At 59.2% G+C, this 53,267-nt stretch carries 61 protein-coding genes, 2 tRNA genes and 4 pseudogenes (2 of these 67 running past the window's edge); 37 read left to right on the top strand and 30 right to left on the bottom strand.

Going from position 1 to position 53,267, the window contains the following annotated elements; all coding sequences use genetic code 11:
- Both AC3RCM_RS10350 and AC3RCM_RS10345 read left to right on the top strand, forming a co-directional pair.
- Window positions 1-797, top strand: the 3' portion of a protein-coding gene (locus tag AC3RCM_RS10350) for a metal ABC transporter permease (RefSeq protein ID WP_064491487.1). Its footprint begins 103 nt before the window's first position; the window shows 797 of its 900 coding nt (coding positions 104-900); its start codon lies off the left edge, out of view; the stop codon is at window positions 795-797.
- A complete protein-coding gene (locus tag AC3RCM_RS10345; protein ID WP_104886210.1) occupies window positions 794-1,657 on the top strand; it encodes a metal ABC transporter substrate-binding protein in 864 nt (287 codons plus the stop codon). Before AC3RCM_RS10350 ends, AC3RCM_RS10345 begins: the two co-directional genes overlap by 4 nt.
- A gap of 523 nt (window positions 1,658-2,180) precedes the next feature.
- Here the strand turns inward: AC3RCM_RS10345 and AC3RCM_RS10340 are convergent.
- The 6 genes from AC3RCM_RS10340 to AC3RCM_RS10315 all read right to left on the bottom strand — a co-directional run bounded on the left by AC3RCM_RS10340 (window position 2,181) and on the right by AC3RCM_RS10315 (window position 6,251).
- Window positions 2,181-3,233: a DUF1615 domain-containing protein gene (locus AC3RCM_RS10340; protein WP_492629567.1), complete on the bottom strand. Its 1,053-nt coding sequence runs from the start codon at window positions 3,231-3,233 to the stop codon at window positions 2,181-2,183.
- Window positions 3,234-3,259: 26 nt separating this feature from the next.
- Complete coding sequence (locus AC3RCM_RS10335; protein WP_064490969.1) at window positions 3,260-3,811, bottom strand: hydrolase; 552 nt, start codon at window positions 3,809-3,811, stop codon at window positions 3,260-3,262.
- A gap of 56 nt (window positions 3,812-3,867) precedes the next feature.
- Window positions 3,868-4,587, bottom strand: a complete 720-nt coding sequence (locus AC3RCM_RS10330) for a thioesterase II family protein (protein ID WP_104886213.1) — start codon at window positions 4,585-4,587, stop codon at window positions 3,868-3,870.
- Window positions 4,584-4,805 carry an MbtH family protein gene (locus AC3RCM_RS10325; RefSeq protein ID WP_016711157.1) on the bottom strand — a complete coding sequence of 74 codons (222 nt, stop codon included), beginning with the start codon at window positions 4,803-4,805 and terminating at the stop codon, window positions 4,584-4,586. Before AC3RCM_RS10325 ends, AC3RCM_RS10330 begins: the two co-directional genes overlap by 4 nt.
- A 133-nt stretch (window positions 4,806-4,938) precedes the next feature.
- Window positions 4,939-5,340, bottom strand: coding sequence for a hypothetical protein (locus AC3RCM_RS10320; protein WP_010954639.1), 402 nt, complete (start codon window positions 5,338-5,340; stop codon window positions 4,939-4,941).
- 26 nt (window positions 5,341-5,366) lie between these two features.
- On the bottom strand, window positions 5,367-6,251 hold the full coding sequence (locus AC3RCM_RS10315) for a LysR family transcriptional regulator (protein WP_029615478.1): 885 nt from the start codon (window positions 6,249-6,251) through the stop codon (window positions 5,367-5,369).
- A gap of 146 nt (window positions 6,252-6,397) precedes the next feature.
- Between AC3RCM_RS10315 and AC3RCM_RS10310 the strand changes: the two genes are divergently transcribed.
- Window positions 6,398-7,417 carry an alpha/beta hydrolase gene (locus AC3RCM_RS10310; RefSeq protein ID WP_198747316.1) on the top strand — a complete coding sequence of 340 codons (1,020 nt, stop codon included), beginning with the start codon at window positions 6,398-6,400 and terminating at the stop codon, window positions 7,415-7,417.
- Window positions 7,418-7,621: 204 nt separating this feature from the next.
- On the opposite strand, the gene AC3RCM_RS10305 is transcribed toward AC3RCM_RS10310, so the two are convergent.
- Entirely contained in the window at window positions 7,622-7,915 is a 294-nt protein-coding gene (locus AC3RCM_RS10305) for a DUF1330 domain-containing protein (RefSeq protein ID WP_003256229.1), read from the bottom strand.
- A 78-nt stretch (window positions 7,916-7,993) separates the two neighbouring features.
- Between AC3RCM_RS10305 and ribBA the strand changes: the two genes are divergently transcribed.
- From ribBA to AC3RCM_RS10275, 6 genes are all read left to right on the top strand, one after another.
- On the top strand, window positions 7,994-9,115 hold the full coding sequence (gene ribBA / locus AC3RCM_RS10300) for a bifunctional 3,4-dihydroxy-2-butanone-4-phosphate synthase/GTP cyclohydrolase II (RefSeq protein ID WP_020193491.1): 1,122 nt from the start codon (window positions 7,994-7,996) through the stop codon (window positions 9,113-9,115).
- Between the two features lie 287 nt (window positions 9,116-9,402).
- On the top strand, window positions 9,403-10,428 hold the full coding sequence (locus tag AC3RCM_RS10295; protein ID WP_020190567.1) for a polyamine ABC transporter substrate-binding protein: 1,026 nt from the start codon (window positions 9,403-9,405) through the stop codon (window positions 10,426-10,428).
- Window positions 10,425-11,342, top strand: coding sequence for an ABC transporter permease (locus tag AC3RCM_RS10290; RefSeq protein ID WP_010954644.1), 918 nt, complete (start codon window positions 10,425-10,427; stop codon window positions 11,340-11,342). The genes AC3RCM_RS10295 and AC3RCM_RS10290 overlap by 4 nt, the downstream gene beginning before the upstream one ends.
- Before the next feature lie 6 nt (window positions 11,343-11,348).
- Complete coding sequence (locus AC3RCM_RS10285) at window positions 11,349-12,155, top strand: ABC transporter permease (protein WP_003256236.1); 807 nt, start codon at window positions 11,349-11,351, stop codon at window positions 12,153-12,155.
- Window positions 12,156-12,172: 17 nt separating this feature from the next.
- Window positions 12,173-13,321, top strand: a complete 1,149-nt coding sequence (locus AC3RCM_RS10280) for an ABC transporter ATP-binding protein (protein WP_064490966.1) — start codon at window positions 12,173-12,175, stop codon at window positions 13,319-13,321.
- 155 nt (window positions 13,322-13,476) lie between these two features.
- The gene (locus AC3RCM_RS10275) at window positions 13,477-14,784 is read left to right on the top strand and encodes a substrate-binding domain-containing protein (protein WP_064490965.1); all 1,308 of its coding nucleotides are present in this window, start codon (window positions 13,477-13,479) and stop codon (window positions 14,782-14,784) included.
- Between the two features lie 132 nt (window positions 14,785-14,916).
- Here the strand turns inward: AC3RCM_RS10275 and gorA are convergent, their stop codons facing one another.
- From gorA to AC3RCM_RS10250, 5 genes are all read right to left on the bottom strand, one after another.
- Window positions 14,917-16,272 (bottom strand): glutathione-disulfide reductase, encoded by a 1,356-nt coding sequence (gorA, locus tag AC3RCM_RS10270; RefSeq protein ID WP_064490964.1) that lies wholly within the window; start codon window positions 16,270-16,272, stop codon window positions 14,917-14,919.
- Window positions 16,273-16,369: 97 nt separating this feature from the next.
- Window positions 16,370-17,209 carry a UTP--glucose-1-phosphate uridylyltransferase GalU gene (galU, locus tag AC3RCM_RS10265; protein WP_010954649.1) on the bottom strand — a complete coding sequence of 280 codons (840 nt, stop codon included), beginning with the start codon at window positions 17,207-17,209 and terminating at the stop codon, window positions 16,370-16,372.
- A 236-nt stretch (window positions 17,210-17,445) separates the two neighbouring features.
- Window positions 17,446-18,360, bottom strand: a complete 915-nt coding sequence (locus AC3RCM_RS10260; protein ID WP_492629566.1) for a c-type cytochrome — start codon at window positions 18,358-18,360, stop codon at window positions 17,446-17,448.
- Window positions 18,357-19,007: a c-type cytochrome gene (locus tag AC3RCM_RS10255; protein ID WP_004576587.1), complete on the bottom strand. Its 651-nt coding sequence runs from the start codon at window positions 19,005-19,007 to the stop codon at window positions 18,357-18,359. Before AC3RCM_RS10255 ends, AC3RCM_RS10260 begins: the two co-directional genes overlap by 4 nt.
- Before the next feature lie 77 nt (window positions 19,008-19,084).
- A complete protein-coding gene (locus AC3RCM_RS10250; RefSeq protein ID WP_019438771.1) occupies window positions 19,085-19,444 on the bottom strand; it encodes a hypothetical protein in 360 nt (119 codons plus the stop codon).
- Window positions 19,445-19,603: 159 nt separating this feature from the next.
- Here AC3RCM_RS10250 and AC3RCM_RS10245 point away from each other — a divergent pair, with 159 nt between their 5' ends.
- From AC3RCM_RS10245 to csrA, 8 genes are all read left to right on the top strand, one after another.
- Window positions 19,604-19,906: a DUF1883 domain-containing protein gene (locus AC3RCM_RS10245; protein ID WP_003250918.1), complete on the top strand. Its 303-nt coding sequence runs from the start codon at window positions 19,604-19,606 to the stop codon at window positions 19,904-19,906.
- Between the two features lie 7 nt (window positions 19,907-19,913).
- Window positions 19,914-20,084 (top strand): hypothetical protein, encoded by a 171-nt coding sequence (locus AC3RCM_RS10240; protein WP_012051910.1) that lies wholly within the window; start codon window positions 19,914-19,916, stop codon window positions 20,082-20,084.
- 51 nt (window positions 20,085-20,135) lie between these two features.
- Window positions 20,136-21,221, top strand: coding sequence for an NAD(P)H-dependent flavin oxidoreductase (locus AC3RCM_RS10235; RefSeq protein WP_492629565.1), 1,086 nt, complete (start codon window positions 20,136-20,138; stop codon window positions 21,219-21,221).
- An 82-nt stretch (window positions 21,222-21,303) separates the two neighbouring features.
- Complete coding sequence (gene modA / locus AC3RCM_RS10230) at window positions 21,304-22,062, top strand: molybdate ABC transporter substrate-binding protein (RefSeq protein WP_064492598.1); 759 nt, start codon at window positions 21,304-21,306, stop codon at window positions 22,060-22,062.
- Window positions 22,062-22,742 (top strand): molybdate ABC transporter permease subunit, encoded by a 681-nt coding sequence (gene modB / locus AC3RCM_RS10225; protein WP_010954656.1) that lies wholly within the window; start codon window positions 22,062-22,064, stop codon window positions 22,740-22,742. The genes modA and modB overlap by 1 nt, the downstream gene beginning before the upstream one ends.
- A gap of 1 nt (window position 22,743) precedes the next feature.
- On the top strand, window positions 22,744-23,835 hold the full coding sequence (gene modC / locus AC3RCM_RS10220; RefSeq protein ID WP_064492599.1) for a molybdenum ABC transporter ATP-binding protein: 1,092 nt from the start codon (window positions 22,744-22,746) through the stop codon (window positions 23,833-23,835).
- Between the two features lie 57 nt (window positions 23,836-23,892).
- Window positions 23,893-24,915, top strand: a complete 1,023-nt coding sequence (locus tag AC3RCM_RS10215; RefSeq protein WP_492629564.1) for a DNA topoisomerase IB — start codon at window positions 23,893-23,895, stop codon at window positions 24,913-24,915.
- Window positions 24,916-25,168: 253 nt separating this feature from the next.
- Window positions 25,169-25,366: a carbon storage regulator CsrA gene (csrA, locus tag AC3RCM_RS10210; protein ID WP_012051904.1), complete on the top strand. Its 198-nt coding sequence runs from the start codon at window positions 25,169-25,171 to the stop codon at window positions 25,364-25,366.
- 39 nt (window positions 25,367-25,405) lie between these two features.
- Here csrA and AC3RCM_RS10205 read toward each other — a convergent pair whose 3' ends face one another.
- The 4 genes from AC3RCM_RS10205 to AC3RCM_RS10190 form a co-directional block, all read right to left on the bottom strand.
- Window positions 25,406-25,759 carry a response regulator gene (locus AC3RCM_RS10205; RefSeq protein WP_010954660.1) on the bottom strand — a complete coding sequence of 118 codons (354 nt, stop codon included), beginning with the start codon at window positions 25,757-25,759 and terminating at the stop codon, window positions 25,406-25,408.
- An 11-nt stretch (window positions 25,760-25,770) separates the two neighbouring features.
- Window positions 25,771-27,216, bottom strand: coding sequence for an ATPase domain-containing protein (locus tag AC3RCM_RS10200; RefSeq protein WP_492629563.1), 1,446 nt, complete (start codon window positions 27,214-27,216; stop codon window positions 25,771-25,773).
- Between the two features lie 5 nt (window positions 27,217-27,221).
- Window positions 27,222-28,382, bottom strand: coding sequence for a two-component system sensor histidine kinase NtrB (locus AC3RCM_RS10195; protein ID WP_492629562.1), 1,161 nt, complete (start codon window positions 28,380-28,382; stop codon window positions 27,222-27,224).
- A gap of 84 nt (window positions 28,383-28,466) precedes the next feature.
- Entirely contained in the window at window positions 28,467-28,742 is a 276-nt protein-coding gene (locus AC3RCM_RS10190; RefSeq protein WP_064492603.1) for a hypothetical protein, read from the bottom strand.
- Between the two features lie 199 nt (window positions 28,743-28,941).
- Between AC3RCM_RS10190 and AC3RCM_RS10185 the strand changes: the two genes are divergently transcribed.
- Both AC3RCM_RS10185 and AC3RCM_RS10180 read left to right on the top strand, forming a co-directional pair.
- Window positions 28,942-29,026, top strand: a tRNA-Leu gene (locus AC3RCM_RS10185).
- A gap of 104 nt (window positions 29,027-29,130) precedes the next feature.
- Window positions 29,131-29,544 (top strand): DoxX family protein, encoded by a 414-nt coding sequence (locus AC3RCM_RS10180; RefSeq protein ID WP_010954664.1) that lies wholly within the window; start codon window positions 29,131-29,133, stop codon window positions 29,542-29,544.
- 1 nt (window position 29,545) lies between these two features.
- On the opposite strand, the gene AC3RCM_RS10175 is transcribed toward AC3RCM_RS10180, so the two are convergent.
- A complete protein-coding gene (locus AC3RCM_RS10175; RefSeq protein ID WP_020191346.1) occupies window positions 29,546-29,740 on the bottom strand; it encodes a hypothetical protein in 195 nt (64 codons plus the stop codon).
- A 435-nt stretch (window positions 29,741-30,175) separates the two neighbouring features.
- On the opposite strand from AC3RCM_RS10175, the gene adhP reads away from it, so the two are divergent.
- The 3 genes from adhP (at window position 30,176) to AC3RCM_RS10160 (ending at window position 31,997) form a co-directional block, all read left to right on the top strand.
- Entirely contained in the window at window positions 30,176-31,186 is a 1,011-nt protein-coding gene (adhP, locus tag AC3RCM_RS10170; protein ID WP_064492604.1) for an alcohol dehydrogenase AdhP, read from the top strand.
- A gap of 91 nt (window positions 31,187-31,277) precedes the next feature.
- Complete coding sequence (locus AC3RCM_RS10165) at window positions 31,278-31,478, top strand: DUF6434 domain-containing protein (RefSeq protein WP_409320229.1); 201 nt, start codon at window positions 31,278-31,280, stop codon at window positions 31,476-31,478.
- A gap of 282 nt (window positions 31,479-31,760) precedes the next feature.
- Window positions 31,761-31,997 carry a hypothetical protein gene (locus AC3RCM_RS10160; protein WP_003250935.1) on the top strand — a complete coding sequence of 79 codons (237 nt, stop codon included), beginning with the start codon at window positions 31,761-31,763 and terminating at the stop codon, window positions 31,995-31,997.
- 31 nt (window positions 31,998-32,028) lie between these two features.
- Here the strand turns inward: AC3RCM_RS10160 and AC3RCM_RS10155 are convergent, their stop codons facing one another.
- Entirely contained in the window at window positions 32,029-32,400 is a 372-nt protein-coding gene (locus AC3RCM_RS10155) for a MerR family transcriptional regulator (protein ID WP_064492605.1), read from the bottom strand.
- A 72-nt stretch (window positions 32,401-32,472) separates the two neighbouring features.
- Here AC3RCM_RS10155 and AC3RCM_RS10150 point away from each other — a divergent pair, with 72 nt between their 5' ends.
- Entirely contained in the window at window positions 32,473-33,570 is a 1,098-nt protein-coding gene (locus AC3RCM_RS10150; protein ID WP_492629561.1) for an SDR family oxidoreductase, read from the top strand.
- Between the two features lie 125 nt (window positions 33,571-33,695).
- On the opposite strand, the gene AC3RCM_RS10145 is transcribed toward AC3RCM_RS10150, so the two are convergent.
- The 4 genes from AC3RCM_RS10145 to AC3RCM_RS10130 all read right to left on the bottom strand — a co-directional run bounded on the left by AC3RCM_RS10145 (window position 33,696) and on the right by AC3RCM_RS10130 (window position 37,447).
- Entirely contained in the window at window positions 33,696-33,995 is a 300-nt protein-coding gene (locus tag AC3RCM_RS10145; protein WP_010954670.1) for a hypothetical protein, read from the bottom strand.
- Window positions 33,996-34,174: 179 nt separating this feature from the next.
- Window positions 34,175-35,296 carry a DmpA family aminopeptidase gene (locus tag AC3RCM_RS10140; protein WP_492629682.1) on the bottom strand — a complete coding sequence of 374 codons (1,122 nt, stop codon included), beginning with the start codon at window positions 35,294-35,296 and terminating at the stop codon, window positions 34,175-34,177.
- 85 nt (window positions 35,297-35,381) lie between these two features.
- A complete protein-coding gene (locus tag AC3RCM_RS10135; RefSeq protein ID WP_064492608.1) occupies window positions 35,382-36,491 on the bottom strand; it encodes a polyamine ABC transporter substrate-binding protein in 1,110 nt (369 codons plus the stop codon).
- A 140-nt stretch (window positions 36,492-36,631) separates the two neighbouring features.
- Window positions 36,632-37,447, bottom strand: coding sequence for a carbon-nitrogen hydrolase family protein (locus AC3RCM_RS10130; protein WP_064492609.1), 816 nt, complete (start codon window positions 37,445-37,447; stop codon window positions 36,632-36,634).
- Window positions 37,448-37,567: 120 nt separating this feature from the next.
- Here AC3RCM_RS10130 and AC3RCM_RS10125 point away from each other — a divergent pair, with 120 nt between their 5' ends.
- Together AC3RCM_RS10125 and AC3RCM_RS10120 are read left to right on the top strand one after the other, a co-directional pair.
- Window positions 37,568-38,365: a helix-turn-helix transcriptional regulator gene (locus AC3RCM_RS10125; RefSeq protein WP_064492610.1), complete on the top strand. Its 798-nt coding sequence runs from the start codon at window positions 37,568-37,570 to the stop codon at window positions 38,363-38,365.
- A 306-nt stretch (window positions 38,366-38,671) separates the two neighbouring features.
- A pseudogene (locus AC3RCM_RS10120) lies at window positions 38,672-38,815 on the top strand (integrase); the annotation flags it as partial.
- Between the two features lie 433 nt (window positions 38,816-39,248).
- Here AC3RCM_RS10120 and AC3RCM_RS10115 read toward each other — a convergent pair.
- The 3 genes from AC3RCM_RS10115 to AC3RCM_RS10105 all read right to left on the bottom strand — a co-directional run bounded on the left by AC3RCM_RS10115 (window position 39,249) and on the right by AC3RCM_RS10105 (window position 41,520).
- Window positions 39,249-39,473 carry a hypothetical protein gene (locus tag AC3RCM_RS10115; protein ID WP_492629560.1) on the bottom strand — a complete coding sequence of 75 codons (225 nt, stop codon included), beginning with the start codon at window positions 39,471-39,473 and terminating at the stop codon, window positions 39,249-39,251.
- 165 nt (window positions 39,474-39,638) lie between these two features.
- Entirely contained in the window at window positions 39,639-40,313 is a 675-nt protein-coding gene (locus tag AC3RCM_RS10110; RefSeq protein WP_492629559.1) for a hypothetical protein, read from the bottom strand.
- A gap of 1 nt (window position 40,314) precedes the next feature.
- The gene (locus AC3RCM_RS10105; RefSeq protein WP_492629558.1) at window positions 40,315-41,520 is read right to left on the bottom strand and encodes an AAA family ATPase; all 1,206 of its coding nucleotides are present in this window, start codon (window positions 41,518-41,520) and stop codon (window positions 40,315-40,317) included.
- A 557-nt stretch (window positions 41,521-42,077) separates the two neighbouring features.
- On the opposite strand from AC3RCM_RS10105, the gene AC3RCM_RS10100 reads away from it, so the two are divergent.
- The 3 genes from AC3RCM_RS10100 to AC3RCM_RS10090 all read left to right on the top strand — a co-directional run bounded on the left by AC3RCM_RS10100 (window position 42,078) and on the right by AC3RCM_RS10090 (window position 45,368).
- Window positions 42,078-42,284: a hypothetical protein gene (locus tag AC3RCM_RS10100; RefSeq protein WP_492629557.1), complete on the top strand. Its 207-nt coding sequence runs from the start codon at window positions 42,078-42,080 to the stop codon at window positions 42,282-42,284.
- Window positions 42,285-42,644: 360 nt separating this feature from the next.
- A complete protein-coding gene (locus tag AC3RCM_RS10095; protein ID WP_492629556.1) occupies window positions 42,645-44,165 on the top strand; it encodes an SIR2 family protein in 1,521 nt (506 codons plus the stop codon).
- A 126-nt stretch (window positions 44,166-44,291) separates the two neighbouring features.
- Window positions 44,292-45,368, top strand: coding sequence for a hypothetical protein (locus AC3RCM_RS10090; protein ID WP_492629555.1), 1,077 nt, complete (start codon window positions 44,292-44,294; stop codon window positions 45,366-45,368).
- Window positions 45,369-45,419: 51 nt separating this feature from the next.
- On the opposite strand, the gene umuC is transcribed toward AC3RCM_RS10090, so the two are convergent.
- On the bottom strand, window positions 45,420-46,697 hold the full coding sequence (gene umuC / locus AC3RCM_RS10085; protein WP_492629554.1) for a translesion error-prone DNA polymerase V subunit UmuC: 1,278 nt from the start codon (window positions 46,695-46,697) through the stop codon (window positions 45,420-45,422).
- On the bottom strand, window positions 46,687-47,115 hold the full coding sequence (locus tag AC3RCM_RS10080; protein WP_374375813.1) for a LexA family protein: 429 nt from the start codon (window positions 47,113-47,115) through the stop codon (window positions 46,687-46,689). Before AC3RCM_RS10080 ends, umuC begins: the two co-directional genes overlap by 11 nt.
- A gap of 101 nt (window positions 47,116-47,216) precedes the next feature.
- Here AC3RCM_RS10080 and AC3RCM_RS10075 point away from each other — a divergent pair.
- Window positions 47,217-47,806: pseudogene (locus tag AC3RCM_RS10075) on the top strand (SOS response-associated peptidase family protein); the annotation flags it as partial.
- Window positions 47,807-48,326: 520 nt separating this feature from the next.
- Here AC3RCM_RS10075 and AC3RCM_RS10070 read toward each other — a convergent pair.
- Window positions 48,327-48,701 (bottom strand): annotated as a pseudogene (locus AC3RCM_RS10070) (DNA adenine methylase); the annotation flags it as partial.
- 73 nt (window positions 48,702-48,774) lie between these two features.
- Here AC3RCM_RS10070 and AC3RCM_RS10065 point away from each other — a divergent pair.
- The 8 genes and pseudogenes from AC3RCM_RS10065 to AC3RCM_RS10030 all read left to right on the top strand — a co-directional run bounded on the left by AC3RCM_RS10065 (window position 48,775) and on the right by AC3RCM_RS10030 (window position 52,818).
- Complete coding sequence (locus AC3RCM_RS10065) at window positions 48,775-48,927, top strand: TraR/DksA C4-type zinc finger protein (RefSeq protein ID WP_492629553.1); 153 nt, start codon at window positions 48,775-48,777, stop codon at window positions 48,925-48,927.
- Window positions 48,924-49,253: pseudogene (locus AC3RCM_RS10060) on the top strand (bifunctional DNA primase/polymerase); the annotation flags it as partial. The gene AC3RCM_RS10065 and the pseudogene AC3RCM_RS10060, both read left to right, overlap by 4 nt.
- 57 nt (window positions 49,254-49,310) lie before the next feature.
- The gene (locus AC3RCM_RS10055) at window positions 49,311-49,853 is read left to right on the top strand and encodes a lysis system spanin subunit (RefSeq protein WP_492629681.1); all 543 of its coding nucleotides are present in this window, start codon (window positions 49,311-49,313) and stop codon (window positions 49,851-49,853) included.
- Window positions 49,854-50,004: 151 nt separating this feature from the next.
- Entirely contained in the window at window positions 50,005-50,790 is a 786-nt protein-coding gene (locus AC3RCM_RS10050; protein ID WP_492629680.1) for a DNA adenine methylase, read from the top strand.
- Complete coding sequence (locus tag AC3RCM_RS10045; RefSeq protein ID WP_339534018.1) at window positions 50,787-51,080, top strand: hypothetical protein; 294 nt, start codon at window positions 50,787-50,789, stop codon at window positions 51,078-51,080. The genes AC3RCM_RS10050 and AC3RCM_RS10045 overlap by 4 nt, the downstream gene beginning before the upstream one ends.
- Entirely contained in the window at window positions 51,073-51,276 is a 204-nt protein-coding gene (locus tag AC3RCM_RS10040; RefSeq protein ID WP_492629552.1) for a hypothetical protein, read from the top strand. The genes AC3RCM_RS10045 and AC3RCM_RS10040 overlap by 8 nt, the downstream gene beginning before the upstream one ends.
- Before the next feature lie 237 nt (window positions 51,277-51,513).
- Window positions 51,514-51,750, top strand: a complete 237-nt coding sequence (locus tag AC3RCM_RS10035; RefSeq protein ID WP_099454697.1) for a DUF4224 domain-containing protein — start codon at window positions 51,514-51,516, stop codon at window positions 51,748-51,750.
- A 3-nt stretch (window positions 51,751-51,753) separates the two neighbouring features.
- Window positions 51,754-52,818 (top strand): tyrosine-type recombinase/integrase, encoded by a 1,065-nt coding sequence (locus AC3RCM_RS10030; protein WP_339534014.1) that lies wholly within the window; start codon window positions 51,754-51,756, stop codon window positions 52,816-52,818.
- A 102-nt stretch (window positions 52,819-52,920) separates the two neighbouring features.
- On the opposite strand, the gene AC3RCM_RS10025 is transcribed toward AC3RCM_RS10030, so the two are convergent.
- Together AC3RCM_RS10025 and sohB are read right to left on the bottom strand one after the other, a co-directional pair.
- Window positions 52,921-52,994 (bottom strand) — tRNA-Cys (locus tag AC3RCM_RS10025).
- A gap of 154 nt (window positions 52,995-53,148) precedes the next feature.
- Window positions 53,149-53,267, bottom strand: the 3' end of a protein-coding gene (gene sohB / locus AC3RCM_RS10020) for a protease SohB (RefSeq protein WP_064492611.1). Its footprint extends 901 nt past the window's final position; 119 of the gene's 1,020 nt are visible here — the last part of the coding sequence; the start codon falls outside the window, past its right edge; its stop codon occupies window positions 53,149-53,151.

Genomic DNA, 53,267 nt, shown 5'->3' with positions numbered 1-53,267 from the left:
GCCTGATGATCGGCCCGGTGTTGGGTGGCCTGGGCACCTTGGTGGTGGTCAAGCGCTTTGCGTTCTTCTCCGAAGCGGTGGGCCATGCGGCGCTGACCGGCGTGGCCATCGGTATCCTGCTGGGTGAGCCCTATACCGGCCCTTACGGCAGCCTGTTCGGCTACTGCCTGCTGTTCGGCATCCTGCTCAACTTCCTGCGCAACCGTACCGGGCTGTCGCCGGACACACTGATTGGCGTGTTCCTGTCGGTGTCGCTGGCGCTGGGCGCCAGCCTGCTGCTGATGCTGGCGGGCAAGATCAACGTGCACATCCTCGAAAACGTGCTGTTCGGCTCGGTGCTGACCGTTAGCGCCCAGGACCTGGTCGTGCTGGGCATCGTCGCAGTGCTGGTGCTGGCCTTGGCGCTGCCGCTGTACAACCGCATCATGCTGGCCAGTTTCAATCCGCAGCTGGCGGCTGTGCGCGGGGTGGCGGTTAAGACCCTGGACTATCTGTTCGTTGTGCTGGTGACATTGGTGACCGTGGCTGCGGTGAAGGTGATCGGGGCCATCCTGGTCGGTGCACTGCTGGTCATCCCGGCCGCCGCCGCTCGCCTGGTCAGCCAGTCGCTCAAGGGCTTTTTCTTCCTGTCGGTGCTGATTGCCACCATCAGTACCCTGTTCGGCATCCTGCTACCGATCGTTTTCGATCTGCCGGTGCCGTCAGGGGCCGCGATCATCCTGGTCGCCGGCATCTGCTTTGCCCTGGCCGCCCTGGCCCGCGCGCTCGTTCCCCGCCTGCAAGGAAATCCGGCATGAACTTCAAACACCTGACTCTGGCGCTGGCACTGGCCGGCCTACCGTCCCTGTCTTTCGCCACGCAAGTGCTGACGACCCTGCCGGTCACCCACAGCCTGGCCAGCGCCTTGCTCGAAGGCACTGCGGTGCAGCTCCAGCGGGCGGCACCGGCCAACCTGCCTGCCAGCCGCCAGCCGTCGTATTTCAGTGGGCGTGGCGGCGCAGGCCTGCACAAGGCCGCCCAGCAGGCAGATGCGGTGATCGCCGTGCGTTCGATCTGGCGTGACGACCCGCTGTACCCGATGGCTCGGCGCAGCAATATCCGCATTGTCGAGATCGATGCCGCACGACCGGTGGATGGTGCCCTGCCGGGCATTGCGGTGAGCGGTGACGATGCCTATGACGCTTACCCCTGGCTCAACCCGACCAACCTCGGGCGCATGGCTGACGTGGTGGCCAATGACCTGGAGCGCCTGGCGCCGGACGACAAGGCAAAGATCCAGGGCAACCTGGCAGGGCTCAAGCGCCAATTGCTGGAGCTTTCGGCCAGCAGCCAGACGCGGCTGGCCAAAGTCGACAACCTGACGGTGGTGAGCCTGTCGGAGCGGCTGGGCTATCTGGTCAACGGGTTGAACCTCGATGCGGTCGAGCAGCCACTGCCGGCCGATTGGGATGCGGCCGCACTAAAGGCGCTGGGGGATAACCTGAAGGCGCAGGACGTGGCGCTGGTGCTGGACCATCGTCAGCCGGACGCGGCAGTGGCCGAGGTGATCAAGGCGGCCGGGGCCAGGCTGGTGGTGGTGGAGAGTGACCCTGAGGATGCAATTGCGGGGCTCGAGGCCAGCGTTGACCAGGTGGTTGGGGCACTGGGCGAGCGCTGATCGGACAGGCCCGAGCGGCTGCAGTGGACACGCACCGGTGGTTCGTAGGAGCGGGTTCACCCGCGAATGGGCCGGACCTGCTGGCCAATTTCCACCCGCCGTTCACCGTTGCCGCCGCCACCGTATTCGCGGGTAAACCCGCTCCTACACACGCATCGGGGGCTCGTAGGAGCGGGTTCACCCGCGAAAGGGCCGGACCTGCTGGCCAATTTCCACCCGCCGTTCACCGTTGCCGCCGCCACCATATTCGCGGGTAAACCTGCTCCTACACACGCATCAGGGGCTCGTAGGAGCGGGTTCACCCGCGAAAGGGCCGGGCCTGCTGGCCAATCTCCACCCGCCGTTCACCGTTGCCGCCGCCACCGTATTCGCCGGTAAACCCGCTCCTACACACGCATCGGGGGCTCGTAGGAGCGGGTTCACCCGCGAAAGGGCCGGGCCTGCTGGCCAATCTCCACCCGCCGATCACCGTTGCCGCTGCCACCGTATTCGCGGGTAAACCCGTTTAACGGTTGCTGCCAGGCTAACGCTTCATGCACCGCTGATAACGCTCATCCACCCGCCCGGCAAACCAGGCCGTGGTCAGCTTGCGGGTAATCTTCGGGCTCTTCAGCTCGATGCCCGGTAGCACTGCGCGGGGCACCGGTTTGCCGGCTTTGGCATCTGCCAGGGCAAACACCCCGCTGTACAGCTTGCTGTCCTCGAACGCCAGGCTGTCAGCCTCCTCCAGCTGGCTTCGGATCTGCGGGTTACGCAGCCCCAGCTTCACCCCCAGCTTGCGCGCGGCCAGTTCGGTGGTCCCCGGCATGATCGCCCCCGGCGCCACCAGGTCGCCGTCCAGTGCCAACTTCACCCCCGTGACCTTGCTCAACGCCGCCTGGAATGCCGCATTGCGGCTGGCGTACCAGCCCGCGTTGAAATCGGCGAAACGGTAAAGCTGGCGCTCGTAGTTGGCCGGGTAGCCCAACAGGTGGGCAATACCAAAGTACATGCCGCCGCGCCGGCTGAACACTTCCTGGCGAATTGTGCCTTCATGGCTGTAGGGGTAATCCCTTGCATGCTTTTCGGCGAAGTCGATGCTGACCTGCATCGGCCCGCCGGTCTGCACCGGATTCAGCCCGTCCAGCAAGGTCTTGCCCAGCGGCACGCGTTCAACGACTTCGTCGTACAGTTCACTCAACTGCTTTTCGCTGCGCACCATCTGCAACCGCTGCTGGTAGCTCTTGCCGTTGCCCGACGGCGTCTTCAGCGCACCGTCGACCAGCAGTTTGGGAATATGCAGGCGCGCAGCGCGGCGGTCGATCTCCTGGCGGGCGATGCGCCCAAGGTTGGGCACCTGTGGGTCCGCAGTGAAGGTCGACTCCTGTTCGGTCACCGCCAGCACTGCGCACAGGTTGCTTTTACTGGGCGCTATGCGCTGGGCTTCGAAGGCTGCCTGGATATCCTTGGCCCAACCCTCGCGGTCCTTGACCTGGGCGGGTAACAGCCGCAACAGCTGCGCACGGACTTTCGCCGGGTCCGCTTCGGGCGCTTCTTCGCGGCGCCCGGCACAGCCTTGCAACAGCACCAGGGCCATCACCGAAATGGCCAGTAACCGGCCGTTCAGGGCTGTTCACCGACCAGATAGGTTTTGCTGATGTGGCGGAACTGCGGGTGCCCGGCACTGCCCATCAACTCGAACAACACCATCTCGCGGGTCACCAACTGCGCGCCGGCGGCACGCATGCGCGCCAGGCCTGCGGCCTTGCTGGCCGGGCTGCGGCTGTCGCAGGCATCCTCGACCACGAACACTTGCTTGCCCAGCGCCAACAGGCCGAGCACGGTCTGCAGCACGCAAACATGGGTTTCCATGCCGCAGACGATCACTTGCTCACGCGCCATCAAACTGGCTGGCAGGCACTCGGCAGCCACGCAGGAAAAGTGACTTTTTTCCACCACTTCGGCTGCCGGCGCTGCGGCCAGCAGTTCGGCCAGGGTATGACCCAGGCCTTTGGGGTACTGCTCGGAAATTACCGTCGGCAGCGCCAGCTCGGCAGTCGCCGCCAGCAACCAACGGGCCCGTGCCCGAGTGCCTTCGGGGTCGCTCATGGCACCGATCAGCTTTTCCTGGATGTCGACGACCAGTAGCGTGGCCTTGAGTGGATCGATCAGCATTGTCTGCCTCTTGCCTGGGAAAACCCTAGCCTCCCCCAGGCAAGCGGTGTCGTCAATCAGGCAGACAGCCGAAGCGGCTGCAGCGACGCGGTCAGCGCAGCGAGCACACGGTCTTCCTGCTCATGGATGAAGAAATGGCCACCCGGGAACATCTGCAGCGAGAACGCGCCGTGAGTTTCACAGCGCCATGCCTGCAGTTGCTCATCGCTGGCCCGGTCATCCACGCCACCCAGCACATGCAGTGGGCACTGCAACGCCGGCCGCTGCCGGTATGTGTAAGTGCCGCACAACAGAAAATCCGCGCGCAAGGTCGGAAGGGTCAGGCTCATCAGCTCAGCGTTGGCCAGCACTTCCTCAGGCGTGCCTTGTAGCGCGCGCAACTCGCTGATCAGCTCGGCGTCGCTCTTGGGCTCGCGCCAGTTGTTGCCGTCGTAGTCCTCACGCCGGGTAGGTGCCGCGGTGCCGCAGGCGAACAAGGCCAGCGGCGCCGGGCAGCCCAATGCCTGCAGCTCATGGGCCAGCTCGAAGGCCAGCAGTGCACCCAGGCTGTGGCCGAGCAGCGCATAAGGAGCGCTTGCCGCCAGTCGCTGCTCGCTGGCCAGTTGCCGAGCCAGCACTTGCATGTCGGTGTGCAGCGACTCGGCCATGCGCGCGCCCCGCCCAGGCAACTCTACCGGGCGCACCTGCAACCATGCCGGCAGCTTGCGCCGCCAGCGGCTGTAGACCATGGCGCTGGCCCCGGAGTACGGCAGGCACAGCAGGTTCAGCACGGTCACTGGGCGGCAGCTTCGGCCATTTTCTGGCGCAGGCTCAGCGGGCGCATGTCGGTCCAGACTTCATCGATGTAGGCCAGGCATTCCTTCTTCAGGCCGCTTTTGCCCACGGCACGCCAGCCATTGGGGATGGCTTTGTAGTCGGGCCAGATCGAGTATTGCTCTTCGTGGTTGACCACTACCTGGAACTGGATATCGTCGCGGTCGAAAACGGAAGTCATTGCCTGTCTCCTTAAATGATGATGCCGCTGCGCGCCTGGCGCAGGGTGGCTTTCAAGTAGACGTAGCAAGCGCTGTAAAAATTAACGGAATTGACGCGCCCCATGTGGCCACGGCCGATGCCGGTATTAACCCTCAGGTATCACGCAACAGGTCGTGCGTATCGAGCAACCGGAACGCAACCTGCGGATTACGCTCCAGCCCGCGCCGGATCGCCGCCGGGATAGACTGCCGGGTCTTGCGGCACAGCCCGGGCTGATCGTCCAGTTCGATGACGATGCCGCGCATGGTCCGTACCTCGTTGTAACCGGGGGCGATGTGCACGCGGATGCCGAGGTTTTCGTACAGGCGCTGCTGCAGACGTTGAAGGTCTTCCAGGTCCTTCAGGTTTTCCAGGCGTTCGAGCAGGCGTTTTTCTTCCTGCCGGGTCAGCAAGAGGATGCGCTGGGCGGCCTGCGGATGGTCGGCCAGTTGCTCGCGGCCGCAGACGCAGGCGCCAGGGGGGCAAGGTTGGCGTAAAGGAACGGGTGTACTCATAGGGCAAGCATAGCCTGTACCGACGGTCAGAGCTGCGCCAGCCGCGCGCGCAGGAAGCTGACAAAACCCTGCACCGGCCGCGCCACCTGCCGGTGCTGCGGATACACCGCCGACAGCTGCAGCGCGGGCGGGCGCCACTCATCCAGAACCGTCACCAGTTGCCCCTCCGCCAACGCCTGCCCAACGATAAAGGTCGGCAGGTAAGTGACCCCCATCCCGGCAATCGCAGCCCCCCGCAGCAACTCGCCATTGTTCGCCCGCATGCGCCCGGTCACCTGAATTGCCTGGGTTTTGCCACCTTTGTGGAATTGCCACTGCACCTGCCGCGAATGCCCATAAGGCAGGCAATCATGCGCGGCGAGCTCATCCGGTATTCCCGGCACTCCCCGTGCTTGCAAATACGCCGGGCTCGCACAGTAGACCCGCTCGACACTGGCGATACGCCGGGCGATCAGGCTGGAGTCCTCCAGTGCACCAATCCGCAGCGCCAGGTCATAGCCTTCACCAATCAGGTCCACAGCGCGGTCGCTCAGGTCTACCTCCACATCAACCTGGGGGTGCAGCTGCAGAAACTCGGTCAGCAGGCAGCCCAGGTGCGCCATGGCAAACGACAGCGGCGCGCTCAGGCGCAAGGTGCCGCGCAAGACCTGGGCCTGGCCGCTGATGTCGTGTTCGACCTGCTGCACTTCACCCAACAGGCGCAGGGCCGACTGGTAGTAGTGCTGCCCCAGTGGCGTGGCGTCGAGGCGCCGGGTGGAGCGGTTGAGCAGGCGCACGCCCAGGCGCTCCTCAAGCTGCATCAGGCGCCGACTGACCGATTGCTTGGACATGCCCAGACGGTCGGCGGCAGCGGTGAAACTACCGGCCTCCATCACCTGGGCAAAGATCCGCATGTCTTCGTAAGGGTTCATTGTCTCGCTCTAGCTGACAGTCAAACACTTTATAGCGGCTTTTTCCCACAAGTGCATCTGCCTAATCTACGCACAAGTCGCAGCGATGGCCCCAAAGGCCAGGCAAGACGCCCACTACCAACACTTGCACAGAAAAGGATTCGCCCATGAACATTGTCCACAAAGCCCTCACCACCTCCCTCTTGGCCCTGTCCGTTTCCAGTGCCTTCGCCGCAGGCAGCCCTGGTGTCGAACAACACACCCAGGCCTTCCTCGAAGCCCTGGAGAAAGGGGGTGGCAAGCCGCTGGAACAGCTCACACCAAACGACGCCCGCGCGGTACTGACCGGCGCCCAGGATTCGGTGAAGGTCGACCTCTCGGGGATCGAAGTGAAGGAACGCACGATTCAGGCCAATGGCCAATCGATCAAGCTGCAAGTGGTGCGCCCGACTAATGTCAAAGGTGATCTGCCGGTGTTCATGTTCTTCCACGGCGGCGGTTGGGTGCTGGGCGACTTCCCGACCCACCAGCGACTGATCCGCGACCTGGTAGTCGGCTCGGGTGCGGTGGCGGTCTATGTGGACTACACCCCGTCACCGGAAGCGCACTACCCGACGGCGATCAACCAGGCGTACGCCGCGACGCGCTGGGTGGCCGAGCATGGCAAGGAGATCGGCGTGGATGGCAAGCGCCTGGCGGTAGCCGGCAACAGCGTTGGCGGCAACATGGCGGCGGTAGTTGCACTCAAGGCCAAAGAGGCCGGTACCCCTGCCCTGCGCTTCCAGTTGCTGCTGTGGCCGGTGACCGACGCCAGCTTCGAGACAGCGTCGTACAAGCAGTTTGCCGAAGGACACTTCCTGACCACCGGGATGATGAAGTGGTTCTGGAACAACTACACCGTTGATGCAAAGGCGCGGGCGCAGATCTACGCCTCGCCGCTGCGGGCGTCCACCGAACAGCTGAAGGGCTTGCCACCGGCCCTGGTGCAAACGGCTGAGTTCGATGTGCTTCGGGATGAAGGTGAGGCGTATGCCCGCAAGTTGAATGCGGCGGGCGTGACAGTAACCTCGGTGCGCTACAACGGAATGATTCATGACTATGGGCTGCTCAACCCGTTGAGCCAAGTGCCGGCAGTAAAGGCGGCGCTGCGGCAGGCGGGCAACGAACTTAAAGTGCATCTGCAGTGAGGCGATGAGCAAAAGACCCGCCTGGGCGGGTCTTTTGCTTCTATTTGCGGAAACGGCCCGCAGGCTTCAATGAATCTGCCAGCGGTGCGGCAGGTCCGGCCCTTTCGCGGGTAAACCCGCTCCTACACAGGCACCACAACCGTCAAATTCTGTGGTGGCCTGTGTAGGAGCGGGTTTACCCGCGAAAGGGCCGGCAAATCCAGCTCAGGGCTCAAACCCTTCCACAATGATCACCTCAGCCTTCGCCACCCCTTGGCGATGGCTGCATGCCTCTTGGTACAGCGCGGAGCGGTAACAGGCGACGGCCTGCGCGTACGAATCGAACTCGATCACCACACTACGCTGAGGCGTAGCCCTTCCTTCCATCGCCTCGCTACGCCCGCCACGGGCCAGGAAGCGACCGCCGAATGCCTTGAAGGCTGCCGGGGCGCGCTGGGTGTACTGCTGGTATTGCTCGGGGTCGGTCACGTCCACATGGGCTATCCAGTAGGCCTTCATGTGCAGCTCTCCTGTTATGGGGATATTTGTGTATGATGGTATACCATAAAATTCACCCCACCACAGTGAGCGTGCACCATGGCTTTCAACACCATCGAGGAACTTCTCGAGGACTACCGGCAAGGCAAGATGGTCCTGCTGGTGGATGACGAGGACCGGGAAAACGAAGGCGATCTGCTGATCGCCGCCGAGCGCTGCGACGCCCAGGCCATCAACTTCATGGCTCGCGAGGCGCGCGGGCTGATCTGCCTGACCTTGACCGACGATCACTGCCAGCGCCTGGGCCTGGAGCAGATGGTTCCGGCCAACGGTAGCGTGTTCAGCACCGCGTTCACCGTGTCGATCGAGGCAGCCACCGGGGTCACCACCGGCATTTCTGCCGCTGACCGGGCACGCACCGTGGCAGCGGCCATGGCCCCCAACGCCCGCCCCGAAGACCTGGTGCAACCTGGCCACATCTTCCCCCTGCGCGCCCGCGAAGGCGGCGTGCTGACCCGTGCCGGCCACACCGAAGCAGGCTGCGACCTGGCACGCCTGGCCGGCTTCAGCCCGGCCTCGGTCATCGTTGAAGTGCTGAACGACGACGGCACCATGGCTCGACGCCCCGACCTGGAAGTGTTTGCCGCCCGGCATGGCATCAAGATTGGCACCATCGCCGACCTGATCCACTACCGCCTGAGCACCGAGCAGACCATCAAGCGCATCGGCGAGCGCGAGCTGCCGACGGTGCATGGCACCTTCCGCCTGGTCACCTATGAAGACCGCATCGAAGGTGGTGTGCACATGGCCATGGTCATGGGCGACATTCGCCGCGAACAGCCGACCCTGGTGCGGGTGCATGTGATCGACCCGCTGCGCGACCTCGTAGGTGCCGAATACGCCGGCCCCGCCAACTGGACGCTGTGGGCGGCGCTGCAGAAGGTGGCCGATGAAGGTACTGGCGTGGTGGTGATCCTGGCCAACCACGAATCCTCCCAGGCCCTGCTTGAGCGCGTGCCACAACTGACCCACCCTGTGCGGCCCTATCAACGTGGCCAGTCCAAGGTGTATTCCGAAGTGGGCACCGGGGCGCAGATCCTCCAGGACCTTGGCGTGGGCAAGCTGCGTCACCTGGGGCCACCGCTGAAATACGCGGGGCTGGCGGGCTATGAGCTGGAGGTGGTGCAGAGCATCCCCTTCGAACCCGGGATTGCAAGCTAAAAGCAACATCAGCAACTGATTTATCGAGGCTCTGTAGGAGCGGGTTCACCCGCTCCTACAGGGCCCTTGGTGCTTTTGACAGGGCGGAGTGATGGCCGGTCGCCCCATACCTCTTGCCAAAATCTTGGAATACCATAATATGATATCCCGTAGACCTTGAGTCTACAGGCCGGCACCTACAATTAAAAACGGCCACCAGAACACTTTGTTTTAGCTGCTCCCCGAACACTGTTGGCGGGCGCACCAAAAGCCCCGCCTCGAATAACAAAAGCAACGAGGGCGTAACCATGCTGTTAAGCAAACGTGTAACCGCAGTGCTGTCTGCCAGCCTGCTGACCCTGGCATGTCAGGCCGCCCAGGCCGCCGACAGCCTCAACTTCGTCAGCTGGGGCGGTACGACCCAGGACGCCCAGAAAGAAGCGTGGGCAGTACCGTTCACCAAAGCCACGAACATCAAGGTTGTGCAGGACGGTCCCACCGACTACGGCAAGCTCAAGGCCATGGTCGAGAGCGGTAACGTGCAGTGGGACGTGGTCGACGTCGAAGCCGACTTTGCCCTGCGTGCCGCCAGCGAAGGCCTGCTCGAACCCCTCGACTTCAACCAGATCAAGCGCGACAAGATCGACCCACGCTTCGTCTCCGACCATGGCGTCGGTTCATTCTTCTTCTCCTTCGTGCTCGGCTACAACGAAGGCAAGCTCGGGGCCAACAAGCCGGTGGACTGGACCGCGCTGTTCGACACCAAGGCCTACCCCGGCAAGCGAGCCCTGTACAAATGGCCCAGCCCCGGCGTGCTGGAACTGGCCCTGCTGGCCGACGGCGTAGCCCCCGACAAGCTGTACCCGCTGGACCTGGACCGCGCCTTCAAGAAGCTCGACACCATCAAGCAAGACATCGTCTGGTGGGGCGGTGGCGCCCAGTCGCAGCAGTTGCTGGCCTCGGGTGAAGCCTCGCTCGGCCAGTTCTGGAATGGCCGTGTCTACGCCCTGCAGCAAGACGGTGCACCGGTGGGCGTGAGCTGGAAGCAGAACCTGGTCATGGCCGACTTCCTGGTCATCCCCAAAGGCGCCAAGAACAAGGAAGCGGCCATGAAATTCCTGGCCAACGCCAGCAGCGCCGAGGGCCAGGCCGAATTCGCCAACAAGACCGCCTACGCGCCGGTCAACGTCGACAGCGTGGCCAAACTGGACAAAGACCTCGCGCCAAACCTGCCAACTGCCTACGCCCAGGACCAGGTCACCCTCGACTTCGCCTACTGGGCCAAGAACGGTCAAGCCATCGCGGCCCGCTGGAATGAGTGGTTGGTCAAATGAAAGTCGCCATCAACGCCCTGCACAATGCGCAAGGTACCCCCACGGGTGCCGGCGCCCCGGGCACCACCCCGCGCCGCGCAAGCCTGAGCCAGCGCTGGAAAGGCAGCCGCAACCTGCTACCCGCCTTGCTGTTCCTTGGCGTGTTCTTCTTCGCCCCGCTGGTCGGCCTGCTGCTGCGCGGGGTGCTGGAACCCACCCCTGGGCTGGGTAACTACGAGCAGCTGTTTGCCAACTCGGCCTACGCACGTGTGCTGTTCAACACCTTTTCCGTGGCCGGCGTGGTGACCCTGATCAGCGTGCTGCTGGGCTTCCCGCTGGCCTGGGCGATCACCCTAGTGCCCAAGGGCTGGGGCCGTTGGCTGTTGAACATCGTGCTGCTGTCGATGTGGACCAGCCTGCTGGCGCGCACCTACTCGTGGCTGGTGCTGCTGCAGAGCTCGGGCGTGATCAATAAGGCGTTGATGGCCATGGGCATCATCGATGCCCCGCTGGAAATGGTGCACAACCTCACTGGCGTGGTAATCGGCATGAGCTACATCATGATCCCGTTCATCGTGCTGCCACTGCAGGCGACCATGCACGCCATCGACCCGATGGTGCTGCAGGCAGGTTCGATCTGTGGCGCCAGCCCGTGGACCAACTTCTGGAAGGTGTTCCTGCCGCTGTGCCGCTCGGGGCTGTTCTCCGGGGCGCTGATGGTGTTCGTGATGTCGCTCGGTTACTACGTCACCCCGGCGCTGCTGGGGGGCGCGCAGAACATGATGCTGCCTGAATTCATCATCCAGCAGGTGCAGTCGTTCCTCAACTGGGGCCTGGCCAGCGCCGCTGCCGCACTGCTGGTGGCGATCACCCTGGTGCTCTTCTACCTGTACCTGAAGCTGCAGCCGGAATCCCCGGTTGGCAACGCGAGGTAAACCGCCATGCTCCTGTCTCCCAATGCCATGGGCCGCCCGCTGCGCACGGGCCTGTACCTGACCACCGGGGTCATCGCGGCCTTCCTGCTGCTGCCGGTGGTGTTCATCGTGTTGCTGTCATTCGGCTCGTCACAGTGGCTGGTGTTCCCGCCACCGGGCTGGACCTTCAAGTGGTACGGCCAGTTCTTCTCCAACCCGGAGTGGATGGACGCCGCACTGGCCAGCCTGAAGGTGGCCGTGCTGACCACCATCGCCGCTGTGCTGCTGGGCCTGCCCAGCGCATTCGCCCTGGTGCGTGGCCGCTTCCCGGGCCGCGAGCTGCTGTACGGGCTGTTTACCATGCCGATGATCGTGCCGCTGGTGATCATTGCCGTGGCGGTATACGCACTGTTCCTCAAGCTAGGTTACACCGGCACGCTGTTCGCCTTCGTGGTCAGCCACGTGATCGTCGCCCTGCCGTTCACCATCATCTCGATCATCAACTCGCTGAAACTGTTCGACCAGTCGATCGAAGATGCCGCGGTGATCTGCGGTGCCTCGCGCCTGCAGGCGATTTTCAAGGTCACGTTCCCGGCCATCCGCCCCGGCATGATCGCCGGTGGCCTGTTCGCTTTCCTGGTGTCCTGGGATGAAGTGGTGCTGAGCGTGATGATGGCCAGCCCCGACCTGCAGACCCTGCCAGTGAAGATGTGGACCACCTTGCGCCAGGACCTGAGCCCGGTCATCGCCGTGGCTTCGACCTTGCTGATCGGCCTGTCGTTGCTGGTCATGTTCATTGCCGCCGCCTTGCGCCGGCGCACCGAAAACGCCTGAGCGCGGAGAAAACAACAATGAGTGCAGTGATCAAAGACAACGCGCACGGCAAAACCCTGGTCAGCCTGCGCGGCCTGAACAAGCACTACGGCGACTTCACCGCCGTGGACAACCTCGACCTGGAGATCCAGGACGGCGAGTTCCTGACCTTCCTCGGTTCCAGCGGCTCGGGCAAGTCCACCACCCTGTCGATGCTGGCCGGCTTCGAAACACCGAGCAGCGGCGAGATCCTGGTCGACGGCCAGTCGCTGGTCAACGTGCCGCCGCACAAGCGTGACATTGGCATGGTGTTCCAGCGGTATTCGCTGTTCCCGCACCTGAATGTGCGTGACAACATCGCCTTCCCACTGGCCATTCGCAAACTCGGCGCTGCCGAAACCGCCAAGCGCGTCGACGCCATGCTCAAGCTGGTGCAACTGGAACAGTTCGCGCACCGCAAACCCTCGCAAATGTCGGGCGGCCAGCAGCAGCGCGTGGCGATCGCCCGGGCGCTGGTGTACGAGCCGCGCATCCTGCTGATGGACGAGCCGCTCGGCGCGCTGGACAAGAAGCTGCGTGAAGACCTGCAGGACGAACTGCGCCAGTTGCACCGCCGCCTGGGCATCACCATCGTCTACGTCACCCACGACCAGGAAGAAGCCATGCGCCTGTCCCAGCGCATCGCCATTTTCAGCCACGGCAAGATCGTCGGCCTGGGCACCGGTTACGACCTGTACCAGAACCCACCGAATGCCTTTGTCGCATCGTTCCTGGGCAACTCCAACTTCCTGCGGATCAAGGCCAGCAGCAACGGCGCGGGCAGCTTCGAGGGCCAGCCAGTGGCCATTCGCTTGACCCCGGGGCTGGCCGCCTCGCAGGATGCACTGATCATGGTGCGCCCGGAAAAGGCCGTGGCCCTGAGCGCCGAACAGGCCATGCGTGAACCGCTGCCGGCGGGTTGGAACGAGGTCACTGCCAAGGTTGGCGAAGTGCTGTTCCTGGGTGAAAGCCAGACCTGCCATGTGGTGACTGCAGGGGGTACCGAGCTGACCGTGAAGGCACTGTCGGCGGCGGGCATGCCGATGCAGCCGGGCGACAGCGTGAAGGTGCGTTGGGCAGTGGCAGACGCTTGCATTTATACCGAATGGGCCGAGAGCGACCTGAGCAAGTCGGCCGGGGCGCATTAACGCTCTTGTGCGTTGCAGCGCCTGCCAGATCGAGCACCGCCCGCGCGGCACACGATCTGGCAGGCGCTGCACTATTGGAGGCGTACGCCCCGTCACATTATCATCACGCCACTGTCGTAATCTGCCGGCCAACTCTATGCCACAGGTCACCCGGCATGCTCCGCCTGCTTGTCTTGCTGCTCACCCTGCTACCACTCGCGACCCTGGCTGAGCCCCTGCACCTGCGCGTGCAAGGCTCCAACACCATCGGCGCGGCCTTGCTGCCGGCGCTGGTACAGGGGCAATTGCGCGCACAGCAGGCCAACGCCATCGAACAACAGCCGGGCAAGGTGGCCAACGAATGGGTGATCACCGCCCGCGACGGGCACGGCCAGCCCTTGCGCATCGACATTGCCGCCCACGGCTCGAGCACCGGCTTTGTCGCGCTGGGCCGTGGCGACGCGGACCTGGCCGCCGCCTCGCGGCCGATCAACGACAGTGAAGTGCGCCAGTTGCAGGCGCTGGGCGACCTTCGCGCAGCCGGCGCCGAACAAGTGATCGGCCTCGACGGCGTCGCGGTCATCGTCCACCCCGACAACCCAATACCCCAACTGAACATCCGGCAACTGGCGCACATTTTCTCTGGGCAGATCCAGCGCTGGGAACAACTGGGCATACCTGGCGGGGCCATTCATCTGTATGCCCGTGACGACCGTTCCGGCACTTTCGAGACCTTCAAGGCGCTGGTGCTGGAACCTCAGCATGGCGAGCTTTCGGCCAAGGCCAGGCGTTTCGAGTCCAGTGACGAATTGGCGGCACGCGTGGGTACCGACCGCCAGGCCATCGGTTTCAGCAGCCTGGCCGCCGTACACGGGGCCAAGGTGCTGGCGGTGGCCGAAGGCGACGCGCCGGCCCTGCTGCCGGAGCGCGCACGGGTGGCCAGCGAGGACTACCCACTTTCACGGCGCCTGTACTTTTACCTGCCGGCCAACCCCAAGCCCCAGGCCAAGGCCCTGGTCGATTTTGCCCAGAGCCCGGCCGGCCAGGCGATCATCGCCCAGCAGGGTTTCGTTTCGCAGCAGATCAAGGCCCTGTCTGTCGCCCCCCAAAGCGACATGCCACCGCCCTATCGTACCCTGGCCCGGCAGGCGCAGCGGCTGAGTGTGAACTTCCGCTTTCAGGAAGGAAGCGCCAGCCTGGATAACAAGGCCCTGCGCGACGTACAGCGGGTGACAGAGTACCTGCGCCAGGCCGGGAAGCTGCAGGGCAAGGCAGTGCTGGTGGGGTTCGGCGACCCCAAGGAAACCCCTGGGCGCGCAGCCCTGCTCTCCCGCCTACGTGCGCAAGCGGTGCGCCGCGAACTGGCGCGCGGTGGCGTGGAGGTGCTGCAGGTGACCGGGATGGGCGATGAACTGCCAGTGGCCGGGAATGAACTGGAGCAAGGCCGGCTGCGCAACCGGCGGGTCGAGGTGTGGGTGTATTGACCCGGCCTTGCCCCCCCCTGAAGCAGCCTTGTGCTGCAACGAGGCCCGAATGACAGAAACATTCCGGTGTCAGCAAGGACCTCGTAGCAGCGCAAGGCTGCGTCTACAGGCTGTACAGCAGGCTCCGCGTCATCAGCGGGTGACGGTGCGCATGGTCACGAACTCTTCAGCCGCCGTCGGGTGCACGCCGATGGTTTCGTCGAACTGCTGCTTGGTGGCACCGGCTTTAAGCGCAATGCCCAGGCCCTGAATGATTTCGCCAGCGTCAGGCCCGACCATGTGGCAGCCCAGCACCTTGTCGGTCTCGGCATCGACCACCAACTTCATCAGGGTCTTTTCCTGAATGTCGGTCAGGGTCAGCTTCATGGCCCGGAAGCGGCTTTCGAATACCTGCACCTTGTGCCCGGCCTGCAGCGCCTGCTCTTCGGTCAAGCCTACGGTACCGATGGGTGGCTGGCTGAACACCGCAGTGGGGATGTTCTGGTAATCCACCGGGCGGTACTGCTCGGGTTTGAACAGGCGCCGCGCCACGGCCATGCCTTCAGCCAAGGCCACTGGGGTCAACTGCACACGGCCGATCACATCGCCAATGGCGAGAATCGAGGGCGCGGTGGTCTGGTACTGCTCATCGACCCGGATGTAACCGCGCTCATCCAGCTCGACGCCGGTGTTCTCCAGGCCCAGATTGTCCAGCATCGGGCGCCGGCCGGTGGCATAGAACACACAGTCGGCTACCAGCTCGCGGCCGTCCTTGAGCGTGGCTTTCAGGCGACCATCTTCAAGCTTGTCGATGCGCTGGATGTCGGCGTTGAACTGCAGGTCGAGGCCGCGTTTTTCCAGCTCTTCCTTCAGGTGGGTGCGCACCGAGCCGTCGAAGCCGCGCAGGAACAGGTCGCCACGGTACAGCAGTGTGGTGTCGGCCCCCAGGCCCTGGAAGATGCCGGCGAATTCGACGGCGATATAACCCCCACCCACCACCAGCACGCGGCGCGGCAGGCCCTTGAGGTAGAAGGCTTCGTTGGAGGTGATGGCCAGTTCCTTGCCAGGAATGTCCGGAACCTGCGGCCAGCCACCGGTAGCGATGAGGATATGCTCGGCGGTGTAGCGCTGACCGTCCACTTCCACTTCGTTGGCACCCGTCAGACGCGCGTGGCCCTGCAACAGGGTCACCCCGCTGTTGACCAGCAGGTTACGGTAGATGCCGTTAAGGCGCTCGATTTCCCGATTCTTGTTGGCAATCAGGGTACCCCAGTCGAAATGCCCCTCTTCCAACGTCCAGCCGAAACCCGCGGCTTGCTCCAGCTCATCGGCAACGTGCGCGCCGTATACCAGCAGTTTTTTCGGCACACAACCGACGTTGACGCAGGTCCCCCCCAGGTAGCGGCTTTCAGCCACTGCCACTTTTGCGCCAAAACCGGCAGCAAAACGCGCTGCGCGCACACCACCGGACCCGGCGCCAATCACGAACAGATCAAAATCGAAGGCCATGTATTCACTCTCCCAGGCAGGCGTCCAGCATACCGCCGTTGGCCGCCGCAAACAAAAAAGCCACCCCGAAGGATGGCTTTGAGGCCAGCAGGGCTTATCAGTAAGCCTTGCCAGTCTTGTAGTAGTTCTCGAAGCAGAAGTTGGTCGCGTCGATGTAGCCTTCGGCGCCACCGCAGTCGAAACGCTTGCCCTTGAACTTATAGGCAATCACGCAGCCATCCTTCGCCTGCTGCAGCAGGGCATCGGTGATCTGGATTTCACCGCCTTTGCCTGGCTTGGTGTTGGCGATGATGTCGAAGATATCCGGGGTCAGGATGTAACGGCCGATGATCGCCAGGTTCGAAGGCGCGTCTTCCGGGGCCGGTTTTTCGACCATATTGGTCACACGGAAGATGTCGTCGCGGATCATCTCACCGGCGATCACACCATACTTGTTGGTTTCCTGCGGGTCGACTTCCTGGATGGCGACGATCGAGCAGCGGTACTGTTTGTACAGCTTGACCATCTGAGTCAGTACGCCGTCACCTTCCGGGTTGACGCACAGGTCGTCCGCCAGCACCACCGCGAACGGCTCGTCGCCGATCAGTGGGCGGCCAGTGAGAATGGCGTGGCCGAGGCCCTTCATTTCGGTCTGGCGCGTGTACGAGAAGGAGCACTCGTTGAGCAGACGACGAATACCGACCAGGTATTTTTCCTTGTCGGTGCCCTTGATCTGGTTTTCCAGCTCGTAGCTGATGTCGAAGTGGTCTTCCAGGGCGCGCTTGCCGCGCCCGGTAACGATGGAGATCTCGTTCAGACCCGCATCCAATGCTTCTTCAACGCCATACTGGATCAGTGGCTTGTTGACCACCGGCAGCATTTCCTTGGGCATGGCTTTGGTAGCAGGCAAGAAGCGCGTGCCGTAGCCGGCTGCCGGGAACAAGCATTTTTTGATCATATACGTCCTTACAAAAGGCTAGGCCTGTGGAATTCGGCGCAGTCTAATCAGGCGGCAGTCACCTTACAATGCCCCCGATAACGACCGTTGCCATCATAGAGATATCCCAGTGTAGATAGTTCCGGGGGATCGTAAATATTGCTGTCATACATGACCGTTGGATGACAGGGAAATCAGCGTGCCGGTGGCGGCCTCTCCGACGGGCTCACGCGCCAAGAGGCCGCCACCGGCTTACCTCAGCTACCCGTCCCTTGTCCGATCAGCACCCCATCAACCTGCTGACCATACAGGTTAACCCCATCATTGGCATGAAACTTCACCCGCGTCTTCTCGATGGATCCCTCTACCAACCGCGGGTCCTGTGGCCGCTCATGGCGGTTGATCCACGCCGCCACATCCCAGGCCTGCTGATCGCTGAGGCTGCCCGGCTTGCCAAGCGGCATGTTGTACTTGATGAACGACGCCGCGGTATTGATGCGGTGCATGCCGGCCCCCCAGTTGTAGGAGTCCTTGCCCCAAAGCGGCGGCATTACGTACTCGCCTGCGACCTTTTGCCCTTCACCGTTATCGCCATGGCAAATCGCGCATTGTTCACGGTAAACCTGCTGGCCGCGCTTGAAGTCATAACCGCCCTTGGGTTGTGCCACCTCCGGATAACCACGTCCGGCAATCTCCACACCGGTCGGCGCCTTGGTCGACAGCCAGTATGAATACACCGCCAATGCCGTCATCTGCGGGCTGTCAGCGGCCGGCGGCTTGCCGTTCATGCTGAACTGAAAACACCCTTGGATACGCTCGGCGAAGGTGTTGACCTTGTCATTCTTCTTGCGATAGGCCGGGTACATCGGGTAGGCCCCCCACAGCGGCGCCGAGTGCGCCAACCGCCCCTGATCGAGGTGGCAGTTACTGCAGTTCATGCCGTTGCCCACCGCCTCGGGCATCAGTCGGCGGGTGTCGACGAACAAGGCGTGGCCTTCACGCACCATTTTGCCAAAGGCATTATCGGGCAACTCACGCTCAGCAGGCGGCACGAACTGCGGTGCTGCCTGCACACCGGGAACCTTCAACTGCGACTGGTCTTCCATGGCGATCGGCGTGGCCTGGGCGCTGCCCACGGTCAGCAGCAACAAGGCGGGAATCAGGGTTTTCATGGCGTGACCTCCTGGCTGGCGGGGCGGGCGAAGAACTCGGCAACGGCCTTGATCTCCTCATCGGTCATGGCCTTGGCCACGCCGACCATCAGCTGGTTGGGGTCATTGCTGCGGCTGCCGTCGCGCCAGGCATTGAGCTGTGCCACCAGGTAACTGGCGGGCTGGCCGGCCAAGGGCGGGAAGTGTTCGCCCACCCCGCCGCCACCCGGCCCGTGGCATTGCACGCAACCAGGAATCTGCCGGCTCCAGTCGCCGTACAGGGCCATGCGGGTAGTCGGGTCATCGGCAATCTGCTGGCGGTGCAGGTCGCCAGCGGGCGCTGCCGGCAGGCTGGCCAGGTAGGTACTGACGGCCTTGATTTCGTCGTCGCTCAGGGCCTTGGCCAAAGGTTCCATCACTGGCTGCTTGCGGCTGCCGTTGCGCCAGTCCTGCAACTGCTTGGCAAGATAACCGGCCGGTAGCCCAGCCAAACGTGGAAAGCCGGCAGCCGCAATGCCATTGCCGTCCGGGCCATGGCAACCCAGGCAGGCCATGGCGGCGGGGTTGGCCCCACCCTGGGTGAAGACCTTCTGACCCTCAGCGGCATGTGCCGTGGGCCAGATCAGGATCAGCAAGCTGCCGATCATCACGCGTCTCAACGGTGTCATCACGAATCTCCTTTTCTTTTGTTATATGTTTAGGCTTAAAACATATAAGCAGAGAAAGGAGGACCCGTTGCTTCAGATCAACTTCCGGAGATGCACTGCGTTGCGGCAGTGCGCACATCGCCAAGGCGCAGCGGGAAGTTATTCAGCCGCTCGTGCAGTTTGATGCTGCTGCCGCTGCCGCGCTTGTCGATATCCACCAACGCCGCCGGGCCGGCACCTGAGGTGATTTTCTGCGGTACGATCAGCCGCAGGCCATCGCCACGCTGCTCTTCGGTCAGCGGGTCACGCGTATCGGCAAGCTTCTCCTTTACGCAGTCGGCATAGGCGCGTGGGCTCTTGCCAGAGATCACATCCATCGTTTCACGCGATTGCTCCAGCTCCGCGACGCTCACGCAGCCACCGAGCGTCACCGACAACGCCGCCACCATCCACTTCATTTGCTGCACCTCTGCCTTCAAGAATTCGCTTCGACCACATCCAGGCGGTTTTGCTCCCTGCTTTGGCAGAATTATCTACACCCGGCGATCAACGCGGCAGTGTAACGGCACATCGTGGTATCTTTTGCTTTTGCAGATCCAAACCTTGCGGAGCATCACATGAAATTCGTACACCAGCGCGAGCACCTCAACGAGGACGATATTGTCGTCATCGAGTGCTCCCAGCGCTGCAATATCCGCCTGATGAACGACGCCAACTTCCGCAGCTTCAAGAACGGCGGCCGTCATACCTACCACGGCGGCCATTTCGAGAAGTTTCCGGCGAAGATCACCGTACCCAGCACCGGCTTCTGGAACATCACCATCGATACCGTCACCACTCGCCCGATCTCGGTCACCCGCAAGCCAACGCTGACCCACAAGATCAAGATCATCCGTCGCTCGTCGTCGAAACTCAGATAAGGCCACCATGACCCAGACCATCAAGTACGTCATCAAATACAAGCTCGACGGCCAGCGTCGCTGGGATTTCGCGCTGATGCCCGATGCCTCGCAAGAGCAAGCCCTCGAGGCCCTGCGCAAGATCCACGGCGAAGACGCCGAGAAAATCAGCGACATCCAGGTCAGCAAGGCCCTGTAAGACTCGCCGCAAGCCCCCGCCGCATCGCGCGCCCCACGCAAGGAGAATCGCATGAGCCATTGGCCCGACCGCCGTATCCTCGACCTGCTGGGCATCGAGCTGCCCATTCTGCAGGCACCCATGGCGGGGGCGACCGGCTCGGCCATGGCCATTGCCGTGGGCCTGGCAGGTGGCTTGGGCGCCCTGCCCTGCGCCATGCTCAGCGGCGAACAAGTGCGCGCCGAGATCGCTGCATTCCGCGCCGGCTGCCCAGGGCGCCCGCTGAACCTGAACTTCTTCTGCCATCAGCCGCCAGCGCCCGATGCCGAGCGCGATGCGCGCTGGAAGCAGGCACTTGAGCCTTATTACAGCGAAGTGGGCGCCGCTTTCCCGGCGCCCACGCCGGTGTCAAACCGTGCGCCTTTCGACGAGCAGAGCTGCCTGCTGGTCGAAGCGTTGCGCCCGGAGGTGGTGAGCTTCCACTTCGGCCTGCCGCAGGCCGAACTGTTGCAGCGGGTAAAGGCCAGCGGTGCCAAGGTACTGTCCAGCGCCACGACCGTGGAAGAAGCGGTCTGGCTGGAGCGACATGGCTGCGATGCGATCATCGCCATGGGTTACGAAGCCGGTGGCCATCGCGGCATGTTCCTCAGCGATGACATCACCAGCCAGATAGGCACCTTCGCGCTCGTACCGCAGGTGGCCGATGCCGTCGGCGTGCCGGTGATTGCCGCCGGTGGTATCGGCGACCACCGCGGGCTGTTGGCGGCACTGGCCCTGGGTGCCTCGGCAGTGCAGATCGGCACGGCTTACCTGTTCTGCCCCGAGGCCAAGGTGTCGCCAGCGCATCGCCAGGCGCTGGACAGCGCGCCTGCCAGCGACACTGCCCTGACCAACCTGTTCACCGGCCGCCCGGCGCGCGGCATCAACAATCGCCTCATGCGCGAGCTGGGGCCGATGAGCGAGCTTGCACCGCGCTTCCCGCTGGCGGGCGGGGCACTGATGCCTTTACGGGCAATCACCGATCCGCAGGGTAATAGTGATTTCAGCAATCTGTGGTCGGGGCAGGCGTTACGGCTGGGCCGGCACATGCCGGCGGGTGAACTGACCCGGGAGATTGCCGGTAAGGCATTGGCAGTGATCGGTCACCAGGCATTCTGACAGGCAGGCATGGCCTCTTCACGGCCAATGGTTTATCGCTATATAGTTAAGGCTATAACGATAATCTCAAGGAGCTGTCTTCATGCGTATCCGCTCGCCCCAGCTGGTCATCACTGCCCTGGCCAGCCTGCTCGGCTTCAACACTGCCTGGGCCGACGAAGTCCAGGTCGCGGTCGCAGCCAACTTCACAGCCCCTGTCCAGGCCATCGCCAAGGACTTCGAAAAAGACACCGGCCACAAACTGATCGCGGCCTACGGCGCCACCGGGCAGTTCTACGCGCAGATCAAGAACGGTGCACCGTTCGAAGTGTTCCTCGCCGCTGACGACACCACCCCCAAGAAGCTGGAAGCAGAAAAGGAAACCGTACCTGGCTCACGCTTTACCTACGCCATCGGCACTCTGGCCTTGTGGTCTGCGAAGGAAGGCTACGTAGATGCCAAGGGTGAAGTGCTGAAAAAGAACGAATACAAACACCTGTCCATCGCCAACCCGAAAGCGGCACCTTACGGCCTGGCCGCCACCCAGGTACTGGACGGGCTGAAGCTCACCGAGGCCACCAAAGGCAAGATCGTCGAAGGCCAGAACATCACCCAGGCCTTCCAGTTCGTCTCCACCGGCAACGCCGAGCTGGGCTTCGTCGCTCTTTCGCAGATCTACAAGGACGGCAAGGTAACCCATGGCTCGGCCTGGATCGTGCCGTCCAACCTGCACGACCCGATCCGCCAGGACGCCGTCATCCTCAACAAAGGCAAGGACAATGCGGCCGCCAAGGCACTGGTCGAATACCTCAAGGGCCCAAAAGCCGCAGCGGTGATCAAATCCTATGGTTATGAACGCTGATGCCACTCGATGCCAGTGACCTGGGCGCCATCTGGCTGACCGTAAAACTGGCCAGCCTGACCACCCTGATCCTGCTGATCATCGGCACACCGGTCGCCTGGTGGCTCGCGCGCACGCGCTCTTGGCTGCGCGGGCCGGTGGGTGCGGTGGTGGCACTGCCGCTGGTACTGCCACCGACGGTGATCGGCTTTTACCTGTTGATCGCCCTTGGCCCGCACGGCTGGCTTGGTCAGGCCACCCAGGCGCTAGGCCTGGGCAGTGTGGTGTTCAGCTTCACAGGCCTGGTGATTGGCTCGACGGTGTACTCCATGCCGTTCGTGGTGCAACCCCTGCAGAATGCCTTTGGCGCGATCGGCCAGCGCCCCCTGGAAGTCGCCGCTACCCTGCGCGCCAGCCCATGGGATACCTTCGTTCATGTGGTGCTGCCGCTGGCCCGCCCTGGCTTCGTCACTGCCAGCATCCTCGGCTTTGCCCACACGGTGGGCGAGTTTGGCGTCGTACTGATGATCGGCGGCAACATCCCCGACAAGACTCGCGTGGTTTCGGTGCAGATTTTCGATCACGTCGAAGCCATGGAGTATTCGCAAGCCCACTGGCTGGCCGGGGCCATGCTGGTGTTCTCTTTCCTGGTGCTGCTCCTGCTGTACGCTGGACGCCGCGGCAAAGCTGGCTGGAGCTGAGATGACCGCATCGATTGTGGCGCACCTGAAACTGGCACGCGACGACTTTACCCTGGACGTCAACCTGCACCTGCCCGGGCGCGGCATCAGCGCGCTGTTCGGCCACTCTGGCTCCGGCAAGACCAGTTGCCTGCGCTGCCTGGCCGGGCTGGAACGGGCCGCCAGCGCCTATATCGAAGTCAACGGCGAAGTCTGGGAAGACAGCACCCGTGGCTACTTCCAGGCACCGCACCTGCGCCCGGTGGGCTACGTGTTCCAGGAAGCCAGCCTGTTCCCGCACCTGTCGGTGCGCGGCAATCTGACGTTCGGCTGGCGCCGGGTAGCGCCCGCTGAACGCAAGGTCAGCCTCGACCAGGCGTGCCAACTGCTGGGTATCGGCCACTTGCTGGACCGCCGCCCGGCAACCCTGTCGGGTGGCGAGGCGCAGCGGGTGGGTATTGCCCGCGCCCTGCTCAGCAGCCCGCGGCTGTTGTTGATGGACGAGCCGCTGGCAGCCCTCGACGGCCCGCGCAAGCGCGAGATACTGCCCTTCCTGGAGCGCCTGCACGACGAACTGGACATCCCTCTGATATATGTCAGCCACGCCCAGGATGAAGTCGCGCGGCTGGCCGACCACCTGGTGTTGCTGGAACAAGGCCGGGCGATCGCCAGCGGCCCGATCGGCGAAACCCTGGCTCGCCTTGACCTGTCGCTGGCCCAGGGCGACGACGCCGGCGTCGTGTTCGAAGGTAGGGTGGTTGGGCACGACCCGCATTACGGCCTGCTGGACCTGCGCCTGCCCGGCAGCAGCGGGCCGCTGCTGCGCATCACCCACGCGGCGCAGGTGATGGGCAGTACCCTGCGCGTCAAGGTGCAGGCCCGGGATGTCAGCCTGGCACTGGCGGCGGACAGCGCATCGAGCATCCTCAACCGCCTGCCAGTGCGTGTGCGCGAGAGCTGCCCGGCAGCCAACCCTGCGCATGTGCTGGTCAGCCTGGATGCTGGCGGCAATGCCCTGCTTGCACGCATCACCCGCTTCTCGGCAGACCAGCTCGGTTTGCACACGGGGCAGATACTGTTCGCCCAGATCAAGTCGGTGGCCCTTTTGGGTTGAGCATCCTTAGCGCGCGTATTGTCCATTGATCAGTGACCTGATCGAGGCCCGCCGCCCATGCTTGACTGCCCCCTGCCGCGCACCCTGCACTACGTTGACGACAGTCAGCCGGGCCTGACCCGTCGGCGCTGGCGCGACCGTTTCATCTACCTGGATGCCGATGGCCAACGGGTACGCGACAGCGAAACCCTTGCGCGCATCGCCGCATTGGTGATCCCCCCGGCCTACACGAATGTGTGGATCTGCGCCGATCCGCAAGGCCACCTGCAAGCCACCGGCCGCGATGCCCGTGGCCGCAAGCAGTACCGCTACCACGCACAGTGGCGCGAACTGCGCGACCAGCACAAATACGGGCGCATGCTTGCGTTCGCCCAAGCCCTGCCAAAGCTGCGCACACAGCTGGAAGCCCACCTGGCGCGGCCAGGGCTGGACCGGGAAAAAGTCATGGCGCTGGTGGTGAGCCTGCTGGACCACACCCTGATCCGCATCGGCAACGAGCGCTACCTGCGCGATAACCGGTCGTACGGATTGACCACCCTGCGCAATCGCCATGTGCAGGTCAAAGGCAGCACTATTCGCTTCCAGTTCCGCGGCAAGCGCGGCGTCGAACACAACGTCACCCTCAACGACCGGCGCTTGGCCAACCTGCTCAAGCGCTGCATGGAACTGCCTGGGCAGGCACTGTTTCAGTACCTGGATGAAGATGGCCAGCGCCATAGTGTCGGCTCCAGCGAGGTCAATCAGTTTCTGCGGCAGTTGACCGGTGCCGACTTTACTGCCAAGGACTATCGCACCTGGGCCGGCAGCAGCCTGGCATTGAACCTGCTGAAGCCCTTGGCCTGGGAGCCGGAGAGTGAAGCCAAACGTCAGGTCGCCGCAATAGTCCGCCAGGTAGCCACGCGCCTGGGCAATACGCCGGCAGTGTGCCGGCGCTGCTACATCCACCCGGCAGTTCTGGAGCACTATGCCTTGGGGCGCCTGGCCAATTTGCCGAAAAACCGTGTGCGCAAAGGCCTGGACCCGGAGGAAGTGGCCTTGCTGTTGTTTCTTCAGGCACTCGAGGAACAGGAGGACCATTGAGCTTGTCTATTCAGCCCATGATGCGAAGAAATTTCCCATTAGCCGCCAACCCCCCTATTCTTGCCAGCGAGCACCTTGGCCGACAAACCGTTGACGGTTTGATTTGGCACCTGCAACTGAAGACACGCAACAGAATTTGTCTGTCGGGGAATTACTATCCGCCGAAAGCGTCTTTAATGAGAAGGAAGAGGGACAAGCTCCCGCCGCCGCGGCAACTAGCCCAGCGGACTTATACATCACCAAGGAGAACTACATGCTGATACTCACCCGTAAGGTTGGCGAAAGCATCGTCATCAACGATGACATCAAAGTCACCATTCTGGGCGTCAAAGGGATGCAGGTGAGGATCGGTATCGATGCACCGAAAGATGTTCAGGTCCATCGAGAAGAGATCTTCAAACGCATCCAGGCCGGCAGCCCGGCTCCGGAGAAACACGAAGACTCACACTGAGCGTCACCCGAGGGGCATGGATGCGCTCGACCGCCAGCCTCAGGTGCCTATTAACTGATGCACCGTGGCGATCATCTCATCCATGTCGAACGGTTTGTCGAATATTGCGGCAAACAGGGCCGGGCATCCTTGGCTGGCCTGTGCGCCGCTCATGAGGATGACCGGCAACTCGCTTAACGCCGGGTCCTCGCGGATGGCACGCGCCAACTCCTCACCGTTGAGTAGCGGCATCATGTAGTCGGTAATCACCAGCTGCACGCGTTTTTCCTTCAACGCCTCCAGTGCCTTGCAGCCATTGCTCGCCTTTTCCACCAGGAAACCTTCGTCCTCCAGGGCAAACCCGAGGATATCGGCGATCAGGTATTCGTCATCGACAATCAGGATGGTGTTCATCGGCTCGTCCGTCACCCGCTCTCCTGCGGCGTCGGCGTTCCCGAAAGCACACCGCAGGCACCTTCGAACGCCTTGCGCAAGGTAATGCCTTGCGGCCCGATCAGCAGCTCGTGCAAGGCCGGGTCATGGTGACTGTCACGCACCTTGAGGACCGACAGCATGCGCCGTAGTTGCGAGTCCAGTTCGACAAAGCGCATCAGCATAAGGTTGTCGACGATACTCGACAGGTCCGGCGCGGGGGCGCTGATTTCCGCGCCGAAGATGTCGCGCATCTCCCAGGTCAGCATCACGCTGACATCGCGCGCGCGCAACTCACCCGCCAGCGCGCGGAAAAACGCATTTAGCCGCGTCGGGTCAATAGCCAGGCGGCTGAATGCGCCAAGGCTGTCGATCACCACGCGCTTGCTGCCCTGCGCCGCTACACGCTCCAGTAGTCGCGCGCCAACCTGGTCCAGCAAGCCCTCTGTGGTCGGCTGCCAGCACAGCTGCAAGCTACCGCCCTTCTCCATCGCGGCAAAATCGTAACCGAGCGAAGCGGCCTTGCTGCGCAGGCGTTCGGGGGTTTCGTAAAAACCGAAATGCAACCCCGGCGCCTGCGGGGTGCTGGCACCCAGAAAGGCCAGGGCCAATGATGTCTTGCCAATCCCCGAAGGCCCCATCAACAGGCTGACTGACCCGGTGGCCAAGCCACCGCCAAGCATTTCATCGAAGGTTGGTACGCCGCTGCTGATACGCGCCAAAGTGCCACTGCCCAATTGGCTGGGGTGGCTGAACAACGCTTCCAGGCGAGGATAGACCTGCATGCCGGACTCATCGATAAGGCATTCGTGACGCCCCGACAACGCACCACTGCCGCGGGTCTTGCGCAATTGGACATGGCGCACGGCGCGGCTGCCGACCAGTTGCTCACCCAGTTCGATCACGCCATCGACCATGGTGTGTTCCGGGCTGCCCTCGTCGAGCCGGGCACTGGTCAGCAACAGTACGGTGCACCCGGCGAAGGCCGCATGCCCCTGCAGCTCAGAGACGAACTTCTTGGTGTCCAGTGCGGTTTCCGCACGTACCCGGGCATTGAGCACACCGTCGACGATCAGCAGGCTGGCCTGTTGCCGGGCAATTTCCTGGCGCAGCAACCGCACCACCGCATCCAGCCCGTCCTGCTCAAGGGTATCAAAGGCGCTGACGAACTGGATTTTGTCACCGACCAGCGCCGGGTCGAAGAAGTCCAGCGTGGACAGGTACTGGAACAAGCGTTCGTGCGACTCGCTCAGCAAAGTGGCCACCAGCACGCGACCACCGCCACGCACGTGGCCGCAGGCCAGCTGATTGGCGAGGATGGTCTTACCGGCCCCCGGCGGCCCCTGGATAATGTAGGAGGCGCCAGCTATCAGGCCACCCTTGAGCAACGCGTCGAGCCCGTCGATCCCCGTTACCAGCCGCTTCAGTGCCTGTGCCATGTTGTCTACCTGTCGAGTGGGCTATCCGTCTGGTCCTGATACATTGGCAAGTACAGTCGCATGCAAGTTCCCCGGCCAGGCTTGCTGTCGACACAAATGGCACCGCCACTTTGCCGGGCGAAACCATAGACCTGGCTGAGCCCCAGGCCTGTACCCTTGCCGAAAGGCTTGGTGGTGAAAAACGGCTCGAAGATACGCGGCAGTATCTCTGTGGGTATGCCTTCGCCGCTGTCTTCCACCTCGAAGCGCACGAAGCTGCCCTTCAGCCCTTCAACTTCGCCGAACAGCTCGACCACATCGACAGTCAGGCTGATGCGGCCATGCCCGTCGATGGCATCACGGGCATTGAACAACAGGTTGAGCAACACCATCTGCAGTTGCCCGGCATCCACCTCGATCAACGGCAGGTCCGGTTGCAGCAACACCTTCAAGTCAATCGAGCCTGGCAATGCATGTTCAAGCAGGCCACGCGTAGCGTTAACCAGGTCTGCCGGGGCAACGCTGGCCACATCGAACTTGCGGTGACGGGCAAAACTGAGCAGTTGCTGGGTCAGTTCGGTGCCGCGTTGGCTGGCATCGAGGATGTGCTGCAACATGCGCTGGGTGCGTGCCGGGTCCTGGGTGGACAGCGCCAGACGCGCCGAGCTGATGATGATGGTCAACATGTTGTTGAAGTCGTGCGCCAGACCACCGGTCAACTGGCCGAGGGCTTCAAGCTTCTGCGCCTGGAACAGCTGGGCGCGCATTGCGTCGAGCTGCAGCGCCGTCTCTCGACGGTCAGTGATATCGCGTGTCACCTTGGCCAGGCCAATGATCTGGCCATTTTCATCACGGATCACATCCAGTGCCGCCAAGGCCCAGAACTGCGTGCCGTCCTTGCGCACCCGCCAGCCTTCGTCCTGCGCCACACCCTGCTCCAGCGCCTGGCACAGCAGGCGCTCAGGGCGGCCATCCGCACAATCCTGCGGCGTGAAAAACAACGAAAAGTGCTTACCGATCACTTCATCTCTACGGTAACCCTTGATCCGTTGCGCGCCGGCATTCCACGACACCACATGGCCAGAAGGGTCGAGCATGTAGATGGCATAATCCACCACCGACTGAACCAGCTGTTCGTAACGATGGGCGGGCATGACGGAAGCGTCGAGGCAGTCAGCTGAAACCATGCAAACTCCACTGGCACAGCAGGAGGGAGAAAATGAGCGTAGCCCGGAGTGTCTGCCAGTAGACAGCTGAACGACTACAGGCAGTCAGCGTTCCGGCTCGGCCAGTGTCGGGCTGATGCATCGCGGCATGGCCACTTTCAGCAACCACAGGCTGAGCAGCATGATCATACCACCGCCGGCCAGGGCCAACATACGCTGCTGCTGTGAGTGCTCCGCATCGAAGCCCAGCAACAACAGATAACTGCCCAGGCTGATCAGGCTGATGTAAAGAAATGCAGCCAGCACGAGCACCTGCGCGAACAACAGCCGCCAGAATAACCGTGGACGCACCACACCTTCACCAACTCGGCCCTGAGTCATTACGCAACACTCTTGGATCCAATGATGGGCAACAGTGGCGTAACGACAGCACGGTGTCAATTGCCGGTTCGATCACCCTTCTATCTGTTGATCATAGGCGCTGCAGTTGACTCAACTATAACAATGGGTTATAAAGCGCGCTTGATTGCGAAGCCCTTCTGCTTAGAAGCGAGCTGGTCGTTGCGACCCCTTCAAGCGTGCGAGTGTGGTGGAATTGGTATACACAGCAGACTTAAAATCTGTCGGCGTGAGCCTTGCGGGTTCGAGTCCCGCCACTCGCACCAAACTTCGTTGAAAAGGCGCCCTCGCGGCGCCTTTTTGCTGCCTGACAGCAATGTCTGGCGCAGCTGCTAAAGTGGAGCTTGTCCCCGTCCACTGGAACGCCGCCATGCGCTACTCCCTGTTCGATGGTCAACGCGACATCATTATCCTGATCGCCCGCGTACTGCTGATGGTCCTCTTCGTCTTGTCTGGGTGGGCCAAGCTGACCGGCTTCGATGGCACGGTAGGCTACATGACCTCGCTCGGCGCCCCCGCCCCGATGCTGGCAGCTGGGATTGCCGTCATCATGGAGTTCCTCGTCGCAATCCTGTTGATCCTCGGTTTCTACACACGGCCGTTAGCCTTTCTGTTCGCGCTGTTCGTGCTGGGCACGGCGCTGCTGGGCCACCCATTCTGGAACATGGTCGACCCCGAGCGCAGCGCCAACATGACCCAGTTTCTGAAAAACCTCAGCATCATGGGCGGCCTGCTGTTGCTCGCGGTAAGCGGGCCCGGGCGGTTCTCGGTGGATGGCCGCTGAGTCAGTCGTCGCAGTCGTCGAACCAGGCTGGGTGATCGCGCTCTTCGTCATCGAGGTCATCCAGCGTTTCCTCGTCTTCCTCCACTTCATCCTCGGCGCCTTGGGCATCTGCCTCGGGCTCCATGTCGTCATAGAGAAATTCGTGGTCAAGCAGGTGATCGTGCTCGGGTTCGTGCAGGTCGTCTTCGTCGCGCATGCTGGCTCCTGGGATAATGGCAGGCCTGTATAGGCTGATCAGGGTGCCGGGTCAATGCGTGGTCGCTTAATCCTGGGTTAACCGGACCGGCGCAACCTGCAGGCTCTCCCTTCAAACGTCTTTTGCCCGCCTTCCATGGCGGGCTTTTTTATGACCCTGCGCACTTCATTGCAGATGATGACAGCCTCATGACCTGACCTTCACGAAATGTCGACATCCGGATGGGCACACTGGCCCTGCTCCGTATGTTCTTGCAGCCCGCCGCATCCTTGCCGCGGGCTTTTCTTTTTTCCGCAAAGGCCAGCCAGGCATACGCAGGTATTTTGTGGAAGCGCCCACCTTGACCATGACCTGAAGCAGTTTTGCCTGGCCCGGCAAGGTCTATGCTGTCCCGACGATCACCCAAGCTCACATCGGATAGACACGGAGGCTCTCATGAAAGCTGCTGTCGTTGCACCAGGCCGTCGCGTGGACGTGATAGAGAAAACCCTGCGCCCTCTCGAACACGGCGAAGCGCTGCTGAAGATGCAGTGCTGCGGTGTGTGCCACACCGACCTGCACGTCAAAAATGGCGACTTTGGTGACAAGACCGGGGTAGTACTGGGCCACGAAGGTATTGGCGTGGTCCAGGAAGTTGGCCCAGGCGTCACCTCGCTCAAGCCAGGCGACCGAGCCAGCGTTGCCTGGTTCTACCAGGGTTGCGGACATTGCGAATACTGCAACAGCGGCAACGAGACCCTGTGCCGCGACGTGAAGAATTCCGGTTACACCGTGGACGGCGGCATGGCGGAGGCCTGCATCGTCAAGGCCGACTACTCGGTTAAAGTGCCCGACGGCCTCGACTCCGCTGCCGCCAGCAGCATTACCTGCGCCGGCGTCACGACCTACAAGGCAGTGAAAATCTCCAACGTCCGCCCCGGCCAATGGATCGCCATCTACGGGCTCGGCGGCCTGGGCAACCTGGCCCTGCAATATGCCAAGAATGTGTTCAACGCCAAAGTCATCGCCATCGACGTCAACGAAGAGCAACTGCGCTTCGCCAGCGAGATGGGCGCGGATCTGGTCGTCAACCCGCTCAACGAAGACGCCGCGAAGGTCATTCAGGCCAAGACCGGTGGCGCACATGCTGCCGTCGTTACTGCCGTGGCCAAAGGCGCGTTCAACTCAGCTGTCGATGCCTTGCGCGCTGGCGGGCGACTGGTGGCCGTCGGGCTTCCGTCGGAGTCCATGGACCTGAATATTCCCCGCCTGGTGCTTGATGGGATCGAAGTGGTGGGCTCGCTGGTAGGTACACGCCAGGACCTGCAGGAAGCCTTCCAGTTTGCCGCTGAAGGCAAAGTGGTGCCCAAGGTGACGCTGCGACCGATCGAGGATATCAACCAGATCTTTGACGAGATGCTGGAGGGCAAGATCAAAGGCCGGATGGTGATACAGTTCGAAGGCTGACAGGCCGAGCCAGGTCATGTAGAACCACAGCAAAGCCCGTAGATGACCCTCTACGGGCTTTTTGCCTTCTCAATTGTCAAAGGAACAGACCATGACCGTCGACTGGCACGCCGGGCCGATTAGCCGTACGACTCCACTGGACAAGCATTACCGCAACACGCAGAAGGTTCGTCAGTTTCTGCTCAGCGAGTGCGGCGCGGCATTCAAGTTCGACCGTGGACTCATGCTTTGGATCAAGAGGGGTACCCCATCAACCATGGGTGACGTCGCGGACGAATGGCTACGGAGGTAAGGGTGAAGCCCTGTATCTGACGGCTGGAGGCAGGCCTTGCCTGCAGCCGTTGCTTTCAGCATCTTGTCCAACGATTCAACCATGCTGGAATAATCCATTTCCTGACTCCCTCGATGGTGGAATTGGCTTGAGCCCAACCCTAGACTGCGAACATTTCAATATTTGATGAGCAAACCTGGAAATATCACTCATCCTTCATGCTGAAGACCGACGCCCGCGAGGTGTTGTTCAAGAAAAGTGCTCAACCTGCAATGGCGAGCCTGTGCATATGAGGAGATCGGCATGTCCATTCGAAGCTTGGCGAAGAACCTGCCGCCAGACCCTTCGCGGGAAGGCTGGGTCATCGGATGGGGGGTCCTGAGAGACCGACACCCATGGCATTTCGTCGACGTTTATGCTGACCAGAAAACGGCCATGGCAGAGGCGCAGCGCAGAGGCGACGGCTACGTGGTGGAATTCGGCTCGCACCGCTTGGGGACGCATGAATTTATCTGCGGTGTAACCTTACCTGAAGGCTGACGCTCGATCGAAAAGGGTCATGGACCGGACTTCAGGGAATTATCTGCCCATTGGCAATAGCACTGGCTTCGAGCTTGGCACGCTCGGCGTCCAGAAAAACATAAGCGGCTTGTAGCGTGTTGATCTTCGTTTGAATCTCGGCCATCTTGGCGGCGACCAAGACGGCGCCTTGCGCGCAATCGATCGTGTTCCCCCGCCTGGCCACAAGAATGTCCCCAATCTCAGCAAGTGAAAAGCCTCCGCCCTGGGCACTCTGTATGAAAGCCAAGTCAGCAACGGTCTGTTCACTGTAACTGCGATAGTTGTTGGCTTGTCGGTGTGGCTCGATAAGCCCGAGCTGTTCGTAATAGCGCAATGTATGGCGGCTGAGCCCACTCCGGCGCTCCAACTCTCCAATATTCACGTTAAAAATCCTTGACTGTAGAGCAGGCTCTACACCTTAGCCTGCGCCCATCATTCAAACAAGGGTTCAAACATGAGTGTGGAGTGCTTTGTCACCGGCGGCAGCGGCTTTGTGGGGCAACATTTGCTGGCCGGTCTTACTGCGCAAGGGCACAAGACCTGGGTGCTGATGCGCAGCCCCGGTAACATCGAACGCCTTAAGGAGCAGGTAGGCCAACTGGGGGGTAACCCTGAGTATATCCATGCCGTTGAAGGCGATATCAGCCAGGAGGGGCTTGGCCTCAGCGAAGCAGACAAAGAACGCGTCACTTCGGCCGCTGTATTTTTCCATCTCGCGGCGCAATTTTCCTGGGGGCTGACAGCGGAGCGCGCCCGCACAGTCAATGTCCAAGGTGCTCTGAGAGTGGCCAGGCTTGCGGCCAGCCAGCGCATCCGATTGCTCATGGTAGGCGGCTTCATGCTGCAAAACCTCAACCACCTTGCCAGTATCGGGGTTGATATTCAGTGCCCTGAAAACACCAACTGGCCCGCGGTCTACGCCCGTGTAGGCGGCTACGAAGGCAGCAAACTCGAGTCCCATTTTGCAGTCATCCGCTATATGCAAGACGCGGATGCGGATTACACGATTGTTCACCCTGCTACGGTGTGCGGCCACAGCGAGAACGGGCATATCCTGGACGGACAACCGCTTGCCGAACTCATTCGCAATCTGGCACAAGGCCGGTTCAAAGCTATTCCCGGTTCCGCCAGTCACTGGTTGCCATTGGTCAGCGTCGATTATCTGGTGAACATGATGACTTGCGTGGCGTTCGACCCCTCCATGGCCAACCGGCAAGTTCTGGCGCTGTATGAGCGAACACCGAACTTGCAGGGAATGCTTGGGCAGATCGCAGACACGCTAAAGATCAAGGCACCCCGCCGCCATATACCCATAGGGTTGCTCAGGTCGATATTGACGATTCCGGGACTGGCGACCCGCTTGGCGATCAGCGCCGAGTCATTGAACTTTATTCAGACGCAGCGCTTCGACATGGGAAACAGCAGGCAATTGGAGCGCAAGTACCAGTTTACGCATCCCGACATGACACAAGCCCTGGAAAACACGGTGCGCTATGTCAACGGCTCCTTGATGAAAGAATCCAAAAGTGGGGGCGCTGGCCAGCGAGGATGACGGGCCAGGCTGATGATGCCCACTCTGTCGGATAGCTGGAAGTGTGGCGACGCAGGCATTTCACGCACTGCGTCTTCGCTGATGTCAGTAAGTCGCCGCTCGACCTCCGGCGCTGCGCGCCTCTGCTATTTCGAGGCAGCCAGAAAGCCTGCCGCAGGCGCACCTTCAGCGGCGACACGTCGGGCTCGGCCAACGCCCCACGCCAGTGCCCTGGTCATCGACTCGCCAGGGCGAGAATCGAAGGCCTCTTCAAGGATAGCCATGCCACCAGGGGCGTACACCCCGATGAACATCTGCGTTTTGCCTGTCCGCGACAGCCGCGTCTGAACGTCAATGTATGTCCCATCGTCGAGTGTCTCGTCGTGAGTTCGGTGATGAAGCGTCGGGTCAGCCCAGGCCCAGAAAACATCACCGCGTATTCTCATGAGACGCTCCTACGACTTTAGTTGTAGTCAGGTGGTTTATTGCCACCATAGCGAACGTGCAGTTTTACGCAAATTCGTCTGACTCATCTGTGAGCTGAATCGGACAATCGGCTATTCAGCAGCCCCGGCAAAGACTCAACGCTTGTCGTGAAGCTCCGGGGGCCATGCGAAGAGATCAGTTAACCATTCGCCGCTCCCGGCCAGCCGGCTTGATGCAAGGCTTTGAGCAGCGTCTCACAATCCAGTCCCGGTACTGCATGGCCGTTGCCTTCGGCGGTGTCAGCGGCTAGTAAGGCGTTGATGATGGCTTCTTCCACCGCTTCGGTGGCGGCAAGAAACAACTCGCTGATATGGTCGTTGTTGACCATGCTAAGGTTGTCGGTGGTCGGCGCGCGCTTACTTTCGTAAGCTGCCGGCGGCACATGATTACCGGTGGAGAAGGCGATGAAAATGTCACCGCTGTGGTCTTCGTTACCACCACCGGTGCGGGCGAGACCGATGCTGGCGCGTTGTGCCAGGCGCGTACATTGGTGTGGCAGCAACGGCGCATCGGTGGCCAGGCAAACGACTATCGAACCCATGCCCGGGTGCGGCAGCGAAGCCTTAAGGAACGGGGAGTCAGCCTGTTCCATGTAGCGTCCCACCGGATAGCCGTCGACGCGCAGTTCGTTACGGATGCCGTGGTTCGCCTGGACAATGGCGCCAACAGTCCAACTGCCCTGAGTGCTACTCAGGCGCCGCGATGCAGTGCCGACACCGCCCTTGAATTCGTGGCAGATCATGCCGCTGCCACCACCGACCGCGCCCTCGATAACGGGCCCAATTACAGCATTACTCAGGGCTTCGGCCACATGCTCGTGCTTCACATGAAAACCGTTGATGTCGTTGAGCAGCCCGTCATAGGTCTCCAGCACCACCGGCATGTTCCAGTAGATACGGCCGTCATCCGGTTGTTGTTCACGGTCCAGCACAATCAGTGCATCGCGCACCACACCCAGGCTGTGGGTGTTGGTGAAGGCGATGGGACTGGTCAAAAGACCCGCTTCGCGAATCCACTCCAGACCGGTTGCGTCGCCGTTGCCGTTCAACACATGGACGCCGGCAAAGCACGGTTGCTGGCTGGTGGAACCGACACGCGGCTCGATGATTGTTACCCCAGTCAGGATGTCGCGGCCGTTGGCGGTGCGTCCTCGCACATTGCTGTGACCGACCCGAACGCCCGGCACATCGGTGATGGCGTTGAGGGGACCGGGTTGCAGTTGGCCGAACTGAATATTCAGGTCACGGGCACGTGGCTTCATCGTGTCTTTCATGATCTCTCGCTCTTGTTTTGGTTTGTTTCATGACTGGGGTTTGGTCAATCATCAGCAGAACCGGGTCTGCCAATTAATTGCCGGTCTTGACTGTGTTCCACGCACGGGTCCGAATGCGCTCCAGCTTCAGCGGCAGTGGCTCCAGGGGGAAAAGCGTGGACAGCACATCCTTGGACGGATATACCCCAGGATTGTCGCGGATCTTCTTCTCTACAAGCGCAGTGGCATCCTTGTTCGCGTTCGGATAGCTCAGGTAGTTGGATGACTCAGCAATGACATCGGGGCGCAACATGTAGTTGATGAAGGCCAACCCTTGCTCCGGGTTCGGCGCATCGTTGAGCTGCACCATACTTTCCACCCACACCGGGGCACCTTCGCGTGGGATGCTGTAGACAAGGTTTCGATGGTTGCCAGCCAACTCGGAGGCTTTCTGCGCGTCGGAGACACCGCCCGCCCAGCCCAGCACGACGCAGACGTTGCCATTGGCGAGATCAGAGATGAACTTGGAAGAATCGAAGTAGGCAATATGGGGGCGCAGCTTCAGCAGCAGTTCCTGAGCTTTTTTGTAATCGTCCGGGTTATGGCTGTTGTATGGCAGTCCAAGGTAGTGCAGTGCGATGGGAATAACCTCGCCAGGCGCGTCCAGCATGGCCACACCGCATTGACGGAGTTTGGCTAGATTTTCTTCCTTGAAAATCAAGTCCCAGGAATTGACTGGCGCATCGGGGCCGAGTAGTGACTTAACCTTGTCCGCGTCATAGCCGATGCCAGTGGTCCCCCACAAATAAGGGGCCGCGTAGCTGTTTCCGGGATCATTGCTCTGCAACTTGGCGAGGACGTCGGGATCGAGATGGGACCAGTTGGGTAACTTGGAGCGATCCAGTCTTTTCAGCACGCCGGCTTTGATCAGGTTCGGTAGCAGGTCGGCACTGGCAACCACAACGTCATAACCACTGCGGCCAGCCATCAGTTTGCTTTGCATGACCTCACTGTTGTCGAACACGTCGTACACCGCGCTGACGCCTGCTTCTTTCTGGAAGTCTTTCACCGTGTTCGGGGCAATGTAGTCATACCAGTTGTAGATATGGACACTTGGCTTTTGAGCGTCACCGGCCTCGGCGCAAACCACGCCAAAACTGAACAGAGAGACCAGCGCGAATTGCATGTAACGAATCCGTTTCATGGGGATGCTCCGGAGCGTTAGCGCTGAGTCCAGAGACACGAGCACTGCTCCTGCTAGTTTGTGAATTACTGTTGTGGCAGGGTCGAAACAGGCGTTAAGACGGAACAATCGTTGTGTTGCAGTTGCGCCCCACAACTGATTCAGGGGATCAGGAGTTCACGTCGACTATCATCATGCTCACTCTGCTCGCCGGTCAGGAACAAGCGGCGGTCACTGAGGTAGTCATATTCGTGGCGGGCGGTGCGCAGCAGGCCGAGATCTAATTCCACCACCTGCCGACACTCTGCGCGGCCCGCTTCGAACAGCGTGCGCCCGAAGGGATCGATAGCGGCGCTGCCGCCGGCAAAAACGAGCCCTTCGTCGCCGTCGCCCACCCGATTGACCATCACCGCGAATGCCTGGTTTTCCTGAGCGCGAGCCATGATTGCAGTGCGGTGGACAGGGCCGTAAGGATCCATGTTACCGTTAGTGACCAATATGAGCTCGGCGCCGAGTTGGCCGAGCGCCCGAGCACTTTCCGGAAACTCAATGTCGTAGCAAATCAGGATACCGACACGGATGCCCTTCCACAGTGCGGTGACATAGCGGTCTCCTTGTTGGAACAATCCGCGCTCCGACGGCCAAAGGTGAGTTTTGCGATAACTCAATGCGATCCCTTGCGGGGTGACCAGCAAGGAGGTGTTGTAAACGGTGCCGGAGTCGTTCTCAGCCAGACCAATCACCGCTGAGACGTTTCGTTCGTGTACGGCGCGTTGCACGGCCTGCACACTCGGCCCGTTAACGGGCTCGGCGATTTCGGCGAGCTGTTGGGCGCTGGCAAATCCCATCAGCTGGGTCTCTGGGAAAATCAGCAGATCGGTATCCACGGCGCAGGTAGCGATGGCCTGCAATGTACGTTCCAGGTTATAAGCGGTATCGCCATCGCGACCGGAGAGTTGTACAAGTTCAATCTTCATCGGTGATCCTTTCACGTGTATGTTGGCTCAATCGCCAAACTGAACAGCACCCGCCAGGGCTGAAACGAAGTATGGAGAGCCATAAAACGGAAAGTAATTACTTCGATGGGGTAACCCCGTATGGGTAGAAACGGGAGCATTACACTGCAGGACATGGCCTGGCACCAGGCCATCGGCAGACTAATCGAGGCACTTGACCGCCCTAATTTCTGGCTGGCTCTGGTGCGTCAACTGGATAGATACATTCCGGTAGACAGTTGGGTCGTACTGATATTCAGCAATGGTCGCCCGCAGGTGCTCGCAGAATGCCCAGGCAAGGATGGCGGGCCAGATCCGCTTTTTCAGGACTACCTCAAAGGCCTGTATCTGCTCGACCCCTTTTATCTCGCCAACCGGGAAGCACCGCAGAGCGGTTTGTTTTGGCTAGCCGACGTGGCGCCGGAGTGCTTCGAGCAAACCGACTATTACCAACGCTACTTCCGCCTCAATGTCGTTGCCGACGAAGCACATATCAACGTCCAGCTCGACACGGAGCGCACCCTCAGCCTCTCGCTGGGAAGTGAGTGTCTCTTCAGTGCAGAGCAGACCGCCCTACTCACTCTCATCCAGTCCTGGGTTGCCGCCCTGATGCGTCAGCGCATGGCATTCGAGCGGGAAGCGCTGGAGCAGAACACGTCGTCGGCACCCAGCTGGCAGAGCTGGCTGGACTCTACTGACCAGCAGTTGGATACACCGCTTTCCGCCCGTGAACTGGAAGTTGGCCGGCTTATGCTTAGCGGCTGCTCGAACAAGGAGATCGCGCGCAAGCTGGCGATTTCCGCAGAGACTGTGAAGGTCCATCGCAAGCACATGTACAGCAAACTCGGCATTAAATCTCAGTCCGAGCTGTTCTCATTATTTTTGAACGCACAGAACTGAACTCGTTTTCTCATGATGGCTTCAAGTTCTAAGACAATCGGCCTCGTTGCGCTCCACAGGCCCGGCGGCGCAACTCAATGTTGGCCAGGCGCCGGGCCTGGTAAGGGCCGCTGACGTAGGAGAACGACAGGGTTTCTGCCGCCTCACCACGCTCAGCAATCACCCAATCACTGATCGAAACCTCGGGGTAAGACCGGTAAGCGACTGAGGATCGTCCTGGAAATGAAAGGAGTGAGGAACAACCTAAGCCTGCTGCTCGATAAGGTCACGCGACACACCAGCCAGCACCTTTCGCCGTTCTTCATCCAGTTCCGCGATATCCGATCGAAGGCCGCATCAGAGATCAACGACCTTAGCGAGGCAAGCGTACTGCCGGGCCACTCGAAAGAGGGAATTACTGAGCATGATTACCGGCGCGTCGGACCTATCGCAAAGCCCTCGAAAGGCTGAAGTTTCAGAACTCCACCCCGAAAGTTTCGGAACTCGTGGCTTTTTTCGACCCTCAAAGAAAAACCCCGCAGACGTTAATCTGCGGGGCTTTCGAATGGTGGAGGCCGAGGTCGGAATCGAACCGGCGTAGACGGATTTGCAATCCGAGGGATATTTTCTTTGTTTTCAATATGTTAGAGATACTTTAGTTCCGCAACAAATCATTTCTAGCAGCTCTGCAGCCCCTTGAAATCAAGGGACCTCTAGACAGTTGCGGAACTGATTTTTCACCAAGTATTGTAGCTTTCACCGGTATAAACGCCCCCTCTGGCGCCCTGCCGAATAGCCTGCCTACTGCTTGGCTGAGCATTGACCTACCTCCCCGCGCAGCCGAAAAGGGACAGAACCAGCGTACTTCCCCAGCCCTCAAGGAGCAGCCATCCCAGCGGGTCACCTAAAGCAGCTTCGGCAATTCGGTTCCACGAGCTTTGGCTATCACCCGAAGCTGGTAATCGGCCACAGCCTGGAAAAGCGACTCGGCAAGAAGCTGCAGACGCTCAATTTCATCGGCCGGTGCGCCTCTATCTTGCGCCTGATGATACTCACGCAAGGCGTCGATAGCTTTCTGAATGAGAGGCTCGCCAGCCTCGACCATTCCAATTAAAGTCCGCTTGTGCACTATCCAGTCCAGAGCAGTAAAACAACAAGTATAGGGTGCGAACAGCTGGCAGCGGGCTAAGTGACGACCTCTCAACGACTGCTATCGACCCAAAGCGGCTAGTGGCAAAAGGCAATATTCGGCCAGAAGCTGCCTCTCGCTATATCGCTTAATGCTCCCCCGCTGTTAGATCCCAACTAAGTGCGCATATGGCCTGAGAGCCTCGACGTCTGTCACAAAATTATCAAAAGAGCCATTGCTAGGGCGCATCAAAACTATGTTCTTATACTTACTCAGGGGTTTGCATATTTTAACGTAGCACGGGGAGTCTTTTTTATAAGAAATGCTTAGCTTGTTTAGTTCATCATTCAGCTTTTGCTGGCATGATACAATTTTAGTGCGCGCGCTGTTCGTTGAACCATAGTGAGCAAGCAGCCAGCATTCTGGCGAGTGAATTGAAATTGCAAAAATTATCCTATCTTTATATTTATTATAGAATGCGGGCGTGAGCTTACTGATTAAGACATTTTTTACATCCAATAAAAGCTGGGCGGGAGGGGTTCGTAAGCTCAAACCAAAATTAGCATGTTCGCAACAGTCAGTGTCTATTTGAATGACTAAATATTGATTAGCAGCTAAGGCTTTTAAAAGCTCTTTGGTATTGGTGCAATACTCTAGAACCTTTTCCCAGCCTCCAAAGCTATCACACGCTTGCCGAGCCTGGTCTGTGGCGTCAAGTAGAGGCTGAAGGATGGCGAAGTGAACCTCCTCATCATCCTGATCTTCCACAATTCCGTGGATCAAGTGCTTAAGAAGATCTTGGTCAGTGATGCCTTCCGTGACAAGAGCAAATGATGCCATTCTAGAATCCTTGAGGTAGTCCGCCGAGAGAGCCGCTCATAAACATATCTGAAAGCTTAAGGCTTTTGCCTTCGGGCTTAAATATTCTTTTAATTCGCGTATACCCGTGAATGTTTCGACTAATCACAAAAAGACGTTGACTATCATCATCAAGATTTAACCCATCCAGGATCGCTGGATTGTGAGTGGTTAATATTGCTTGTTTATTATGCTCTTTGGCAAGATTTGCAAGTTGCTGAATGAGAGCCCGGCATAGCTTGGGATTAAGGGAGGCGTCAACGTTATCTATCGCGAAGAAATTAGGCGTCAAATCGCTTGAAAACAAGGCAAAATAGAATACTAAAAATAGAAAGCCTTCGTTGGCGCTACGTAAATCCAAGGTTTTCTTTGTTTCAGCTAGATACCTATCATAGATATCTAGGCTTGGGGTGCTAGCCTCAAGATTCACAGAGAATTCTTCAAACCAACCAAGTAATTTTAAGCAAGAGTTAATGCTGGCTATGGTATCCTTACTCTCGGATGATAGAAATGCCAAATACCTGATAAGTCCTTCACCATTGATCCCCAAGGGCTCAATTTGGCTATCTGCCTCAGTTGAGCGAAGCTTCGTATTTTCAGGCGAATAAATTACAAAATTCTCAATTTCTCTGGGAGGGCTATTGTAGTCCTGGCGAGTTCTTTGGAAGAGAAATTGCAAAAGATCTTCGCTTGATTGACTTTTTCTCTTTGTTGGTCTTGTATTCTTTTTTGTAAGGTCGGAGATGAAGATCTTCATGGACTCATCAAATCGTTTCCGATTTTCTTCGCTGGAAGATATGAACTCCAAAATCCTTTCTCTAACGTAGTCAGTTTCCTTCAGCCCGTTTTTGGTAAAGCTAAACTCCCATGGCGAATATGGCGCATTGTCGTTTTGCATCTCGTAATGGTAGCTGACCTGTGCATTTGACAGGCTCACGTTAATTGATTCATTGTCTTGGCAGTCATCAAAACGCGGTCGCATGTGTTGTGGTTGCGTAACTCGAATCCCTCGAGATATTAAAAATTCATTATCCAACTTTCCTGCAGCTGCTGCGCCGGCTAAAGCAATAGCTTCTAAAAGGTTGCTTTTCCCTGCGCCGTTCTCACCGATAAAAACATTGATTCTGCCAAGTTCGAGTTTAATTTTCCCGACCGACTTAAAATTGCGTATTTCGATCGTTTCAATCACTGGAGATACCTAGTGTGGGGAGTAAATTTTCAATCTTAAATCTAGAGTTAACTCGAAGCAAGGTACAACCTCCAAAACGCGACCACTCAACCACCTATCGCTGGGCAGGCACGGTCATTGCTGTGGGGCTGGCTGGGTCGAGGAGAAGCGGCTGAGAAGGATCGGCTTCTGCCCCTAACTGAGGGGCGCTATGGGTCGCTAGCTGCCGATCGCGACTGCCCTCTGCCGACCCAGAAGGCGACAACGCTCCACTTGCTGGGCTGGACTGCCTGCTGCTTGAGCCACATGGTACCGACTTACCGCTTCCGCAGCCTCAAGTATCAACGGATCGCCCGGCATGATCATGGCCTCTATGCCTTCTCATCGTCTATTGCCTCCGCTACTACTATAGGCACATTGGCAGCCATGATAGGGACTTGAACCCGCCCGGCTGGCTCGTCAGGCCGCCAGAGGCCAGGAAAAACGGGTATCCTCGCCTAAGCAAATGGCATATTCCGCTCTCAATCGCCCCAGAATTTGTCGATTTTCCCTTAACCTACGATGCCAGGAGCCCGCCTATGGATGAGAAAGCAGCGATCGCAGCAGACACCATGGAACTGCTGCTAATGAATCAAACAGCCCTCAGAGCAGCCCTTGAAGAGCTGTCGCTCTGGGTTAGTCAGCGTGGTTCGACTCACATCCATGACAACGTCATGGTGGCCCTGACGGCACTGGACTCGCATGCGGAGGCGATCTCGGTTGGGATCGAGCGGTTAAGATCCTGAATCAGCTACGCTCGCTGTCTCAAGTACCTCATCGAGCGACCCAGCCAAAAGCTGCAGCGTGACGGCTGCCCCGATGATGGATTGGGACTACTTTTCCCTAGGTCATTGACTTTATTAGCATTTAGCCCCAACGAGATACTTCCGTACCATTTTTTTACCATCATCCCTCGTACTCTGCATCTAAGCTATCCAAATCTTAGCGAAACATCTTCTGCATCAGGACTCGCCTGAGAGCCTCATCAATCGGCACGTGCCCCATTGACCAGTACTGCGCCGCTCAGCAAAATCAAGCCCGACCGAGCCACTACCTCGCCACCACTGCCCGGCGCCTAACAAAACGCTCATAAGGATACCGTTTACATGGATATCGAAGCAGAACTCAGCTCCGTTTTTTCCCAGCGGTCCTCTGGCCCATTTCTTTTTCTGGGCTCCGGTTTTTCCAGACGATATATCGGACTTGAAGACTGGGAAGGACTGCTCAGCCGTTTTTGCTTAACTGGCAGGCCTTACGCGTACTATAAGAGTAGCGCAAACAACAACACGCCCAGATCCGCACAACTTATAGCTGATGACTTCCATGACCTATGGTGGGGGCACGAAGACTATGCACAACAAAGACAGCAGTTTGGACACCTCATCAAGGACAAAACCTCCCCCCTCCGGCTAGAAATCTGTGAGTATCTAAAACAGAAACATCTGATAGAGCCACCAGCGGGCATAATGGAGGAAATTGAAGCGCTCAAGGAGTGCGATGTTGACGGCATAATAACCACCAATTGGGATGGATTCGCTGAAACCCTTTTCCCTGATCACACTAAATATGTTGGACAGAAAGAACTTCTATTCTCCAACACAATGAATGTTGGCGAAATCTACAAAATTCACGGATGTTATACCGCCCCAGACTCGCTTATTCTGACAGACACTGATTACCACGACTACAACAATCGAAATGCTTACCTCGCCTCAAAGCTAATCACGATATTTGTAGAACATCCAGTTATCTTTATTGGATATTCGATATCCGACCACAACATAAGAGACCTCCTCAAATCAATATCTCTCTGCATCGGCCGAGAAAATATTGACAAGCTTCGTGACAACCTTATTTTTATAGATCGGAATGAGCCCAACTCAGGCCCCACAATTGAAACGTCCTATCTACAGTTCGACTCTATTCAGATCCCTGTCAAGGTAGTCAAGACAAGTAGCTTCACGCCAGTCTACGGCGCCATTGCACAGTTCGAACGAAAGCTTCCAGCCCGAGTATTGAGGTTCTGCAAAGAAAGAGTATATGAAATAGTTAAGGGTCAGAATCCTGACAAAAAAATTGCAGTCATCGACTACGACCAAGTACAGAACAAAGACGATATCGAAGTTGTATTCGGGCTTGGAGTAATCGGGAAAGTTGGCGAGACGGGCTATAAAGGAATTGCCACAGGCGACATATTCGAAGACTTGATACTTAACAATAAAAACTTTGATGCCAAAAAACTGCTGGACACGACCATCGCCCTCCTACCGAAACAAACAAAATTTGTACCCATTTTCAAATACCTGCGCGAACTGGGCATCACCAGCAGGGATAAATATACAGAATCCGGACTGAAACTAGACCGACTAATCAATCGCAAAGCAGAAGACTTCGCAACTTCTAACGTCCCTCAAACCGCAAAATACCAGAAACTTCCATTTGTTGAGTTCCTAAACGCAGCCACTGAGTCCGAAATTGTCAGCATGACTCCGCTGCTGCAGAATTTTGACATCGACGCCTTAGGTAAATATTTGCAGGACAACTATGGACATCTGATTACTTGTAAAAATAGATATCATTTCCGTCGCCTAATGGCATTTTATGATTGGAAGAAATATGGATTCTAACGCTCGCCAGAGTCATCACAAAGGCACAGAGCGCCAAAGCCGGCTCTAAACAGCGGCTTTGGCGCCCTCCACGCTACTCGGGATTATTACAAAGAATAACTTAACACCCCGCAAAAGGATCAAGTAATGGAAGAATCCGAAGACATTATCCGAATCAACCAGGAGTGGATCACTCTTAACGCCCTGCGGGCTATGGTCAAGATCGCAACAAAAGGAGACATGACCAAAGGTACATACGAAAACACCTTGGAACTGGGCGGTGAGCTTTACCCCGAACTCCTTGGGGCTGAAAAAAGTCTATTGCGACGAGAACGTGAGAGCGACATAGTAAAAGAATTTCGCCAACGTGCAACCCTATTATCAGTACAGCAATCAAGATACGTATCGCCTTTGGATCTTTTGCAGGCGGAAATTGACTTACTTCAATCTCTTCTTACCATTGCGAAGCTTGAGCAGAACAACCAGTCCAAAACTGATCAGCTGAGACGAAAATTAGGTGCGTATGAGAAGGCGAGAGAAGAGCTATCTCCTGTCGAACATACTGAAAACAAGCTCATATTCCGCGATGCGTATAACGCAGATAGAGAATTGCCTACGCTTGGCACTGGATTGGCGAGAAAGGACTATCAACTCCCTGACGGAAACCGCTTGCGCCTACGCGTACTGCATCCCGACAAGCCCGAGCACATAACCGGCGCCGATGTTATCTACGAGCGGCACGATGAACTAACTCAAACCGTTAATCTCGTGATAGTTCAATATAAAATGTGGGACGGGAAAACTCTATACATCTCTGATGAACGCATGCAGCGGCAACTCGCTAGACTTAAGTGTTTCTCATGCGACCAGCAGCTGTGTGAGGATGCCTCTAGAGAACGCCCGTATAGGTTTCCTCATTGCTCGGCTTTTATCCGCCCGACAGATAAGCTTCAAAACGCCAATCAAAAGCTTATATCCCGAGGCGAGCACTTGCCTATATGCGCGATCGATAGATGCAAAACAGAGACCCGCTCAGATGGCCATAAGTTAGAATATGATAAAATCAAGCACACCTCGCTGACGGGAGAACTATTTGAGCATATGTTTAATAGGGGCAAGGTAGGCTCGAGAGCCCTTTCCTATGAAGAACTTGAAGACATTTACAGAGACTCCTCCATTATTGATAGCAGCGAGTCCGTAGTTGTATACGCACAAGAGTACTAGACTCAAGCTTGCTGTTCCTGAAGCATTGGTAAGCATTTGCGAGACAGATGATTACCGGGCCTCTACAGTCCAAAGTTGGTCGATTCGCGTCGTGTACGACTGGCTCATCATTTCCCGGCGCATTCCCCAATCGGGGGTGCGGGGGACGCTCCCGGCCCGCACCGTTCCCCTGCCATACCTGTCGTTGATCTTGTCGAGCGCTGACATCAGTCGGCCACTAGCCAGTGGCTGCGTTAGCGCGAACAGATCATCGGTGAACTCGCCAGGCTGCCGCAGATCAAGCAGCAACACCTCGGCCTTACTGTAGCGGTACCCAGCCTGGTAGACACGCTGCACGGCCTCAGTTGCCGCCCTGGTCAAGAGTAAGGTGTCGTTGGTGGGATACCGCAGGTCGACTAGGGCACCCTTGGCGAAGTGCAGTTCATTGGGGTTGAGCATACCTGTGCGGATCGATACTCGCATGCGCTTGCACACCGAGCCCTGGGCGCGCAGCTTTTCCGCTGCCCGCCCAGTGTAAGTGGCCACTGCCTGTTTGATTGGTGCCAACTCCGTCAGACGCTTGCCGAACATCCGGCTACAGCATATCTCCTGCTTCGGTGGATCTGCCTCATCCAGTTCAAGGCAAGGCGTGCCGGCGAGTTCACGCGCCGTCTTCTCTACCACCACACTGAACTTGTCGCGCAACATTCTCGGATCTGCCTTGGCCAGATCCATTGCCGTGTGGATGCCCATGGATTCCAGATGCACTGTCATCCGTCGGCCGATGCCCCACACCTCTTTAACCTCAGTGTTACGAAGCACCCAGTCGCGCTTGAAGTCGTCGGTAATATCGACCACCCCACCTGTCTGCGCCTGCAAGCGCTTCGCGGTGTGGTTGGCGAGCTTCGCCAGAGTCTTGGTACGGGCGATGCCTACACCGACGGGGATTCCCGTGCAACGGAGCACCCTAGCGCGAACGTCCCGGCCGAACTGAGTAAGGCTGCCCGTCACGCCTGTGAGATCGGCGAAACACTCGTCGATCGAATAGACCTCGGCCGCGGGCACCATCGATTCGATCAGAGACATGACGCGCTCGCTCATGTCGCCATACAGCGCGTAGTTCGACGAGAACGCCACGATGCCATGCCGGCGAAGTTTTTCCTTCGCCTGGAAATAAGGCTCGCCCATTTTCACGTAAGGCTTGGCATCGTATGAGCGTGCGATCACGCAGCCGTCGTTGTTGCTGAGCACTACTATGGGAGTCTTGGCTAGATCAGGACGGAACACACGCTCACAGCTCGCATAGAACGAGTTGCAGTCAATCAGCGCGAACACCTGATCACTGCGCATGATCGCGCACGCTGTACCGCACCACACCCCAGATGACCAACTCATCGCCCTCCATGATGTACCGCGGTGGGTACGCCGGGTTTTCGGATTTGAGGATCACTACTCCGTCACGGCGGTGAAGCCGCTTGCAGATGGGCTCGCTGTTCACAGCTGCAATGACGATGTCGCCATGCTCTGCCTCACGCCCTCTGTCTACGATGACCAGGTCACCAGAGTAGATCCCCGCCCCTTGCATGCTGTCGCCCTCGACTTTTACCAGATACACATGGGGTGCGCGGAGGTCGAACAACTCATCAAGCGAAATATGACCTTCCAGATGGTCTGCTGCAGGCGACGGAAAACCTGCTGGCACATGGAATGAGTACAGCGGCAGCGGTTCGGTACCGCCGGTTGGCGTACCCAGAAAAGTGATGGTCATGATGGAAGGTCCGATGCAAACTGTATGCATATACAGTTAATCCTGCATCGTACGCCCGGTCAATCCTGGGAAGCGAAAATTCTGACAGGCGAGAGGTGGATATGTGTGGACGCTACTCGATTTACGAGTCGATGGATCACTACCTGCGGCAGCTAGCTTTGGACCTTGTAGTGATCAACGGCTATGACCATGAGCCGATCAATCGCTACAACGTTGCGCCGTCGACGCGGGTCGAGATCATCCACCAAGCTGGGGATGGGCTGTACGTTGATCGCGTGAAGTGGGGATGGTCGCCATTTTGGGCGAAGGGAAGCGTCCAGATCCGATCAATGCTCGGGCCGAGACGGTGGTGACGGGGAAATTTTTCAAAGGCTTGTGGCCAAGCGGCCGAGCTTTGGCGCCGGCAAATGGATGGTTTGAATGGATACCCGATCCAACAGACCTCAAACGTAAACAGCCCTACTACATCACCAGCACCGACGGAAAACCGCTCTATTTCGCGGCGCTTGCCGAGGTGCACCACGGCGTCGAGCCGGATGAGCGAGACGGGTTTGTGATCATTACAGCGGCTGCCGATCAGGGACTACTCGATATACACGACCGAAAACCTCTTGTGCTCACACCAGAGGTTGCATGTGAGTGGATCTCGCCATCCACCTCGCCTGAGCGCGCTGAAGAGATAGTGCGAACGGGTTGTCGAGTCGCCGGCGATTTTAAGTGGCATGCCGTACGCAAAGCGGTGGGCAATGTACGAAATCAGGGGGCTGAACTGATAGTACCTGGGAATTGAATAAACCTCAGCCAACGCCGGGGCAGCAGTTTTAGCGGCTAAAACTAGTGAACTGCCCCAGCTACCAGCAAAAAGTTTAGCTAAAGAAATCTTCAAATAAAGAAATCTTTAAATCTTCAAATGTAGAAATCTACATTCCAACCAATGTTCAAATGAACCAAAACGCTTTTACGCAAAACCGTAAAAACGCACGCAGCCCATGGCGCACGGGGCTCGAACCATGTGCAAAACCTCACACCCCAATTCAACCAAACTATTGACAAGATTCAAAAGACTCATATTAAATTCGCTACCAACGTGGACTCGAAGCCATCTCACATAACCCCTGAACGCTAAAGCTCACCTTGGAGAAAGCATGTCGACCTTCAATTTGTTACTTATTCTTTGCATTGAGATTGTCAGATGGCTTCACTTGCTACAATTAGAAAAGTTGCTCCAATACTGAAGGCTGCCAATTCATGATTACCAGTTCTCCGGTAATCTCCGCCTTACCCTGACGCTGGTTTGTGTTGCTGTAGCGGATGTCCAAGCACTCGAAGTGAAAGCCGTCGAAGGCTCGCCTGATGTCCGGGTGGTCGTTGATGCTGACCATCACCTTGCCCTTGCAGCGGCGCATGAAATCGGCCATGCGCTCGTACTCCTCGAAGGAGAAGTCCACGCCATAGCCGGCGGTCTGCCAGTATGGCGGATCCATGTAGAAGAACGTATGTGCTCGATCGTAGCGCTCGGCACAGTCGAGCCAGGACAGGTTCTCGACGTAGGTACCCGCGAGACGTTGCCACGCGGCGGACAGGTTCAGGCGCTGTTTGCCAGTGTCAAGGCCTCTGTTGAAGGCGCGATGACGGGCTTTTGCAAAGAGGAAAGGCAGAATGCTCAGGGTGGACAGCCAGAGGATACCTGGCAAGCCGAGTGCCCAGTTCTGCGACGATTGCGGCGAGCCGATTCCGTTGGCTCGACAGCAGACTGTCGAGGGCTGCGATACCTGCGTCGACTGCCAGGAGCTGCGGGAGCGCCGTCGATGAGTGAGCGCCCTGTAGCAACTACGGCCGGATGGGCGCGCCGTTACATCGAAACCTTTGGACTCGCCCTGGTGCCCATTGAGCCGGGCGAAAAAGGGCCAAAAGGTAAGGCTTGGAATACCCCTGGCGGCTATATCACCGATGCAGATGCTGCGGAGACGTTCTGGTTGGAGCATCCCGACCACAACCTTGGTGTTGTGCTCGGCCCTAGTCGTGTCTGTTCGCTTGATGTGGATGATGTCGCGCTGTCCCGTATTGCTTTGCGCGATGCATTTGGGCTGGATCTGGAAGCGCTCGCAGCTGCATATCCAACAACCGTGGGTAACCCGGCGCGTTTCCGTGTCGTGTTTCGGGTACCGGATGGGGTTGAGCTGAGTCGGCGCTCTTTGGCGTGGCCAAACCAGGCCGACCCGGATGGGCTCTATGCCGGCGGGCGTGGGGCCTGGGTCTGGCAGGCCAGCGAGTACGGAAAGCAGCTGGCTGAGCAGGCTGCAGGTTATATCCAGCAGTTGGCGGACAGGGATCGGGCTCACGGTCGTGAGCGTGAGGAAGCTGCAGCTGCAGCCTTGGAGCAGCTGGCAGAACAGAAAGCTCAGCGCAAAGATCTGGAGGATCGCCTGCGGGACCAGGGCAGAACACATTGGAAGGAGATGAGCGATGCACAACAGATTCAAGCTCGCCTGCGTGACAGGCTGGCTACTACTGACTTGCGGCTGTCAGTCCTTGTCGACGCCGGAGCTTTTGCCGCCCCGGGTGGTGACAGTGGGGTGCGAGAAGCCGCCTGCGCCGGAGGCGTGGTTCATGGAGCCGTTCGCGCCCGACTTGACCCAGCGTATGCTCAAGGAATTATCGGCATCACCGACGACGGTGACCGCGGACTGATCGCACTGAAGGCCTGCCAGGCCTACGTTCGCACAGTCACCAAGTGAAAAGAGGCGAGCCGGGTGGATGCGCCAACATCCAGCCCGCCCCGCCGAACCCGCAGACCCTTCCTGCAAGTCCAGCCGTGGCCTCTGCCTTGTGCACAAAGCGCGGTGAGCCTAACACCTGTTTATTCATACAGTAAAGACTTGCATGCCTATGACCTCTCCAATTATTCCCTGGATGGGTGGCAAACGCCGCCTGGCCGACCGCTTGATTCCTCTTTTTCCCCCTCATGAGTGTTATGTCGAAGTCTTCGCCGGCGGCGCCGCGTTGTTCTTCATGCGTCCCCAGCCCGCGCCGGTGGAGGTGCTGAACGATCTCAATGGTGATCTCGTAACCCTCTACCGCGTGGTACAGAACCACTTGGAGGAGTTCGTGCGCCAGTTCAAGTGGGCGCTTAGCTCGCGGCAGATCTTCGAGTGGCAGAAGATGACGCGCCCTGAAACCCTGACCGATATCCAGCGAGCGGCACGGTTTTTCTACCTACAGCAGCACGCGTTCGGCGGCAAGGTCACCGGACAAACCTTCGGTACTGCGACTACCGGGCCAGCCATTAACCTGCTGCGCATTGAGGAGAAAGCCGATCTGAAATTGCAGATAAAAGGGCTTCAGGACGACCTGGACCAAGCCCGAGTCCAGACCGAAGCGGATCAGCGCAAGCATCACCTGACTGTCGCACACCTCAAAGGCAGCATCCGTGAGCTAGAAGCCCGGATCATGTCCTACACCGGATTAGCAGTGACCAGGGCAGATTTCGAGCTGCTTATCAACGCCATCGAGACCTTGAACCTGACTGAGCGGACTCTAACCGCCATGAAGGCAACTCAGCAGGCATCACGCGCCGGCTTGCAAGCCACCCAATTGGGAGGTCTAGCTAAACGAATTCACATCCAGCTGGGCGACACTCCGGCCGGCCGCGCAAACGCTGGGAGTGCAGCATGACCATACACAAGCACCTCTGGGAAACGGTTGACCCGTATGACGGGGGTTATCACATCTGCAAGAAATGCAAGCTTGGCTCTCAAGGTGAACGCCTAGCGACACCCTGCTCCGTTTCGAACGCTGAGCATCACGCCATCGCGTGGCTCGGCCAGGCCGGGCTGTATCGCACGCGTTTTGACGCCGTGCGCAATTGTGAGCAGTCGCTTACGCCAATCTCTGTCAACGAGCTGTTCGAGCTTGCGAGCAGGCAGGTGCTCAACCAACTCAGTCAGGGTCGCCAGCATGGCTAACAATGTCCGCGTTTGGCAACTGATCAGCCTTGTGCTTGTCACCGCGCTGATCGCCGTTTGGGTCGAATTCCAGCGCCTCAACGAAGCCCGACACCCTCAGCCAGAGACGCTATTCACGGTGAGCAGCCGACAGAACTTCGAGCACTTGGCCGTGAGCCCGAACGCTCGTCGAATCCATGAGAGGTACTCGCTGTGACGACCAGGCCCAATTACAAGCCGAACACCAGGGATGCAAAGGGAGTACAGAGCTTCGTTCGCCCCGCCATGTCCGTTATGTGTGATGTCTGCAGCGTTCCACGCACACGCGGCAAACACAGCCGCTGCGCCAAGATCCGCCAAGCCGCGGGCTTCACCACCACCCAGGCTGGACGAGCAGATCATGTCCCGAACGAGAACCCCAACCTGCCGCCATCGAAGGCGCGGAGCCCGCACTATGGAACATGCAAGCGAGTTTCTTGATGAGGAAGAGGTGATGCGAATCACCGGCTACCAGATCCCAAGCAAACAAATCGCCTGGCTGGCCAAAAACGGCTGGCAGTACACGCTGACTCGGGCCCGGCGGCCCGTTGTTGGGCGGGTATACGCCCGCCTCAAAATGGCCGGCGTGAAGCCAACCGCAACGAATGCTGCAACAGAAACTTGGACATTAGACTTATCGCGCGTGGGGTAACAGATGCGCAACAGGAAGGCATCGAACAAGGACCTGCCGCCTCGGATGCTGCGGCGAGTTCGCAAGCTGAAGAGCGGTAAATTGTGGGTCGGGTACTACTACAACGGGCGGGATGCAGACGGAAATCGGCAGGAAATTCCACTGGGGACCGACCTCGCCGAGGCCAAGCTTGAGTGGGCACGCCTGGAGCACAAGGCAGCTCCGAAGGTGATGGCAACGATGGGTGAGCTATTCGACCGGTACGAGCGTGACATCATTCCGGCAAAGGCGCCACGCACCCAGAAAGACAACAAATACGAGCTTGAGCGCCTGCGCACGGCCTTTGCCGACGCTCCCATCGAGGCCATCACGCCGCCCATCGTCGCACAGTATCGGGATGCCCGCACCGCGAAAACAAGGGCAAACCGGGAAATCGCCCTGCTTTCGCATGTATTCACCATGGCCATGGAGTGGGGGTTCGCAGATCGAAATCCGTGCCTGGCGGTTCGTCGCAATAAGGAGAAGGTACGCGACTTCTACGCCGCCGACGAAGTCTGGGACGCAGTGTATGCGGAGGCTGACCAGGGCTTGAAGGACGCCATGGACTTGGCCTACCTAGCCGGCCAGCGCCCCGCCGACACATTGAAGTTCAGCACTGTCGACCTCGACGAGGACTACCTGTGGGTCGACCAGAACAAGACCGACAAGAAACTTCGCATCCGCCGGCACGTCAACGGCGAACTCACTGGTCTGGGCTTATTCATCGAGAAGCTCCTGGAGCGGCGCAAGCTGCAAGGTGTGCGCAACTCACGCCTCATCACCAACGATTCAGGCCTGCGCATGAGCTGGGAAATGCTGAGGAACCGCTTCAGCGAGGCGCGTGACAAGGCAGCACGCAAACTGATCACCGATGGCAACACAGACTTGGCCACCAAAGTTCGGCAGTTTCAGTTCCGCGATATCCGACCGAAGGCGGCATCGGAGATTGAGGACATCAGCCACGCCAGCCGGCTGCTCGGACATTCCAAGGAGGAGATTACCAAACGCGTTTATCGCCGCGTCGGCGAGGTGGTCAGCCCGACCAAATAGTGGGCAGATGCGGAAACGATGCCCGATGATGCGGAAATGATCGGCGTTTCTAGACCACAAAGAAAAACCCCGCAGACGTTAATCTGCGGGGCTTTCGAATGGTGGAGGCCGAGGTCGGAATCGAACCGGCGTAGACGGATTTGCAATCCGGAGCATAACCACTTTGCTACTCGGCCTCAAAGGTCGGATCTAGCTGCTTGCGCTTTGCTATCTCCTTGAAACGCTGAACCTTTTTCAAAGTTTGCTGCGTTTCGATGGGCGCCATTATGTCTTCATTCTTTTAACCTTGCAACCCCCTGAACGAAAAAAAATTTCAACGGGTTCAAGGTGTTAGCGCAGGCGGCTGAGTTTACTCCACAAGCCCACCACCGTGTTCTCCACGGTACCACTGGCGGCCATGCCAATACGCTCCTGCAGGCTCTTGCGTTCGGCATAGTGCAGGTGGAACA

Source organism: Pseudomonas sp. GW823-FHT05G12 (assembly GCF_058795575.1).
The sequence above is the reverse complement of the archived record's forward strand: the minus strand, read 5'-3'. Positions and strand labels throughout refer to the sequence as shown.

Bases quoted from the DNA above. Each gene is read 5' to 3' on its own strand.
- AC3RCM_RS10345 (WP_104886210.1), top strand. From the start codon at position 794: ATGAACTTCAAACACCTGACTCTGGCGCTGGCACTGGCCGGCCTACCG.
- AC3RCM_RS10340 (WP_492629567.1), bottom strand. From the start codon at position 3,233: ATGGCCCTGGTGCTGTTGCAAGGCTGTGCCGGGCGCCGCGAAGAAGCG.
- AC3RCM_RS10335 (WP_064490969.1), bottom strand. From the start codon at position 3,811: ATGCTGATCGATCCACTCAAGGCCACGCTACTGGTCGTCGACATCCAG.
- AC3RCM_RS10325 (WP_016711157.1), bottom strand. From the start codon at position 4,805: ATGACTTCCGTTTTCGACCGCGACGATATCCAGTTCCAGGTAGTGGTC.
- AC3RCM_RS10320 (WP_010954639.1), bottom strand. From the start codon at position 5,340: ATGAGTACACCCGTTCCTTTACGCCAACCTTGCCCCCCTGGCGCCTGC.
- AC3RCM_RS10315 (WP_029615478.1), bottom strand. From the start codon at position 6,251: ATGAACCCTTACGAAGACATGCGGATCTTTGCCCAGGTGATGGAGGCC.
- AC3RCM_RS10310 (WP_198747316.1), top strand. From the start codon at position 6,398: ATGAACATTGTCCACAAAGCCCTCACCACCTCCCTCTTGGCCCTGTCC.
- AC3RCM_RS10305 (WP_003256229.1), bottom strand. From the start codon at position 7,915: ATGAAGGCCTACTGGATAGCCCATGTGGACGTGACCGACCCCGAGCAA.
- ribBA (WP_020193491.1), top strand. From the start codon at position 7,994: ATGGCTTTCAACACCATCGAGGAACTTCTCGAGGACTACCGGCAAGGC.
- AC3RCM_RS10295 (WP_020190567.1), top strand. From the start codon at position 9,403: ATGCTGTTAAGCAAACGTGTAACCGCAGTGCTGTCTGCCAGCCTGCTG.
- AC3RCM_RS10290 (WP_010954644.1), top strand. From the start codon at position 10,425: ATGAAAGTCGCCATCAACGCCCTGCACAATGCGCAAGGTACCCCCACG.
- AC3RCM_RS10285 (WP_003256236.1), top strand. From the start codon at position 11,349: ATGCTCCTGTCTCCCAATGCCATGGGCCGCCCGCTGCGCACGGGCCTG.
- AC3RCM_RS10280 (WP_064490966.1), top strand. From the start codon at position 12,173: ATGAGTGCAGTGATCAAAGACAACGCGCACGGCAAAACCCTGGTCAGC.
- AC3RCM_RS10275 (WP_064490965.1), top strand. From the start codon at position 13,477: ATGCTCCGCCTGCTTGTCTTGCTGCTCACCCTGCTACCACTCGCGACC.
- gorA (WP_064490964.1), bottom strand. From the start codon at position 16,272: ATGGCCTTCGATTTTGATCTGTTCGTGATTGGCGCCGGGTCCGGTGGT.
- galU (WP_010954649.1), bottom strand. From the start codon at position 17,209: ATGATCAAAAAATGCTTGTTCCCGGCAGCCGGCTACGGCACGCGCTTC.
- AC3RCM_RS10260 (WP_492629566.1), bottom strand. From the start codon at position 18,360: ATGAAAACCCTGATTCCCGCCTTGTTGCTGCTGACCGTGGGCAGCGCC.
- AC3RCM_RS10255 (WP_004576587.1), bottom strand. From the start codon at position 19,007: ATGACACCGTTGAGACGCGTGATGATCGGCAGCTTGCTGATCCTGATC.
- AC3RCM_RS10250 (WP_019438771.1), bottom strand. From the start codon at position 19,444: ATGAAGTGGATGGTGGCGGCGTTGTCGGTGACGCTCGGTGGCTGCGTG.
- AC3RCM_RS10245 (WP_003250918.1), top strand. From the start codon at position 19,604: ATGAAATTCGTACACCAGCGCGAGCACCTCAACGAGGACGATATTGTC.
- AC3RCM_RS10240 (WP_012051910.1), top strand. From the start codon at position 19,914: ATGACCCAGACCATCAAGTACGTCATCAAATACAAGCTCGACGGCCAG.
- AC3RCM_RS10235 (WP_492629565.1), top strand. From the start codon at position 20,136: ATGAGCCATTGGCCCGACCGCCGTATCCTCGACCTGCTGGGCATCGAG.
- modA (WP_064492598.1), top strand. From the start codon at position 21,304: ATGCGTATCCGCTCGCCCCAGCTGGTCATCACTGCCCTGGCCAGCCTG.
- modB (WP_010954656.1), top strand. From the start codon at position 22,062: ATGCCACTCGATGCCAGTGACCTGGGCGCCATCTGGCTGACCGTAAAA.
- modC (WP_064492599.1), top strand. From the start codon at position 22,744: ATGACCGCATCGATTGTGGCGCACCTGAAACTGGCACGCGACGACTTT.
- AC3RCM_RS10215 (WP_492629564.1), top strand. From the start codon at position 23,893: ATGCTTGACTGCCCCCTGCCGCGCACCCTGCACTACGTTGACGACAGT.
- csrA (WP_012051904.1), top strand. From the start codon at position 25,169: ATGCTGATACTCACCCGTAAGGTTGGCGAAAGCATCGTCATCAACGAT.
- AC3RCM_RS10205 (WP_010954660.1), bottom strand. From the start codon at position 25,759: ATGAACACCATCCTGATTGTCGATGACGAATACCTGATCGCCGATATC.
- AC3RCM_RS10200 (WP_492629563.1), bottom strand. From the start codon at position 27,216: ATGGCACAGGCACTGAAGCGGCTGGTAACGGGGATCGACGGGCTCGAC.
- AC3RCM_RS10195 (WP_492629562.1), bottom strand. From the start codon at position 28,382: ATGGTTTCAGCTGACTGCCTCGACGCTTCCGTCATGCCCGCCCATCGT.
- AC3RCM_RS10190 (WP_064492603.1), bottom strand. From the start codon at position 28,742: ATGACTCAGGGCCGAGTTGGTGAAGGTGTGGTGCGTCCACGGTTATTC.
- AC3RCM_RS10180 (WP_010954664.1), top strand. From the start codon at position 29,131: ATGCGCTACTCCCTGTTCGATGGTCAACGCGACATCATTATCCTGATC.
- AC3RCM_RS10175 (WP_020191346.1), bottom strand. From the start codon at position 29,740: ATGCGCGACGAAGACGACCTGCACGAACCCGAGCACGATCACCTGCTT.
- adhP (WP_064492604.1), top strand. From the start codon at position 30,176: ATGAAAGCTGCTGTCGTTGCACCAGGCCGTCGCGTGGACGTGATAGAG.
- AC3RCM_RS10165 (WP_409320229.1), top strand. From the start codon at position 31,278: ATGACCGTCGACTGGCACGCCGGGCCGATTAGCCGTACGACTCCACTG.
- AC3RCM_RS10160 (WP_003250935.1), top strand. From the start codon at position 31,761: ATGTCCATTCGAAGCTTGGCGAAGAACCTGCCGCCAGACCCTTCGCGG.
- AC3RCM_RS10150 (WP_492629561.1), top strand. From the start codon at position 32,473: ATGAGTGTGGAGTGCTTTGTCACCGGCGGCAGCGGCTTTGTGGGGCAA.
- AC3RCM_RS10145 (WP_010954670.1), bottom strand. From the start codon at position 33,995: ATGAGAATACGCGGTGATGTTTTCTGGGCCTGGGCTGACCCGACGCTT.
- AC3RCM_RS10140 (WP_492629682.1), bottom strand. From the start codon at position 35,296: ATGAAGCCACGTGCCCGTGACCTGAATATTCAGTTCGGCCAACTGCAA.
- AC3RCM_RS10135 (WP_064492608.1), bottom strand. From the start codon at position 36,491: ATGAAACGGATTCGTTACATGCAATTCGCGCTGGTCTCTCTGTTCAGT.
- AC3RCM_RS10130 (WP_064492609.1), bottom strand. From the start codon at position 37,447: ATGAAGATTGAACTTGTACAACTCTCCGGTCGCGATGGCGATACCGCT.
- AC3RCM_RS10125 (WP_064492610.1), top strand. From the start codon at position 37,568: ATGGGTAGAAACGGGAGCATTACACTGCAGGACATGGCCTGGCACCAG.
- AC3RCM_RS10110 (WP_492629559.1), bottom strand. From the start codon at position 40,313: ATGGCATCATTTGCTCTTGTCACGGAAGGCATCACTGACCAAGATCTT.
- AC3RCM_RS10100 (WP_492629557.1), top strand. From the start codon at position 42,078: ATGGATGAGAAAGCAGCGATCGCAGCAGACACCATGGAACTGCTGCTA.
- AC3RCM_RS10095 (WP_492629556.1), top strand. From the start codon at position 42,645: ATGGATATCGAAGCAGAACTCAGCTCCGTTTTTTCCCAGCGGTCCTCT.
- AC3RCM_RS10090 (WP_492629555.1), top strand. From the start codon at position 44,292: ATGGAAGAATCCGAAGACATTATCCGAATCAACCAGGAGTGGATCACT.
- umuC (WP_492629554.1), bottom strand. From the start codon at position 46,697: ATGCGCAGTGATCAGGTGTTCGCGCTGATTGACTGCAACTCGTTCTAT.
- AC3RCM_RS10080 (WP_374375813.1), bottom strand. From the start codon at position 47,115: ATGACCATCACTTTTCTGGGTACGCCAACCGGCGGTACCGAACCGCTG.
- AC3RCM_RS10065 (WP_492629553.1), top strand. From the start codon at position 48,775: ATGCTCAGGGTGGACAGCCAGAGGATACCTGGCAAGCCGAGTGCCCAG.
- AC3RCM_RS10050 (WP_492629680.1), top strand. From the start codon at position 50,005: ATGACCTCTCCAATTATTCCCTGGATGGGTGGCAAACGCCGCCTGGCC.
- AC3RCM_RS10045 (WP_339534018.1), top strand. From the start codon at position 50,787: ATGACCATACACAAGCACCTCTGGGAAACGGTTGACCCGTATGACGGG.
- AC3RCM_RS10040 (WP_492629552.1), top strand. From the start codon at position 51,073: ATGGCTAACAATGTCCGCGTTTGGCAACTGATCAGCCTTGTGCTTGTC.
- AC3RCM_RS10035 (WP_099454697.1), top strand. From the start codon at position 51,514: ATGGAACATGCAAGCGAGTTTCTTGATGAGGAAGAGGTGATGCGAATC.
- AC3RCM_RS10030 (WP_339534014.1), top strand. From the start codon at position 51,754: ATGCGCAACAGGAAGGCATCGAACAAGGACCTGCCGCCTCGGATGCTG.